The 57089-nt window shown below is 66.1% G+C and carries 53 protein-coding genes and 2 pseudogenes (1 of these 55 running past the window's edge); 36 read left to right on the forward strand and 19 right to left on the reverse strand.

What is annotated here, in order from left to right; all coding sequences use genetic code 11:
* The 4 genes from xdhA to guaD form a co-directional block, all read left to right on the forward strand.
* A protein-coding gene (gene xdhA / locus M6E97_RS15360; RefSeq protein WP_003087219.1) for a xanthine dehydrogenase small subunit crosses the window boundary here: on the forward strand, positions 1-159 show its 3' portion. It extends 1296 nt beyond the left edge of the window; 159 of the gene's 1455 nt are visible here — the last part of the coding sequence; the start codon falls outside the window, past its left edge; its stop codon occupies positions 157-159.
* Entirely contained in the window at positions 152-2551 is a 2400-nt protein-coding gene (gene xdhB, locus M6E97_RS15365) for a xanthine dehydrogenase molybdopterin binding subunit (RefSeq protein WP_033938539.1), read from the forward strand. The genes xdhA and xdhB overlap by 8 nt, the downstream gene beginning before the upstream one ends.
* A gap of 26 nt (positions 2552-2577) precedes the next feature.
* Positions 2578-3417 (forward strand): xanthine dehydrogenase accessory protein XdhC, encoded by an 840-nt coding sequence (gene xdhC, locus M6E97_RS15370; RefSeq protein WP_019485525.1) that lies wholly within the window; start codon positions 2578-2580, stop codon positions 3415-3417.
* 69 nt (positions 3418-3486) lie between these two features.
* Positions 3487-4791: a guanine deaminase gene (gene guaD, locus M6E97_RS15375; protein WP_003083342.1), complete on the forward strand. Its 1305-nt coding sequence runs from the start codon at positions 3487-3489 to the stop codon at positions 4789-4791.
* 53 nt (positions 4792-4844) lie between these two features.
* On the opposite strand, the gene M6E97_RS15380 is transcribed toward guaD, so the two are convergent.
* Positions 4845-5624, reverse strand: a complete 780-nt coding sequence (locus M6E97_RS15380; RefSeq protein WP_003083340.1) for a GntR family transcriptional regulator — start codon at positions 5622-5624, stop codon at positions 4845-4847.
* Between the two features lie 374 nt (positions 5625-5998).
* Here M6E97_RS15380 and M6E97_RS15385 point away from each other — a divergent pair, with 374 nt between their 5' ends.
* A complete protein-coding gene (locus M6E97_RS15385; protein ID WP_003087209.1) occupies positions 5999-7348 on the forward strand; it encodes an NCS2 family permease in 1350 nt (449 codons plus the stop codon).
* Positions 7349-7586: 238 nt separating this feature from the next.
* Here the strand turns inward: M6E97_RS15385 and uraH are convergent, their stop codons facing one another.
* A complete protein-coding gene (uraH, locus tag M6E97_RS15390) occupies positions 7587-7967 on the reverse strand; it encodes a hydroxyisourate hydrolase (protein ID WP_003083338.1) in 381 nt (126 codons plus the stop codon).
* 372 nt (positions 7968-8339) lie between these two features.
* On the opposite strand from uraH, the gene puuE reads away from it, so the two are divergent.
* From puuE to M6E97_RS15455, 14 genes and pseudogenes are all read left to right on the forward strand, one after another.
* Complete coding sequence (puuE, locus tag M6E97_RS15395; RefSeq protein ID WP_003083336.1) at positions 8340-9266, forward strand: allantoinase PuuE; 927 nt, start codon at positions 8340-8342, stop codon at positions 9264-9266.
* Positions 9263-9778: a 2-oxo-4-hydroxy-4-carboxy-5-ureidoimidazoline decarboxylase gene (uraD, locus tag M6E97_RS15400; RefSeq protein WP_033938542.1), complete on the forward strand. Its 516-nt coding sequence runs from the start codon at positions 9263-9265 to the stop codon at positions 9776-9778. The genes puuE and uraD overlap by 4 nt, the downstream gene beginning before the upstream one ends.
* A gap of 17 nt (positions 9779-9795) precedes the next feature.
* Positions 9796-10794, forward strand: a complete 999-nt coding sequence (alc, locus tag M6E97_RS15405) for an allantoicase (protein ID WP_003087203.1) — start codon at positions 9796-9798, stop codon at positions 10792-10794.
* A gap of 54 nt (positions 10795-10848) precedes the next feature.
* Positions 10849-11358, forward strand: coding sequence for an ureidoglycolate lyase (locus M6E97_RS15410; protein WP_003083329.1), 510 nt, complete (start codon positions 10849-10851; stop codon positions 11356-11358).
* A gap of 48 nt (positions 11359-11406) precedes the next feature.
* Positions 11407-12684, forward strand: coding sequence for a urate hydroxylase PuuD (locus tag M6E97_RS15415; RefSeq protein WP_003083321.1), 1278 nt, complete (start codon positions 11407-11409; stop codon positions 12682-12684).
* A 618-nt stretch (positions 12685-13302) separates the two neighbouring features.
* Complete coding sequence (locus M6E97_RS15420; protein ID WP_003083317.1) at positions 13303-13821, forward strand: Hcp family type VI secretion system effector; 519 nt, start codon at positions 13303-13305, stop codon at positions 13819-13821.
* A gap of 179 nt (positions 13822-14000) precedes the next feature.
* Complete coding sequence (locus M6E97_RS15425; RefSeq protein ID WP_031640703.1) at positions 14001-16529, forward strand: type VI secretion system Vgr family protein; 2529 nt, start codon at positions 14001-14003, stop codon at positions 16527-16529.
* Positions 16526-17842: pseudogene (locus M6E97_RS15430) on the forward strand (esterase/lipase family protein); the annotation flags it as partial. The gene M6E97_RS15425 and the pseudogene M6E97_RS15430, both read left to right, overlap by 4 nt.
* A gap of 66 nt (positions 17843-17908) precedes the next feature.
* Complete coding sequence (locus M6E97_RS31205) at positions 17909-18217, forward strand: IS3 family transposase (RefSeq protein WP_003128477.1); 309 nt, start codon at positions 17909-17911, stop codon at positions 18215-18217.
* Positions 18218-18225: 8 nt separating this feature from the next.
* Positions 18226-19071, forward strand: a complete 846-nt coding sequence (locus M6E97_RS15435; protein ID WP_413685828.1) for an IS3 family transposase — start codon at positions 18226-18228, stop codon at positions 19069-19071.
* Positions 19007-19471 (forward strand): annotated as a pseudogene (locus M6E97_RS15440) (hypothetical protein); the annotation flags it as partial. The gene M6E97_RS15435 and the pseudogene M6E97_RS15440, both read left to right, overlap by 65 nt.
* Positions 19468-20613: a T6SS immunity protein Tli4 family protein gene (locus M6E97_RS15445; protein WP_023875554.1), complete on the forward strand. Its 1146-nt coding sequence runs from the start codon at positions 19468-19470 to the stop codon at positions 20611-20613. The pseudogene M6E97_RS15440 and the gene M6E97_RS15445, both read left to right, overlap by 4 nt.
* Positions 20614-20625: 12 nt before the next feature.
* Positions 20626-20886 (forward strand): PAAR domain-containing protein, encoded by a 261-nt coding sequence (locus M6E97_RS15450; RefSeq protein WP_003105819.1) that lies wholly within the window; start codon positions 20626-20628, stop codon positions 20884-20886.
* A 682-nt stretch (positions 20887-21568) separates the two neighbouring features.
* Complete coding sequence (locus tag M6E97_RS15455) at positions 21569-22936, forward strand: nucleobase:cation symporter-2 family protein (protein ID WP_003083208.1); 1368 nt, start codon at positions 21569-21571, stop codon at positions 22934-22936.
* Positions 22937-23027: 91 nt separating this feature from the next.
* On the opposite strand, the gene M6E97_RS15460 is transcribed toward M6E97_RS15455, so the two are convergent.
* Both M6E97_RS15460 and moaA read right to left on the reverse strand, forming a co-directional pair.
* Positions 23028-23357 (reverse strand): low molecular weight protein tyrosine phosphatase family protein, encoded by a 330-nt coding sequence (locus tag M6E97_RS15460; protein WP_003087185.1) that lies wholly within the window; start codon positions 23355-23357, stop codon positions 23028-23030.
* 183 nt (positions 23358-23540) lie between these two features.
* Positions 23541-24536 (reverse strand): GTP 3',8-cyclase MoaA, encoded by a 996-nt coding sequence (moaA, locus tag M6E97_RS15465; protein ID WP_003083204.1) that lies wholly within the window; start codon positions 24534-24536, stop codon positions 23541-23543.
* Between the two features lie 235 nt (positions 24537-24771).
* Here moaA and M6E97_RS15470 point away from each other — a divergent pair, with 235 nt between their 5' ends.
* Together M6E97_RS15470 and M6E97_RS15475 are read left to right on the forward strand one after the other, a co-directional pair.
* Complete coding sequence (locus M6E97_RS15470; RefSeq protein WP_003087183.1) at positions 24772-25422, forward strand: TetR/AcrR family transcriptional regulator; 651 nt, start codon at positions 24772-24774, stop codon at positions 25420-25422.
* A gap of 23 nt (positions 25423-25445) precedes the next feature.
* Positions 25446-25718 carry an SDR family oxidoreductase gene (locus M6E97_RS15475; protein WP_124080878.1) on the forward strand — a complete coding sequence of 91 codons (273 nt, stop codon included), beginning with the start codon at positions 25446-25448 and terminating at the stop codon, positions 25716-25718.
* 108 nt (positions 25719-25826) lie between these two features.
* On the opposite strand, the gene M6E97_RS15480 is transcribed toward M6E97_RS15475, so the two are convergent.
* Positions 25827-26258 (reverse strand): GlcG/HbpS family heme-binding protein, encoded by a 432-nt coding sequence (locus M6E97_RS15480; protein ID WP_003083199.1) that lies wholly within the window; start codon positions 26256-26258, stop codon positions 25827-25829.
* Positions 26259-26586: 328 nt separating this feature from the next.
* Between M6E97_RS15480 and gcl the strand changes: the two genes are divergently transcribed.
* From gcl to M6E97_RS15530, 10 genes are all read left to right on the forward strand, one after another.
* Positions 26587-28362, forward strand: a complete 1776-nt coding sequence (gene gcl, locus M6E97_RS15485; RefSeq protein WP_003087182.1) for a glyoxylate carboligase — start codon at positions 26587-26589, stop codon at positions 28360-28362.
* A gap of 95 nt (positions 28363-28457) precedes the next feature.
* Positions 28458-29240 (forward strand): hydroxypyruvate isomerase, encoded by a 783-nt coding sequence (gene hyi, locus M6E97_RS15490; protein WP_003087181.1) that lies wholly within the window; start codon positions 28458-28460, stop codon positions 29238-29240.
* Positions 29241-29314: 74 nt separating this feature from the next.
* Positions 29315-30205: a 2-hydroxy-3-oxopropionate reductase gene (locus M6E97_RS15495; RefSeq protein ID WP_003087180.1), complete on the forward strand. Its 891-nt coding sequence runs from the start codon at positions 29315-29317 to the stop codon at positions 30203-30205.
* Between the two features lie 296 nt (positions 30206-30501).
* A complete protein-coding gene (locus M6E97_RS15500) occupies positions 30502-31767 on the forward strand; it encodes a glycerate kinase type-2 family protein (RefSeq protein ID WP_031685976.1) in 1266 nt (421 codons plus the stop codon).
* 1 nt (position 31768) lies between these two features.
* Positions 31769-33202, forward strand: coding sequence for a pyruvate kinase (gene pyk / locus M6E97_RS15505; protein WP_003117786.1), 1434 nt, complete (start codon positions 31769-31771; stop codon positions 33200-33202).
* A gap of 366 nt (positions 33203-33568) precedes the next feature.
* Positions 33569-34483 (forward strand): urea transporter, encoded by a 915-nt coding sequence (locus M6E97_RS15510; RefSeq protein ID WP_003117787.1) that lies wholly within the window; start codon positions 33569-33571, stop codon positions 34481-34483.
* Positions 34484-34547: 64 nt separating this feature from the next.
* A complete protein-coding gene (locus M6E97_RS15515; RefSeq protein ID WP_003083179.1) occupies positions 34548-35399 on the forward strand; it encodes an ion transporter in 852 nt (283 codons plus the stop codon).
* Positions 35386-36012 (forward strand): hypothetical protein, encoded by a 627-nt coding sequence (locus tag M6E97_RS15520; RefSeq protein WP_019485648.1) that lies wholly within the window; start codon positions 35386-35388, stop codon positions 36010-36012. The genes M6E97_RS15515 and M6E97_RS15520 overlap by 14 nt, the downstream gene beginning before the upstream one ends.
* Positions 36013-36135: 123 nt before the next feature.
* On the forward strand, positions 36136-37791 hold the full coding sequence (gene muiA / locus M6E97_RS15525; protein WP_009314771.1) for a mucoidy inhibitor MuiA: 1656 nt from the start codon (positions 36136-36138) through the stop codon (positions 37789-37791).
* A 128-nt stretch (positions 37792-37919) separates the two neighbouring features.
* Positions 37920-38918 carry a sulfate ABC transporter substrate-binding protein gene (locus tag M6E97_RS15530; RefSeq protein WP_003087175.1) on the forward strand — a complete coding sequence of 333 codons (999 nt, stop codon included), beginning with the start codon at positions 37920-37922 and terminating at the stop codon, positions 38916-38918.
* 81 nt (positions 38919-38999) lie between these two features.
* On the opposite strand, the gene M6E97_RS15535 is transcribed toward M6E97_RS15530, so the two are convergent.
* Both M6E97_RS15535 and eutH read right to left on the reverse strand, forming a co-directional pair.
* Positions 39000-39356, reverse strand: a complete 357-nt coding sequence (locus M6E97_RS15535; protein WP_003087170.1) for a DUF1937 family protein — start codon at positions 39354-39356, stop codon at positions 39000-39002.
* Between the two features lie 59 nt (positions 39357-39415).
* The gene (gene eutH / locus M6E97_RS15540; protein ID WP_003087169.1) at positions 39416-40651 is read right to left on the reverse strand and encodes an ethanolamine utilization protein EutH; all 1236 of its coding nucleotides are present in this window, start codon (positions 40649-40651) and stop codon (positions 39416-39418) included.
* A gap of 346 nt (positions 40652-40997) precedes the next feature.
* Between eutH and M6E97_RS15545 the strand changes: the two genes are divergently transcribed.
* The 4 genes from M6E97_RS15545 to M6E97_RS15560 all read left to right on the forward strand — a co-directional run bounded on the left by M6E97_RS15545 (position 40998) and on the right by M6E97_RS15560 (position 46029).
* Positions 40998-41774, forward strand: coding sequence for a DeoR/GlpR family DNA-binding transcription regulator (locus M6E97_RS15545; RefSeq protein WP_003083169.1), 777 nt, complete (start codon positions 40998-41000; stop codon positions 41772-41774).
* Positions 41775-41958: 184 nt separating this feature from the next.
* Positions 41959-43368: an NAD(P)/FAD-dependent oxidoreductase gene (locus M6E97_RS15550; RefSeq protein WP_009314775.1), complete on the forward strand. Its 1410-nt coding sequence runs from the start codon at positions 41959-41961 to the stop codon at positions 43366-43368.
* Complete coding sequence (locus M6E97_RS15555; protein ID WP_003133161.1) at positions 43355-44593, forward strand: NAD(P)/FAD-dependent oxidoreductase; 1239 nt, start codon at positions 43355-43357, stop codon at positions 44591-44593. Before M6E97_RS15550 ends, M6E97_RS15555 begins: the two co-directional genes overlap by 14 nt.
* Before the next feature lie 20 nt (positions 44594-44613).
* Positions 44614-46029, forward strand: coding sequence for a glycerol kinase (locus tag M6E97_RS15560; RefSeq protein ID WP_003087165.1), 1416 nt, complete (start codon positions 44614-44616; stop codon positions 46027-46029).
* Positions 46030-46036: 7 nt separating this feature from the next.
* Here M6E97_RS15560 and M6E97_RS15565 read toward each other — a convergent pair whose 3' ends face one another.
* Both M6E97_RS15565 and M6E97_RS15570 read right to left on the reverse strand, forming a co-directional pair.
* Positions 46037-47137: a P1 family peptidase gene (locus M6E97_RS15565; protein WP_058187930.1), complete on the reverse strand. Its 1101-nt coding sequence runs from the start codon at positions 47135-47137 to the stop codon at positions 46037-46039.
* Positions 47138-47150: 13 nt separating this feature from the next.
* The gene (locus M6E97_RS15570; protein ID WP_033939393.1) at positions 47151-48518 is read right to left on the reverse strand and encodes an APC family permease; all 1368 of its coding nucleotides are present in this window, start codon (positions 48516-48518) and stop codon (positions 47151-47153) included.
* Between the two features lie 200 nt (positions 48519-48718).
* On the opposite strand from M6E97_RS15570, the gene M6E97_RS15575 reads away from it, so the two are divergent.
* On the forward strand, positions 48719-49525 hold the full coding sequence (locus M6E97_RS15575) for a helix-turn-helix transcriptional regulator (protein WP_003087160.1): 807 nt from the start codon (positions 48719-48721) through the stop codon (positions 49523-49525).
* Between the two features lie 3 nt (positions 49526-49528).
* Here M6E97_RS15575 and M6E97_RS15580 read toward each other — a convergent pair whose 3' ends face one another.
* The 10 genes from M6E97_RS15580 to ccmA form a co-directional block, all read right to left on the reverse strand.
* A complete protein-coding gene (locus M6E97_RS15580) occupies positions 49529-49945 on the reverse strand; it encodes a hypothetical protein (RefSeq protein WP_003087156.1) in 417 nt (138 codons plus the stop codon).
* Between the two features lie 28 nt (positions 49946-49973).
* A complete protein-coding gene (ccmI, locus tag M6E97_RS15585; RefSeq protein ID WP_033939391.1) occupies positions 49974-51197 on the reverse strand; it encodes a c-type cytochrome biogenesis protein CcmI in 1224 nt (407 codons plus the stop codon).
* Positions 51194-51661, reverse strand: coding sequence for a cytochrome c maturation protein CcmH (gene ccmH / locus M6E97_RS15590; protein WP_003133169.1), 468 nt, complete (start codon positions 51659-51661; stop codon positions 51194-51196). The genes ccmI and ccmH overlap by 4 nt, the downstream gene beginning before the upstream one ends.
* Positions 51658-52200 carry a thiol:disulfide interchange protein DsbE gene (gene dsbE, locus M6E97_RS15595; RefSeq protein WP_003083138.1) on the reverse strand — a complete coding sequence of 181 codons (543 nt, stop codon included), beginning with the start codon at positions 52198-52200 and terminating at the stop codon, positions 51658-51660. Before dsbE ends, ccmH begins: the two co-directional genes overlap by 4 nt.
* A gap of 3 nt (positions 52201-52203) precedes the next feature.
* Entirely contained in the window at positions 52204-54177 is a 1974-nt protein-coding gene (locus tag M6E97_RS15600; RefSeq protein ID WP_003107324.1) for a heme lyase CcmF/NrfE family subunit, read from the reverse strand.
* Positions 54178-54666 carry a cytochrome c maturation protein CcmE gene (ccmE, locus tag M6E97_RS15605; protein ID WP_003083137.1) on the reverse strand — a complete coding sequence of 163 codons (489 nt, stop codon included), beginning with the start codon at positions 54664-54666 and terminating at the stop codon, positions 54178-54180.
* Positions 54663-54839, reverse strand: coding sequence for a heme exporter protein CcmD (gene ccmD, locus M6E97_RS15610; protein ID WP_003083136.1), 177 nt, complete (start codon positions 54837-54839; stop codon positions 54663-54665). Before ccmD ends, ccmE begins: the two co-directional genes overlap by 4 nt.
* Complete coding sequence (locus M6E97_RS15615; protein ID WP_003083135.1) at positions 54836-55594, reverse strand: heme ABC transporter permease; 759 nt, start codon at positions 55592-55594, stop codon at positions 54836-54838. Before M6E97_RS15615 ends, ccmD begins: the two co-directional genes overlap by 4 nt.
* A gap of 122 nt (positions 55595-55716) precedes the next feature.
* Positions 55717-56388, reverse strand: a complete 672-nt coding sequence (gene ccmB, locus M6E97_RS15620) for a heme exporter protein CcmB (RefSeq protein WP_003083130.1) — start codon at positions 56386-56388, stop codon at positions 55717-55719.
* Positions 56385-57086 (reverse strand): cytochrome c biogenesis heme-transporting ATPase CcmA, encoded by a 702-nt coding sequence (ccmA, locus tag M6E97_RS15625; protein WP_033939389.1) that lies wholly within the window; start codon positions 57084-57086, stop codon positions 56385-56387. Before ccmA ends, ccmB begins: the two co-directional genes overlap by 4 nt.
* Positions 57087-57089 lie beyond the last annotated feature (3 nt).

The following is a 57089-nucleotide window of genomic DNA, read 5'->3' on the forward strand; positions in this document are numbered from 1 at the left end:
GAACGCGCCGCCGCCGCCCTGGCGAACGACTTCACCCCGCTCAGCGACTTCCGCGCGAGCAAGGAATATCGCCTGCTGACCGCGCAGAACCTGCTGCGCAAATGCTTCCTGGAGCTGCACGCTCCCGCCGTCGAAACCCGGGTGACCGCCTATGTCTAACCATCGCAAGCCGCACAAGAGCCAGGAAGAGCTGGCCGACCTGTTCCGCGCCGAGCTGACCACCGGAGTCGGCCGCAGCGTCAAGCACGAAAGCGCCCCCAAGCACGTCAGCGGCGAGGCGATCTACATCGACGATCGCCTGGAGTTTCCCAACCAGTTGCACGTCTATGCGCGCCTGAGCGAGCGCGCCCACGCCCGCATCACCCGCCTCGACGTGACGCCCTGCTACCAGTTCCCCGGCGTCGCCATCGCCCTCACCGCCGCCGACGTTCCCGGCCAGCTGGACATCGGCCCGGTGGTGGCCGGCGACCCGCTGCTGGCCGATGGCAAGGTGGAGTATGTCGGACAGATGGTCCTGGCGGTCGCCGCCGACAGCCTGGAAACCGCGCGCAAGGCGGCCATGGCGGCGATCGTCGAGTACGAAGACCTGGAACCGGTGCTCGACGTGGTCGAGGCCCTGCGCAAGCGCCATTTCGTCCTCGACAGCCACCAGCACCGCATCGGCGATTCCGCCGCCGCGCTGGCCGGCGCGCCGCATCGCCTGCAAGGCACGCTGCACATCGGCGGCCAGGAGCATTTCTACCTGGAGACGCAGATTTCCTCGGTAATGCCCAGCGAAGACGGCGGCATGATCGTCTATTGCTCGACGCAGAACCCCACCGAAGTGCAGAAGCTGGTGGCCGAGGTCCTCGGGGTTTCCTTCAACCGCATCGTCATCGACATGCGCCGCATGGGCGGCGGCTTCGGCGGCAAGGAAACCCAGGCCGCGGCGCCGGCCTGCCTGTGCGCGGTGGTCGCCTACCACACCGGGCGTCCGGCGAAGATGCGCCTGCCGCGCATGGAGGACATGCAGATCACCGGCAAGCGTCACCCGTTCTACGTCGAATACGACGTCGGCTTCGACGACGATGGCCGCCTGCACGGCATCCAGATCGACCTGGCCGGCAATTGCGGCTATTCGCCGGACCTCTCCGGCTCGATCGTCGACCGCGCCATGTTCCACTCGGACAACGCCTACTTCCTCGGCAACGCCACCATCAACGGCCACCGTTGCAAGACCAACACCGCCTCGAACACCGCCTACCGCGGTTTCGGCGGGCCCCAGGGAATGGTCGCCATCGAGGAGATCATGGACGCCGTGGCCCGCAGCCTCGGCAAGGATCCGCTGGAGGTGCGCAAGCTCAACTACTACGGCAAGGACGAGCGCAACGTCACCCATTACCACCAGACCGTCGAGCACAACCTGCTGGCGGAGATGACCGCCGAGCTGGAAGCGAGCAGCGAGTACGCCCGCCGCCGCGAGGAAATCCGTGCGTTCAATGCCGCCAGCCCGGTCCTGAAGAAAGGCCTGGCGCTGACCCCGGTGAAGTTCGGCATTTCGTTCACCGCGACCTTCCTCAACCAGGCAGGTGCGCTGATCCACATCTATACCGACGGCAGCATCCACCTGAACCATGGCGGCACCGAGATGGGCCAGGGCCTCAACACCAAGGTCGCCCAGGTGGTCGCCGAGGTCTTCCAGGTCGACGTGGAGCGCATCCAGATCACCGCCACCAATACCGACAAGGTACCCAATACCTCGCCCACCGCCGCCTCCTCGGGCACCGACCTGAACGGCAAGGCCGCGCAGAATGCCGCCGAAACCATCAAGCGGCGCCTGGTGGAGTTCGCCGCGCGGCACTGGAAGGTCAGCGAGGAAGACGTCGAGTTCCGCAACAACCAGGTGCGTATCCGCGAGCTGATCCTGCCGTTCGAGGAACTGGTCCAGCAGGCCTACTTCGGCCAGGTCTCGTTGTCCAGCACCGGCTTCTACCGCACGCCGAAGATCTTCTACGACCGCGAACAGGCCCGTGGCCGGCCCTTCTATTATTTCGCCTACGGCGCCGCCTGCTCGGAGGTGATAGTCGACACCCTCACCGGCGAATACCGCATGCTGCGCACCGACATCCTGCATGACGTCGGCGACTCGCTGAACCCGGCCATCGACATCGGCCAGGTTGAAGGCGGCTTCGTCCAGGGCATGGGCTGGCTGACCATGGAGGAACTGGCCTGGAACGCCAAGGGCAAGCTGATGACCAGCGGCCCGGCCAGCTACAAGATTCCCGCCGTCGCCGACATGCCGCTGGACCTGCGGGTGAAACTGCTGGAGAACCGCAAGAATCCGGAGCAGACCGTGTTCCATTCCAAGGCCGTGGGCGAGCCGCCGTTCATGCTCGGCATCTCGGTCTGGTGCGCGATCAAGGACGCCGTGGCCAGCCTCGCCGACTACCGCGCGCAACCCGCCATCGACGCGCCGGCGACGCCCGAGCGGGTGCTCTGGGGCGTGGAACAGATGCGCCGGTTGAAGACCGCCCAGGCGCAAGCGGCGGACGCCGCGGTCGAGCCGGCCTGAACCGCCGCGATCGGGAGGATGACGAGATGAACTGGATCAGCGCCCTGGCCGAGTTGCAGCGTAGCGGCGAACCTTGCGTCCTGGTGACCATCATCGAGGAGCGCGGCTCGACCCCGCGCAACGCCGGCTCGAAGATGGTGGTCAGCGCCGAGCGGCTCTACGACACCATCGGCGGCGGCCACCTGGAATACAGGGCCCAGGCCATTGCCCGGGAAATGCTCGCCGCGCGGACCCAGGACACCCGTCTGGAGCGCTTCAGCCTGGGCGCCAGTCTCGGCCAGTGCTGCGGCGGCGCCACGGTGCTGCTGTTCGAGCCGATGGGCCAGCCGCAGGCACACATCGCCGTGTTCGGCGCGGGCCACGTCGGTCGCGCCCTGGTACCCTTGCTCGCCAGCCTGCCCTGCCGGGTGCGCTGGATCGATTCGCGGGAACACGAATTTCCCGCGACCCTGCCCGACGGCGTGGAGAAAGTGGTGAACGACGAAGTGCTCGACGAGGTCGAGCGGATGCCGCCCGGCAGCCACTTCATCGTCATGACCCACAATCACCCGCTGGACCTGGAGCTTACCGCGGCGATCCTGGCGCGCAACGACTTCGCCTACTTCGGCCTGATCGGCTCGAAGACCAAGCGCGTCAAGTTCGAGCACCGCCTGCGCGAACGTGGCGTCGACGCCGAACGCCTGCAACGGATGCGCTGCCCGATGGGCCTGGAGCAGGTGAAAGGCAAGCTGCCGGCGGAGATCGCCATCTCCATCGCCGGCGAGGTGATCGCCACCTACAACGCCGCCTTCGGCCTGGAACGCAAGCAGGGGCCGTCGAGCGTCACCCGGCTGACCCCGGAGTCGCGCCGCGCCCACGAATCCTGAGCGGCCCCCCGCTCCCCCGCGTCCGCCGCCAGGCGGCGGACCTCCCACGAACCTTTTTTCGAGACTGCCATGACCCGCAACGCCAAAGCCTACCGCGCCGCCATCCTGCACAGCATCGCCGACCCCGCGGAGGTCGGCGTCGAACGCTCCTACGAATACTTCGAGGACGGCCTGTTGCTGGTGGAGGACGGCAAGGTCGCTCGCCTCGGTGACGCCGAAACCCTGCTCGGCGAGATCGGCGAGGTCGAGGTCTTCGAGTACCGCGACGCGCTGATCACCCCCGGCTTCATCGATACCCACATCCATTTCCCGCAGACCGGGATGATCGCCTCCTACGGCGAACAACTGCTGGACTGGCTGAACACCTATACCTTCCCCACCGAGCGCCAATTCGGTGACCAGGCCCATGCCGACCAGGTCGCCGAGATCTTCCTGCAGGAACTGCTGCGCAACGGCACCACCACCGCGCTGGTCTTCGGCAGCGTGCACCGGCAATCGGTGGAATCGCTGTTCGAGGCCGCCCGGCGCCTGGACCTGCGCCTGATCGCCGGCAAGGTGATGATGGACCGCAACGCGCCGGACTACCTGACCGACACCGCCGAGAGCAGCTACCGCGACAGCAAGGCGCTGATCGAGCGCTGGCACGGCCAGGGCCGTCTGCTCTACGCGGTGACCCCGCGCTTCGCCCCGACCAGCACCGCGGAACAGCTGGACATGGCGGCGCGGCTGCTGCGCGAGCATCCCGGCGTATACCTGCACACCCACCTGTCGGAGAACCTCAAGGAAATCGAGTGGGTGAAGGAGCTGTTCCCCGAGCGCAGCGGCTACCTGGACGTCTACGACCACCACGGCCTGCTCGGGCCGCGCTCGGTGTTCGCCCATGGCGTGCACCTGTGCGACGGCGAATGCCAGCGCCTGGCGGAGACTGGCTCGGCAGTGGCGTTCTGCCCGACCTCCAACCTGTTCCTCGGCAGCGGTCTGTTCGACCTGCCGAAGCTGGAGCGCTACAAGGTCAAGGTCGGCCTCGGCACCGATGTCGGCGCCGGCACCAGCTTCTCCCAGTTGCAGTCCCTGAACGAGGCGTACAAGGTCATGCAGTTGCAGGGCGCCCGCCTCGATCCGTTCAAGTCGCTCTACCTCGCCACCCTCGGCGGCGCCCGTGCGCTGGAGCTGGACGACCGGATCGGCAGCTTCGCCACCGGCAACGAGGCGGACTTCGTGGTCCTCGACTACCACGCCACCCCGCTGCTCTCCTACCGCCTGAGCCAGGCCGGCAGCCTGGCCGAACGGCTGTTCGCGCTGACCATCCTCGGCGACGACCGCACGGTGAAGGAAACCTTCGCCGCCGGTCGCTCGGTGCATCGCCGCGACTGACTCCCGGCGGAAACGAAAAAGCCCCGCATCGCGGGGCTTTTTCATGCTTCGGATCAGGCCGCCGAGTCGCTGTCGGCCTTGGCCCGGCGAGGCTTCTTCTTGCCGCCGAGGAGGTGCGAGAACACCGCGTGCAGGTCGCCGGAAGCGTTGTCGCTCTCCAGGTTGAGCTTGCTGTCGATATGCTCCATGTGGTGCATCATCAGGGTCACCGCGCGCTCCTTGTCGCCTTTCTCGATGGCGTCGAGGATCTCGTTGTGCTCGTCGAACGAGCAGTGCGAGCGACCGCCGCTTTCGTACTGGGCGATGATCAGCGAGGTCTGCGACACCAGGCTGCGCTGGAAACTCACCAGTGGAGCGTTGCGCGCCATCTCGGCGAGCTTCAGGTGGAACTCGCCGGACAGGCGGATGCCGGCGCCCCGATCGCCGCGGGCGAAGCTGGATTGTTCCTGCACCACCATCTCGCGCAACTCGGCCAGGCGCTCGGCGGTGGCGTTGTCGGTGGCCAGTTCGGTGATGGCGCGCTCGACGGTGCGGCGGGCGAAAAGGATCTGCCGGGCCTCGTCGATGCTCGGGCTGGCGACCACCGCGCCGCGGTTCGGCCGTAACAGCACCACCTGCTCGTGGGCCAGGCGCGAGAGGGCGCGGCGAATGATGGTGCGGCTGACGCCGAATATCTCGCCGAGCGCTTCCTCGCTCAGCTTGGTGCCGGGGGCCAGGCGTTGTTCGAGGATGGCGTCGAAGATGTGGGCGTAGACGATCTCGTCCTGGGTACCGCTGCGGGCAGCCTTGCCGGTGCGCGGCGGCTTCCTGATGTGTTGCAACTGATCGGTCATCGGTCTCGAACCTTGTGCGTCCGGCTTGTGGCCTGGGCTGATCCTCGCTCACGGGCGTGGGTGAGGCACGCCGGCGGCTGATAGCGAAATAGTGTACACAAGCAGCGGCATCCGGCGCACCACCCCTTTCCGCCCCTCGTTCCGAGCGCGCGGCACCGCCCGGAAGGACGCGTGACGGAAAGCTGATAAAAATGTGGCGAAACACCCTCAAACATTCTTTGACCTTTTTGTATACAAAGGCATAATCGCTCGCACGAGTTCTTGACCCAAAGGTCAGAAAATCGTGCCCTCACATCACCTTCGAGCCGCGTCAGGGACCTGGTAACCAACCGGCCCGCAGGACCTAACAACAAGAGCGATGAGGAGTACCTGCTGTGGAAAGCACCAAACAAGAAGAACAAGGGATCTACGCTGCGACACCGCCCGCCACCGGCCTGCTCGAACGCCTGTTCAAGCTCCGCCAGCATGGTACGACGGTCAGGACCGAGCTGGCGGCCGGGCTGACCACCTTCATCACCATGGCCTACATCATCTTCGTCAATCCCAACATCATGGCCGACGCCGGCATCGACCACGGCGCGGCGTTCGTCGCCACGTGCCTGGCGGCCGCCCTCGGCTGCTTCCTGATGGGCCTGTACGCCAACTGGCCGGTGGGCCTGGCGCCGGGAATGGGGCTGAACGCCTTCTTCACCTACACCGTGGTCGGCACCATGGGCTACAGCTGGCAGATCGCCCTGGGCGCGGTGTTCATCTCCGGAGTGATGTTCATGCTGCTGACCTTCTCCCGGGTCCGCGAATGGTTGCTCAACAGCATCCCCCGCAGCCTCAGGTTCGCCATGGGTGCGGGAGTCGGCCTGTTCCTCGGCCTGATCGGCCTGAAGACCGCCGGCATCGTGGTGGCCAGCCCGGCGACCCTGATCAAGCTCGGCCACCTCACCTCGCCCGGCCCGCTGCTGGCGGCACTGTGCTTCCTGATGATCGCCGTGCTCGAGTACCGCCGGGTGTTCGGCGGCATCCTCATCAGCATCCTCAGCGTCACCCTGGTCGGCTGGGCCCTCGGCCTGGTGCAGTACGGCGGGGTGTTCTCGGCGCCGCCGAGCCTGGCGCCGACCTTCCTGGCGATGGACATCGCCGGTGCGTTCAACGTCACCATGATCAGCGTGATCCTGGCCTTCCTCTTCGTGCACATGTTCGATACCGCCGGCACTCTCATGGGCGTCGCCCAGCGCGCGCACCTGGTGAAGGAGGACGGACGCATCGAGAACCTGTCGAAGGCGATGAAGGCCGACAGCGCCTCCAGCGTGTTCGGCGGCATGCTCGGTGTCCCGCCGGTGACCAGTTACGTGGAGAGCGCCGCGGGCGTGGCCGCCGGCGGACGTACCGGGCTCACCGCGGTGGTGGTCGGCGTGCTGTTCGTCGCCGCGATGTTCTTCGCCCCGCTGGCCGGGATGATCCCCGCCTTCGCCACCGCCGGCGCGCTGATCTACGTGGCCATGCTGATGATGGGCGGGATGGCGCACATCGACTGGGACGAGCACACCGAAACCATCCCGGCGATCGTCACGGTGATCATGATGCCGCTGACCTTCTCGGTGGCCGACGGCATCGCCCTGGGCTTCATCACCTACGTCGCGATGAAGGTCCTCACCGGCAAGCACCGCGAAGTCTCGGCCAGCCTCTATGCCTTGTTCGTGATCTTCGTCGCCAAGTTCATCTTCCTCTGACCCGCCCGGATGGCGGATGGCCGCAAGCGGCTATCCGCCTCGAACCTGTCGTTGCCCCGCAGGGCTCGCGACGCACAGCCTCATCCGTCGCCCATTCGCACCTTGCGCCGCATCGTCCTGCCCCCGCAGATGGCGGATAACCGGCAACCCTCGGCACCTTCCCCGCGAACGAAAAAAGGCCCGCTCGACGGCGGGCCAGGGAAAAGGACTCAGGGAGTCAATGTTTCGTGGCACGCACCTAGCTGCCGCGATAGGTCGAATAGCTGTAGGGCGAGATCAGCAGCGGCACATGGTAGTGATCATCGGCGGAGGCGATGCCGAAACGCAGCACCACCTGGTCGAGGAATGCCGGCTCCGGCAATTGCACGCCGCGGGCGCGATAGTAGTCGCCGGCGCTGAACACCAGTTGATAGACCCCGGGACGGAAGTCCTCGCCTTGCAGCACCGGCTGGTCGCAGCGGCCGTCGTGGTTGGTCAGGGTGGTGGCGATCAGTTCCAGTTGCTGGCCTTCTACCCGGTACAGCTCGATCTTGATGCCATGGCCGGGGCAGCCGTGTGCGGAATCCAGTACATGCGTGGTCAAACGTCCCATGGGTTGCGGGCGCCCGCTGGCGGACACCACTCCTCCTCTTGCCTTCGTTCGATGGGGATCGCTCCGGGACCTGCCCGGCGCCGCTCGCTTGCAGCCCGCCAGGGAGCCGCTTGCGAAGCAATATAAGTTATCTTTCGATGAATTGTATACAAAAAACACCGCCACAACCGAAAATGCGGCAGCCGCCCCGAAATCGGGCATTCCTTCCACAAGCCCCACCCCGCAGGGCCTCATTCTTCGCTAACTGACCAGTCGGGCAGGTTTTTTGCTGGATGAATGGCAGGGATCGGCAAGCAGGATTGTATTTACAGACCGCAGGCAAACTTGTATACAATAAATCCATCACGGCATCCCCGGCCCGTCCGGCCCGCCGCCCCATCCACAATAAGGAACACTGCTGTGAGCGCTGACTACCCACGCGACCTGATCGGATACGGCAACAACCCTCCCCACCCTCACTGGCCCGGCGATGCGCGCATCGCCCTGTCCTTCGTGCTCAATTACGAAGAAGGTGGCGAGCGCTGCGTCCTGCATGGCGACAAGGAGTCCGAGGCGTTCCTTTCCGAAATGGTGGCTGCCCAGCCCTTGCAGGGCGTGCGCCACATGAGCATGGAATCGCTCTACGAATACGGCAGCCGCGCCGGGGTCTGGCGCCTGCTCAAGCTGTTCAAGCGACGCAACGTGCCGCTCACCGTGTTCGCCGTGGCCATGGCGGCGCAGCGCAACCCTGAGGTGATCAGGGCGATGGTCGCCGACGGCCACGAAATCTGCAGCCACGGCTACCGCTGGATCGACTACCAGTACATGGACGAGGCCCAGGAGCGCGAGCACATGCTCGAAGCCATCCGCATCCTCACCGAACTCACCGGCCAGCGCCCGGTGGGCTGGTACACCGGACGCACCGGCCCGAACACCCGGCGCCTGGTGATGGAGGAAGGCGGCTTCCTCTACGACTCCGACACCTACGACGACGACCTGCCCTACTGGGACCCGGCCAGCACCGCGGAGAAACCGCATCTGGTGATTCCCTATACCCTGGACACCAACGACATGCGCTTCACCCAGGTGCAGGGCTTCAACAATGGCGAGCAGTTCTTCCAGTACCTGAAGGACGCCTTCGACGTGCTCTACGAAGAAGGCGCGACGGCGCCGAAGATGCTCTCCATCGGCCTGCATTGCCGGTTGATCGGTCGCCCGGCGCGGATGGCCGCCCTGGAGCGCTTCATCCAGTACGCGCAGAGCCACGACAAGGTCTGGTTCGCCCGCCGCGAAGACATCGCCCGCCATTGGCACCGTGAGCATCCTTTCCAGGAGACCGAGGCATGAGCCGTTTCAAGACCCTGACCCCCGCCTCGCTGTCCCGCGAGGCCTTCGTCGAAGCCTTCGCCGACATCTACGAACACTCCCCCTGGGTCGCCGAGAAGGCCTATGACCTGGGTATCGACGACAGCCTCAACGATATCGAGGGCCTGCACCAGCGCATGGCCGACATTCTCCTGTCGGCAAGCCGCAAAGCCCAGCTGTCGCTGATCAACGCCCACCCGGACCTCGCCGGCAAGGCGGCGATCCGTGGCGAACTGACCGCCTCCAGCACCTCCGAGCAGGCCGGCGCCGGGATTCACGAATGCAGCGCCGAGGAGTTCGCCCGCTTCACCGAACTCAACGACGCCTACAAGGCCAGGTTCGGCTTCCCCTTCATCAAGGCGGTGAAGGGCAGCAACCGCCATCAGATCCTGGCGGCCTTCGAGGAACGCATCCAGCACTCCGCCGACGAGGAGTTCGCTACCGCGCTGGCCGAGATCAACAAGATCGCCCTGTTCCGCCTGCAGCAGCTCTGAGGCCTGCGGAGACGAGCATGAACGCCGAACACGCGCCCTTCCGCCACTACCTCGACCTCGCCGACGCGCGCCTGGGCAGCCAGGTGGTCGCCGTCAGCGACGAATGGTTCGCCCCGGCCAGCCGCATGCTGCAGGCCGGCGAACCGGTGTGGAAGGAAGGCGTGTTCGACGACAGCGGCAAGTGGATGGACGGCTGGGAAACCCGCCGCAAGCGCTTCGAGGGCCATGACCAGGCGGTGATCCGCCTGGGTGTGCCGGGCGTGCTGAAGGGCGTCGACATCGACACCCGCTTCTTCACCGGCAACCATCCGCCGGCGGCTTCCCTGGATGGCTGCTTCTGCACCGAAGGCGACCCGGACGACAGCACGTCCTGGAGCGAAGTGCTGCCGGCGGTGGGGCTGCAGGGCGATAGCCATCACTACCACCCGATAGACGACGAACGTCCCTGGACCCACCTGCGTCTGAACATCTACCCGGACGGCGGTATCGCCCGCCTGCGCCTCTATGGCGTGCCCTACCGCGACTGGAGCAGCCTGCCGCCGGGAACGGCGCTCGACCTGGCCGCAGCGGTCAACGGCGGCCGGGCGCTGGCCTGTTCCGACCAGCATTTCGGACGCATGGGCAACCTGCTCAACCCCGGACGTGCCATCAACATGGGCGACGGCTGGGAAACCGGCCGCCGCCGCACGCCGGGCCACGACTGGGTGATCGTCGCCCTCGGCCATCCCGGCAGCATCGAGGCGGCGGTCGTCGATACCTTGCACTTCAAGGGCAACTATCCGGAAAGCTGCAGCATTCAGGCCGCCTTCGTGGAAGGCGGAAACGAGGCCCGGATCGAGGCACAGAGCCTCTTCTGGCGCGAGCTGCTGCCAGCGCAGAAGCTGGAAATGCACCAGGAACATCGGTTCGAGCGGCACCTCAACGCCCTCGGCCCGATCACCCATGTACGCCTGAACATCTTTCCCGACGGCGGCGTCAGCCGCCTGCGCCTGTTCGGCAGGCCACAATTACCGTGAGACCCGGGCCCCGCGTGCGTCCGGAATACAACAAACAGAATCGACAGGATCAGTATGCGCACTCTCAAGATCGAGCCGTTGACCAAGGAAGCCTTCGCCCCGTTCGGTGACGTGATCGAAACCGCCGGCAGCGACTATTTCATGATCAACAACGGCTCCACCCGCCGTTATCACAAGCTGGCCACGGTCGAGACCGCGCAGCCGGAAGATAACGCGATCATCAGCATCTTCAGCGCCGAGAAGCTGGAAATGCCGTTGCGCATCCGCATGCTGGAACGCCATCCGCTGGGCAGCCAGGCCTTCATCCCGCTGCTCGGCAACCCCTTTCTGGTCGTGGTCGCGCCACTTGGCGATGTACCTGTACCGGGCCTCGTCCGCGCCTTCCTGACCAACGGAAGGCAGGGCGTCAATTACCACCGCGGCGTCTGGCACCATCCGGTGCTGACGATCGAAAAGCGGGATGACTTCCTGGTGGTCGATCGCAGCGGTTCCGGGAACAACTGCGACGAGCATTTCTTCACCGAGGACGAACAGCTCCTCCTCGACCCCCAATCAAACCAATAAGAGAGGTCCTGCCGCCGGTCCGCCGGCCAGGGCAAGAGGTACAAGACTGTGGAAGCACATCTCATCGAATGGCTGAACCTGCTGGTGCGCTGGATTCACATGATCGTCGGGATCGCGTGGATCGGCGCTTCGTTCTATTTCGTCTGGCTGGAGAACAACCTCAACCGCAGCAACCCGCGTGAAGGCCTGTCCGGAGACCTCTGGGCAATCCACGGTGGCGGCATCTACCACCTGGAGAAGTACAAGCTGGCTCCGCCGAAAATGCCGGAGAACCTGCACTGGTTCAAATGGGAGGCCTACTCCACCTGGATGTCCGGGGTGGTGTTGCTGACCATCGTGTTCTACCTGAACCCGACCCTCTACCTGATCGCCCCCGGCAGCGACCTGGCGCCGGCGGCGGCCATCGCCATCGGCATCGGTTCGCTGGTCTGCGGCTGGTTCGTCTACACCATCCTCTGCGATTCGGCGCTGGGCAAGACCCCTGCCCTGCTCGGCCTGGTCCTGTTCGTCCTGCTGGTCGCCGCCGCCTACGGCCTGACCCAGGTGTTCAGCGGCCGCGGCGCCTACCTGCACGTCGGCGCGATCATCGGCACCATCATGGTCGGCAACGTGTTCAGGGTGATCATGCCGGCCCAGCGCGCGCTGGTGAAAGCCATCGAAGAAAACCGCGAGCCCGATCCGGTGCTGCCGGCCAAGGGCCTGCTGCGCTCCCGGCACAACAACTACTTCACCCTGCCGGTGCTGTTCATCATGATCAGCAACCACTTCCCGAGCACCTACGGCAGCCAGTACAACTGGCTGATCCTGGCCGCCATCGCGGTGCTCGCGGTACTGGTACGCCACTACTTCAACACCCGCCACGAAAGCAACCGCTTCGCCTGGGCACTGCCCGCCGGCGCGCTGGGCATGATCGCCCTGGCCTTCGTCACCACGCCGAACTACCAGCAGGCTTCCGCACCGCTGGCCAGCACCCCGGCGGCGGCACCGGCACAACCGGCGACCGGCGGCGACGCACCAGCCGCGCCTGCCGCGACCCAGGCGTCCAATGCCGGGGCCGCGAGCGGAGCCGACTTCGACAAGGTCCATCACGTGATCCAGGAGCGCTGCACCGTCTGCCACTCGGCGAAACCGACCAGCCAGCTGTTCAGCACCGCGCCAGGCGGGATCATGCTCGACACCCCGCAGCAGATCCAGCAACTGGCACCGAAGATCCAGGCCCAGGCCGTGGCCTCGCAGATCATGCCGCTGGGCAACATCACGCAGATGACCCAGGAAGAACGCAACCTGATCGGCAGCTGGATCGCCAAGGGCGCACAGATCAACTGAGCCTTGGCCGAAAGGCGAAGAACCGCACCTCCGGTTCCCCGCAGCAGAACAACCCTGCTGGCCCTACCCCAAAAGCCCTCTCCATAGAGGGCTTTTGGCCATAACTGGCCATATCTTTCAGCCCCCAACCTCTCCGATAACTCACTTTCCTTCACCCAGGGCCGCTGGAACGAAACCGTGCGGCGCTCCACCATTGAAAGCGACCAACCAACCGTCGCTGTCCGCAGGTACGTATCGTCTCGTATTTGCCCAGCAAACTTCGCTCGGGTGATCTGTGTGGCCGGCGGACCGGTGCTGCGTCGTGTGATAGTGCGCGCCCCATCTTCGGCTGCCTTGCCAATGAAGAACTGTGCAACTTTTTGGTTGATAACGTTGTGGATAGAACGCTAGGGAACAAATACCCAAAGGGCTCCGAGAGAGTGCGCAACTTTTTGCAAGCGGTGCGCAAAAAGTTGCGCAATTTTCAGTGTTCTTCCCATGAGAATCGCCAGCGAGTTTTTGGCTTCCCCCAATAACGCCTTGATGGAAAAGAGTTTCAAGACTAGTGGCACGGTTCTTGTCTAGCACCGATGTCCCCGGCATATCGCCTGGGCACTTTCAACGACAAGGAACGTATCCATGGCAACCCCCGCCTATATGTCCATCACCGGCACCAAGCAGGGCCTGATCACCGCCGGCGCCTTCACCGAGGACTCGGTCGGCAACACCTATCAGGAAGGCCACGAGGACCAGGTGATGGTCCAGGGCTTCAACCACGAAGTGATCATCCCGCGCGACCCGCAGTCCGGCCAGCCGACCGGCCAGCGCGTGCACAAGCCGGTGGTCATCACCAAGGTCTTCGACAAGGCCTCGCCGCTGCTGCTGGCCGCCCTGACCTCCGGCGAGCGCCTGACCAAGGTCGAGATCCAGTGGTACCGCACCTCCGCCGCCGGCACCCAGGAGCACTACTACACCACCGTCCTGGAAGACGCGATCATCGTCGACATCAAGGACTACATGCACAACTGCCAGGACCCGGGCAACGCCCACTTCACCCACCTGGAAGACGTGCACTTCACCTACCGCAAGATCACCTGGACCCACGAAGTCTCCGGCACCTCCGGCTCCGACGACTGGCGCTCGCCGGTCGCAGGGTGAGTTGACAGGCACACCGGTCGTACACCTGTACGGCCGGTTCTCCGTCGAGCCGAAAATGTCCGCTACTTCGCGAAATAGACACCGAGCCAAGACTTTCGGCAGCGGCTGAGCAAGAGTAACGTGGCTTGCTCCTCCAATGGATTGGAAAGGAACTGCCCACCCGGAACAGGGAACGATCCATGCGTCAAAGAGACCTGAAATTCACCTTCGTCGTTGGCGAAGGGAAACTCGCGTTCGATGTCGTCGAGTTCGAACTGGAAGAAGCGCTCTGCGAGCCTTTCCGCCTGAACCTGAAGCTGGCCAGCGACAAGAACGCCATCGATTTCAAGCAGGTACTCGACCAGCCGGGCACCTTCACCCTCTGGCAGGACGGCCGTCCGGCCCGCTATGTCCATGGCATCGTCAGCCACTTCACCCAGGGCAGCTCGGGTTTTCGCCGGACCCGCTACGAACTGCTGCTGGAACCGCAGTTGGCGCGCCTGGAGCTGTGCTGCAACTGGCGGATATTCCAGGAGAAGAGTGTTCCGGAGATTCTCCAGGCGCTGCTCAAGGAGCACCGGGTGCTCGACTACGAACAGCGTATCTACCACGAGCACCTGCCACGCGAATACTGCGTGCAGGCCGGCGACAGCGATCACTACCTGCACGACCGGCTGGCCTTCGAGGAAGGCCTGGTCTACTACTTCCGCTTCGACGAACACCGCCACACCCTGGTCTGCAGCGACCGGCTCTACGTCCAGGAGCGTATCGCCGGCGGCCCGGTGCTGTTCAGCGCCCAGCCGGAGGGCGACAACCCGCAGCCGGTGCTTCATTCTTTCCGCTACAGCGAAAATGTTCGTACGGCTCGACAGACCCAGAGGGACTACAGCTTCAAGCGCCCGACCTACGACCAGGAGCATCATCTCGCTGGCGAGGCGCTCGAGCATCAGGACTCGTCCTACGAGCGCTACGACTACCCCGGTCGCTACAAGCAGAGCGGCGCGGGCCGGCCTTTCAGCGAAAGCCGCCTCAGAGGACATCGGCGCGATGCACGGGTGGCATCGGTCAGCGGCGACGACCCGCGGCTGATCCCGGGCCACGCCTTTGCCCTGGAAGGTCATCCGCGTGCCGACTTCAACGCCTGGTGGCGGCCGGTGCGGGTGGTCCATCGCGGCACCCAGTATGCCGGCCAGGAGGAAGAGTCCGCCGACGCCCCTCTGGGGGTGAGCTACGACCTGCGCGCCGAACTGGTACCCGAGGACGTCGAATGGCGTCCCGCACCGCTGCCTCGGCCGCGTATCGATGGTCCGCAGATCGCGACGGTAGTCGGCCCGGCAGGGGAAGAGATCCATTGCGACGAGTGGGGACGGGTGAAGGTCCAGTTCCCCTGGGATCGCGAGGGACGTCACGATGAGTTCAGTACCTGCTGGATACGGGTCGCGCAGAACTGGGCAGGTGCCGACTGGGGGCACATGGCGATCCCGCGGATTGGCCAGGAGGTGATCGTCGATTACCTGGACGGCGACTGCGACCAGCCGATCGTCACCGGGCGTACCTACCGGGCGACCAACCGGCCGCCCTACGCGCTGCCCGACCACAAGATCCTCAGCACCATCAAGAGCAAGGAATACAAGGGCAGTCGGGCCAACGAGCTGCGCATCGACGACACCACGGCGCAGATCAGTGCGGCGCTGATGAGCGACCACGGTGCCAGCGCGCTGCACCTGGGCTACCTGACCCATCCTCGGCCCGAAGGCGGCAAGCCGCGCGGCGAGGGCTTCGAACTGCGCACCGACGAACATGGCGCGGTGCGTGCGGCCAAGGGGCTGCTGCTGAGCACCGAGGAGCAGCTCAGGGCCGGCGCCGGCCATCTCGACCGAGGCGTCGTGGTGCAGGTGCTGGAGGCGGCGCTGGAGCTGGCCCGCGAGCTGGGCGACTACGCCGGGGAGCACCAGGGCGTGGGGCACGACGCGGCGCCGCAGCAAACCCTCCAGGAAGCCGTGCGCGACCTCGGCCACGGTGCCAACGACGAGTCCGGCAAGAGCAACGGAGGCAAGCCGGCGATCGCCTTGAGCGGTCCGGCAGGGATCGCCGCGGCGACGCCGGCGAGCCTGACCCTGGCCGCCGGCGAGCACGTCGACAGCGTGGCCCGGCAGAACCAGCAGGTGACCGCCGGGCAGAAGGTGGTGATCAACGCCGGCAGCGACATCGGCCTGTTCGCCCAGGGCGGCGAGCTGCGCCAGATCACCCACCAGGGGCCGATGCTGCTGCAGGCGCAGAAGAACGACATCCGCCTGGAAGCCGAGCAGAGCGTGGAGGTCAGCGCCAGCCAGCAGCACGTGCTGGTCACCGCGAAGGAGCACATCACCCTGATGTGCGGCGGCGCCTACCTGACCCTCAAGGGCGGCAACATCGAGCTGGGCATGCCCGGCAACTTCGTGGTCAAGGCGGCGAAGCACAGTCATGTCGGTCCCGCTCATGCATCGACCAGCTTCAACGCCTGGGATTCGACACCGTTCGATGACCGGTATGTCCTGCGCGACGAAGCCACGCTGGAGCCGTTACCCAATATCGCCGTTGAAGTGATACGAGGCGATGGTGGTGTGGTGAAACTGATGACCGACAGCCAGGGCCGTTTACCCAAGCAACAACACCTGGCCATGGACCCGGTGCAGATACGCATCCTGGGCAAGGGCAGTCACAACAGCGACACGGAGTCCAACACATGAGCAGCGAACCGCTCGAGCCGAATCAGGATGTGATCATCCCTCGCTCTCGCGACAGGCTGGGACGGCCTGTCTACAAGGCGCAGTTGACCCGTACCGACAACCAGAGCGAAAAGGTGGCGCTGGTTCGGCAGACCGCTCCCCTGCCGGTGATCTTCATTCCGGGGATCATGGGAACCAACCTGCGCAACAAGGCAGATAAAAGCGAGGTCTGGAGGCCGCCGAATGGTCTGTGGCCTCTGGGAGACTTCGCTGCCTCGTTTGGTGCGTTGTGGACTTGGGCCTGGAGGGGCCCAAAGGTCCGTCAAAAACTTCTGAGATCCGAGAGAGTGGAAGTCGATGACCAAGGCACGATCGATGTCGGCCAGTCTGGCCTGGATGAAGAGGCTGCCCGCCTGCGCGGCTGGGGCAAGGTCATGCGCAGTGCGTACAACCCCGTCATGGGATTAATGGAGAGGCGACTGGATAACATCGTCAGCCGTAGGGAACTCCAGGCATGGTGGAATGACGAAGCCCTCTCTTCTCCTGGAGATCAGGGTGAGGAGCAGGGAAAGGTGGGGCCGATCGATGAAGAGGAATTGCTCAAGGCCAGCCGATACCAGTTCGACGTCTGGTGCGCCGGTTATAACTGGCTACAGTCCAACCGGCAGTCGGCGCTGGATGTACGCGACTACATCGAGAACACGGTGTGGCCCTTCTACCAGAAGGAGTATGGTCTCGATCCCGAGCAAATGAGTCGTATGAAAGTCATTCTGGTCACCCACTCGATGGGAGGGCTGGTGGCGCGTGCCTTGACGCAGTTGCACGGCTATGAGCGCGTATTGGGGGTGGTGCATGGCGTGCAACCTGCGACGGGTTCCTCGACCATCTACCATCATATGCGTTGTGGCTATGAAGGTATCGCACAGGTCGTGCTGGGACGAAATGCCGGTGAAGTGACAGCCGTTGTCGCCAACTCGGCCGGCGCGCTGGAGTTGGCCCCTAGCGCCGAATACCGGGAAGGACGTCCCTGGCTGTTTCTGTGCGACGCGCAAGGCCAGGTACTCAAGGATATTGATGGAAAGCCTCGGGCTTATCCGCAGAACCAGGATCCTTATGAAGAGATATACAAGAGCTCTACGTGGTATGGATTGGTGCCTGAACAAAATGCACAATATCTAGACCTATCAAACACTGAAAATAAAAAGAAAAATCCCAGGGTAATTTTTGAGAAGAAAATTGATGCTATTGCTGACTTTCATAATGAATTGGCTACGGCGGGCTACCACGTCGAAACCTATGTTCATTACGGTGCTGACGATAGCCGCCATAGTTGGCTGTAGTGGTCTACTGATCCCGGACACCGATTTAGGCGAGAATCCTCGCCGTGAGAGAGGTGTCTGATGAGCAAGCAACGACGTACGTTTTCCGCCGAGTTCAAACGAGAGGCCGCGGCCCTGGTGTTGGACCAAGGCTACAGCCATATCGACGCCTGCCGTTCGCTGGGGGTGGTGGATTCGGCCTTGCGCCGTTGGGTGAAGCAGCTCGAGGCGGAGCGCCAGGGTGTGACCCCGAAGAGCAAGGCGTTGACGCCTGAGCAGCAAAAGATCCAGGAGCTGGAAGCCCGGATCAACCGATTGGAGCGGGAGAAAGCGATATTAAAAAAGGCTACCGCTCTCTTGATGTCGGACGAACTCGATCGTACGCGCTGATAGACCAGTTGAGTGAGCAGGAGTCGGTGGAAGTGGTCTGTTCAGCTTTCGATGTGGCGCGGTCTTGCTACTACGTCCACCGTCTTCGACGGCGGCGTGTCGATGCTCGCCGCGTGGCGCTACGCAGCCAAGTCAACCAGTTGTTCAGCCAGAGTCGGGGCTCGGCCGGCAGCCGCAGCATTCTGGGCATGCTGCGCGAAGAGGGCGTGACCATCGGCCGTTTCCGAGTGCGTCGGTTGATGCGTGAGCTGGGCCTGGTCAGCAAGCAACCGGGCTCGCACGCCTACAAACAGGCCACGGTTGAGCGGCCGGATATCCCGAATCGGCTGAACCGCAAATTCGCGACCGAGCATCCCAATCAGGTGTGGTGTGGCGACATCACCTACGTCTGGGCGCAAGGCCGTTGGCACTACCTGGCCGCGGTGCTGGATCTGCATACCCGGCGGGTGATCGGCTGGGCGTTCTCGGCCAAGCCGGATGCCGAACTGGTGATCAAGGCCCTGGACATGGCCTACGAACAGCGCGGCAGGCCACAGCAGGTGCTGTTCCATTCAGACCAGGGCAGCCAGTACGCCAGCCGCCTGTTTCGGCAACGGCTCTGGCGCTATCGGATGCAGCAGAGCATGAGCCGTCGGGGGAATTGCTGGGATAACTCGCCGATGGAGCGCCTGTTCCGCAGTCTGAAGTCGGAGTGGGTCCCGTCAACGGGTTACCTGACGGCGCAGGAGGCCCAACGGGACATCAGTCATTACTTGATGCACCGCTACAACTGGATCAGGCCGCATCAATTCAACGACGGGTTACCACCTGCGGTGGCCGAAGAAAAACTCAACCCACTGTCCGGGATGGGTTGACCACTACAGACGTGATTTGATCTGGAAAGGTGACCCGACCCCTCTGGAAACCCCTGGCGCCACACTCAACGACGATGAGAACGGCACTTACAACAGTTGGTTCCGCCGGGGCTTGCCCACCATAGTGCAGGGTCCGCTGGAGGCGGGAAATCCACTGGACGCTTCCGGCAGCGGAGGTGACGAAACGGTACCGACCGACTCCGGCCAGGCGCCTGCCCTGGCAGGTGTCAAGGCCAGCTTTCGGCATGGCAGCAAGGGCAAGGGACAGGCCAATACCAAACGGGGCTATGAGCACCAGGAGAGTTACAACGATGCTCGTGCCCAATGGGCAGCGCTATATGGTGTGATCAAAATCACCCAGTTGGCGGATTGGCATCCTAATGACAAAGGAGGGACATGATGCATCCCCGTCGGTTGTTTGCTGTACTTGGGTTGGTGGTCTTGACCAGCATGACCAGTTGTACTTCGTTTTCTTCTTCTCGGAGCCCTTCCATGGACAAGACCGGATGGATCACTCATTGCTTTGGTCGCTTTCTGATTGATCTGCCGCCTGACGCGGTAATTAACGCCGGATACTATCTATGGGGCGACAACATCCAACGGCTAGATGGCACACCTGCTGAGCTAGCAGCCAGGATTGCCCATCGCGAGCAAGAGTTACGGAATGGCATTCATAAAAAAACAAAGGAGAGCATGTTTGTTCGGAGGGCGGAAGACAAGGCTGGAGCCATTAGCCTGTGGTCTTGGGATTCGAATGCTAGTTTGCTTTCTTATAGGGTTGACTCATATTTTGTGGCTCATCCCAAGGGAGAGGTTTTTCTATACTCAGGAGAAGTTACTCACGATAAAAAGAAGGAAGGGGAGGAAGCTATCAATGATATATCCCGAAGCCTTCGCTCTCGCGAGCCCAAAGAAGCTCCAACTGAGCCGGGCTTTTGCATTGATCATGCCTATATTGCAGGGGAGAGTTTTCAAGATGAAGAGTTTGGCGTAGGTGTTACCTTTCCCAATCACCCTGGTGCGCGCTTTGAATTCCGCTCCTCCACGGGATCTGAGCTAAACAGCCTTCTTGAGCGAGTCGACGGCTTCGTGCAGAACATGCTCGCTACGGTTGCTGGAGTCGAGAGATTGAGAAAGGGGAAGCACCCTGTGGGGAGCCTTCCGGGAGAGGAGTACTTGGTTGCGGGAAGCAACAAGGGACAGCGCGCCTACACATTCATGTGGGAGGTTCAAGGCAAGGAGGAATCGCTAACCGAGCCCAATCTTACTGCGGGACTGGCGGTACTGGAACGCAGCAATGAAAACGGTAAACCACCGCCCCCTGCCTTCAAATCGGACAAAGAGGCTTTGGAACTGTGGGACGCCATTGTCGATTCGATCCGCGTGCGCCCGACGTCTTCATCGCCGCGTGGCGGAAATGCCGGTCCTTCCCCTGCTCCGAAACCCGCTACGCCTGGCGGCCAAACGCTCGGTGATCACTATGTCTACGAGGAATTCCTCTCCAGCCTGAAGCCAAAAGACAGCTGGCTGGACGACCTATAGGAGCAACCCGCGATGGACATCATTCGCCTTGGCGACACCACCAGCCATGGAGGCACGGTGATTGAGGCGTTCGGCCAGACCGACCTCAACGGCAAGCCGATGGCCGGTGTAGGCCACCAAGTGGTTTGCCCCTTGTGCAAGGGAACCTTCCCCATTACCGAAGGTAGCGCCCTGCTGGATGTGAATGGGGTCCCGGTCGCGCTACATGGGATGAAAACAGCTTGTGGTGCCAGCCTGATTGCCAGTGGCCCGTTGGGCGCTGCCGAAAGCTGAAAAAGGGGGACGTTCGATATGCCGAACGACTTCGGCGACCTCCTTCGTGCCTCTCCTGTAGAACGCTCAGGAAAACTCCGCCGGCTTCTTGTCCAGCCTGACCTGCCCCGAGCCTTGGCACCTTGGCCAGTCTGCCGTTGTGCACTCCAGCAAGCGCTGGCGGCATTCTCTTTACTCGTTGAGCGTCTCCATTGCCGCCAGGATCTACTGGCGCTCAGATAGCCGGTTGCTCTCGCGCACGTCGCTGCTTGTAGTCGCCAATGCAAGCAGGCGTTCCGCAAAGCCCCATGGCTGATCCCGGGCGACAGGGTTCAAGGCCTTGCTGCACTGGGCTTGCGCTCACTGAGGTAGGGGTCGCTGAAAACTCCCAGCGGCTAGAGCACGTCGGCTATCCGACCAATGTCGTACACCGCCGGGCGTCCCGGGGGTAGCCGGCGCCAGCACTATGGATACAGTGGAAGCAGCTCTGGAAAGCCTGTAGTAGACCGATTGGTCAACTACAAAAAATTACTTTGTATACAAAAAATCGATTGAATCGAGCACACAACGGGGATATAAAACACCCCACCGCATCGCCCTGAAGCCTGGGGTGGATGTTCGGCCAGAAATACCCGGCCGCCGGAACCTGCCTTTTCCGGTGTCCGCCTGCGACTGACAACAATAAAAACGCCTGAGGTGTTGCATGTCCGTGGTAACTGATCGCCGCATCCCCGACTCGCCCGTAGACCAGCGCCTGCCGCTGACGCAGCTGCTGCTGGTGGGCTTCCAGCATGTGCTGCTGATGTACGGTGGCGCCGTCGCCGTGCCTCTGATCGTCGGCCAGGCGGCCGGCCTCTCGCGCGAGGAAATCGCCTTCCTGATCAACGCCGACCTGCTGGTCGCCGGCATCGCCACCCTGGTCCAGTCGCTGGGCATCGGCCCGATGGGCATCCGCATGCCGGTTATGATGGGCGCCAGCTTCGCCGCCGTCGGCAGCATGGTGGCGATGGCCGGGATGCCCGGCGTGGGCATCACCGGGATCTTCGGCGCGACCATCGCCGCCGGTTTCTTCGGCATGCTCATCGCCCCCTTCATGTCGCGCATCGTGCGTTTCTTCCCACCGCTGGTGACCGGCACGGTGATCACCTCGATCGGCATGTGCCTGTTCCCGGTGGCGATCAACTGGGCCGGCGGCGGCAAAGGCGCGGAAGACTTCGGCTCCCTGCACTTCCTGTTCCTCTCCAGCCTGGTGCTCTGCACCATCCTCCTGATCAACCGCTTCATGCGCGGTTTCTGGGTCAACATCTCGGTGCTGATGGGCATGGGCCTGGGCTACGCGATCGCCGGCGGCATGGGCATGGTCGACCTCGGCGGTCTGGCCGAGCGCCCCTGGTTCGACATCGTCACCCCGCTGCACTTCGGCGCGCCGACCTTCGACCTGGCGCCGATCCTGTCGATGTGCCTGGTGGTAGTGATCATCTTCGTCGAGTCCACCGGCATGTTCCTCGCCCTGGGCAAGATCACCGGCCGCGAGATCACCCCGACCGAACTGCGCCGCGGCCTGCTCTGCGACGCCGGCGCCTCGTTCTTCGCCGGTTTCCTGAACACCTTCACCCATTCCTCGTTCGCCCAGAACATCGGCCTGGTGCAGATGACCGGGGTGCGCAGCCGCTACGTCACGGTGGCCGCCGCCGGTTTCCTGATCCTCCTCAGCATGCTGCCCAAGGCCGCCTTCCTGGTCGCCTCGATCCCGCCGGCGGTACTCGGCGGCGCCGGCATCGCCATGTTCGGCATGGTCGCCGCCAGTGGCATCCAGATCCTCCACGAGGCCAACATCACCGACCGCCGCAACCAGTTGCTGGTGGCGGTAAGCATCGGCATGGGCATGGTGCCGGTGGTGCGCCCGGACTTCTTCGCCCGCCTGCCGGTCTGGATGGAGCCGATCACCCATAGCGGCATCGCCATGACCGCGATCTGGGCGGTGGTGCTGAACCTGCTGTTCAACATCCTCAGCCGCAACGACCGCAGCCACTTGTGCGGCAGCCACGCGCCGGCGCCCAAGCACTCCTGACTCCCTGGCGGACCGGCGACACTTCCGGTCCGCCCTTCCCTCGGGCCGGACTTCGTCCGGCTTCTTTTTTTCCGCTCGCGGTCCGCACCACTCAGTCCCGCCGAAGGAAAGGCCCCGCCTTGCGCTCCAGCAGATGCAGCAATTCCGCCTGCATGTAGGCGTAGTCGTCCGGGATATCCAGGCAGACCAGGCGCTTGCCTTTCATCGCCGCGGCGTGCCGGCGCAGCAGAGCCTGCCGGTGGCGGCGCTCCATGACGACGACCAGCGTCGCCCACTCCAGTTGCTCCCGCTCCAGAGGCGTTTCGGCGTCCGCCGCCAGCCCGGCGGAATCGGTCTCGACGCCCGGCCAGTCGGCGAACAGCCGTTCGGCGCTGGGACTACGCAGGCGGTTGCGGCTGCAGATGAACAGGACCCGGTGCATGGGAGGCTTTCCTTTGCTGGCGCGGCAGGCAGCATGACTTCTTCGCCGCGTTTCGGTGTTGCGCCGCGTCGCTTTTCCCGGGACGGGGCAGCGAGCGGTGCGCGTCGGAACACGGTCGCCCGGGAGGCATGGGGGAGGAAGCGGCGGATGGCGCCGTTACTGCCATCGCCCAGGAGGATACCGTCAGCCGCCGGTCATGCTCATGAAACGCAGCACCTGGACCTGCTCCTGGGCGTCGAAGTGATGCCGCTCCGGCTTCAGGTTCAGCGCCGCCACCAGTGCCGCGCTCAGGCGCTCGCGGTCGCCGGGATGGCTGCGCAGCAGTTCGCGCAGGTCGAGCGCCCCCTCGTGGCCGAGGCAGAGCACCAGCTTGCCCTCGGCGGTGACGCGCACGCGGTTGCAGTCGCCGCAGAAATTATTGCTGTGAGGTGAGATGAAGCCGATCCGGCTGGGCTCGTCGCCGATCTGGTAATACCGCGACGGCCCGCCGCTGCGCGCCAGGCTCGGGGTCAGCGGCCAGCGGCGCTCGATGATCGCGCGGACTTCGTCGCTGGTGCAGAGGGTCAGTTCGCGACGGTGGCTGGTGATGCTGCCCAGCGGCATTTCCTCGATGAAACTGATGTCCAACTGGTTGGCCAGGGCGTACTCGACCAGGTCGAGGATCTCGTCGTCGTTGCGGCCCTTCTGTACCACGCAGTTCAGCTTGATCCGCTCGAAACCGGCTTCGCGCGCCGCCTGGATGCCGTCCAGCACCTGCTCCAGGCGATCGCTACGGGTGAAGGCGGCGAAGCGTTCGCGCTGCAGCGAGTCGAGGCTGACGTTGAGGCGGCGGACGCCGGCGGCCTTCAGCTCGGCGGCGCGCTCGCGCAGTTGCGAACCGTTGGTGGTGATCGCCAGGTCTTCCAGTTCCGCACGCTGCCCCAGGCGTGCCAGCAGGCCGGTGATGCCCTTGCGCACCAGCGGCTCGCCGCCGGTGATACGAATGCGCCGCACGCCGAGGCCGATGAAGGCGTCGGCCACCGCGTACAGTTCTTCCAGGCTGAGGACCTGGTCGCGGGGAAGGAACTGCATGTCTTCGCTCATGCAGTAGGTGCAGCGGAAGTCGCAGCGATCCGTCACCGACAGGCGCAGGTAGGTGATGCGACGGCCGAAGGGATCGACCAGGCGGGAATCGGACATAGTGACTCGTTCTGTTCCGGGGGGCTCGCCCGGCGCTCGGTGGGTGAGCGCGAGCGGGCGACTCGATACCCCTAACGAATACTCCAAATACCGGGAAATGTATAGGGCAAATGAACCGGCGGGTCAGGATTTCCCGGGCCTCCGCCTCGCTCGCACCTTGCTTGAGGGGCGCTCCGGGCGGGTGCTACCATCCTCGGCTTCCTGCCGCCGTTGCAGCAATGAAGAACAAGGACTGATGACCAGCATCCGCGAGCGCAACAAGCGCCTGATCCTCCGCGCCGCCAGCGAGGAATTCGCCGACAAGGGCTTCGCGGCGACCAAGACCAGCGACATCGCCGCCCGCGCCGGCCTGCCCAAGCCCAACGTCTACTACTACTTCCAGTCCAAGGAAAACCTCTATCGCTGCGTGCTGGAAAGCATCGTCGAGCCGCTGCTGCAAGCGTCGGCGCCGTTCCGCGTGGAAGACGACCCGCTGCTCGCCCTGCCCGCCTACATCCGCTCGAAGATCCGCATCTCCCGCGAGCTGCCGCATGCCTCCAAGGTCTTCGCCAGCGAGATCATGCACGGCGCGCCGCACCTGCCGAAGGAATACCTCGACGAACTGAACGCCCAGGCCCAGCGCAACGTCACCTGCCTGCAGACCTGGATCGACCGTGGCCAGCTCGCCCCGGTGGACCCGCATCACCTGCTCTTTGCCATCTGGGCGGCGACCCAGACCTATGCCGACTTCGATTGGCAGATTTCCATCGTCACCGGCAAGGAACAGCTCAGCGACGCCGACTACGACGCTGCGGTGGAAACCATCACCCGCCTGGTCCTGAAAGGCTGCACGCCCGACGGGCAATCCGGCAAGAGCGCCGGCCGGCTTCGGCCGCTGCCGCTCTGACCCGCCGCGGCACGCTCAATCGCGTGCCGCCCCCGCCCCTGCGCCGGCCTCGCACCGAGCGGCGTGACGCGGTATTCGACCCGCGGCGGCAGCTCCGCATACACCTCGCCTGGACGCTATCGGCGGAGTTGCTCGAGCACGGTATCCGGGTCAACGCCCTGAGCCCGGGGCCGACCCGGACGCCAGCGCTGGACAAGGCCGCTACCGATCTCGAGGCCGCCCAGGCGCTGAGGGAGAAGATTGGCCGGGACGCCTGGGGGAGCCGCTGGAGATCGCCAGTGCCGCGCTATTCCTGACCTCGAACGAGCCCCGCTGCAGGTATGGCACGGAAATCCTGGTGGATGGCGGCGTACGCCATCTGAAGAAGGGAGCGAAGGCCCGGTCCTGGTGAACGGGCCGCAAGCTCAACCGGCGTCGGGTACCAGCCCGACCGCCAGCACGCCCTGGATCGCGCATTGCTCGTCGATATCCGAGGTATCGCCGCTGATACCGACCGCGCCGACCACCTCTGCCTTGTCGTTGCGAATCAACACCCCGCCCGGCGCCGGAACCAGATTGCCATGGGCCAGGGTGTTCACCGCGGAAATGAACGAAGGCCGCTGCTGTGCATCCGCCGCCAGCAGCCGCGACGACTTGCCCAGGGCCACGGCGCCCCAGGCCTTGCCGATGGCGATCTGCGGTCGCAGCATGCTGGCGCCGTCCTCGCGCTGCAGCGCCACCAGGTGGCCGCCAGCATCGAGCACCGCGATGGTCAGGGGCGCGGTGGACAGCTCGCGCCCCACCGCCAGCGCCTGGCGGGTAATGCCCAGCGCGGTTTCCAGACTGATGGTGGTCATGGTCGTTCCTCTCGAGTTGTTAAGGCTAGAAATCGGGAAACCACCCGCGATGCGGGCGCGTTCGAAAATTTGTACCCAATCTAGTAGCCGACCGGCCCTACGAAAGCAACATTCCAGAACAATGTGAACATAATTTTGTATACATTTTTTCAAACGCTGGTTTTATAAGCCTGCTAACAAAAATGTTAATTCATTGTTTTTATTAAGGAAAAATTGATTTCAGTGGCTTTTTCCAGCGTATACAACCCATCTTGACCTTGCGCTCCCCCTCTGCCTAGAATCGTTCCAACTTTTGTACACAATTAGTATAAGAACGAGGAACAAAACGATGGCCAGAATGAGAGCAATCGAAGCCGCCGTACTGGTGATGCGCCGCGAAGGCGTGGATACCGCGTTCGGCGTCCCCGGTGCCGCGATCAACCCCATGTACGCCGCGCTGAAGAAGATCGGCGGCATCGACCATGTCCTGGCCCGTCACGTCGAAGGCGCCTCGCACATGGCCGAGGGCTACACCCGTACCAAGGCCGGCAACATCGGCGTCTGCATCGGCACCTCCGGCCCTGCCGGCACCGACATGATCACCGGCCTCTACTCCGCCTCCGCCGACTCCATCCCGATTCTCTGCATTACCGGCCAGGCACCGCGCGCGCGCCTGCACAAGGAAGACTTCCAGGCGGTCGACATCTCCAGCATCGCCGCGCCGGTGGCCAAGTGGGCGACCACCGTGCTGGAACCGGCCCAGGTCCCCTACGTATTCCAGAAGGCCTTCCAGCTGATGCGCAGCGACCGGCCCGGCCCGGTACTGATCGACCTGCCGTTCGACGTACAGATGGCCGAGATCGAGTTCGACATCGACGCCTACGAGCCCCTCCCGGTGAGCAAGCCGAAGGCCACCCGGGTCCAGGCCGAGAAGGTCCTGGCCATGCTCGACGAAGCCGAGCGCCCGCTGCTGGTGGCCGGCGGCGGCATCTTCAACGCCGACGCCGCCGAGCGCTTCCGCGAATTCGCCGAGCTGACCGGCATCCCGGTGATCCCGACCCTGATGGGCTGGGGCGTAATCCCCGACGACCACCCGCAGATGGCCGGCATGGTCGGCCTGCAGACCTCGCACCGCTACGGCAACGCCACCCTGCTGGAATCCGACCTGGTGCTCGGCATCGGCAACCGCTGGGCCAACCGCCACACCGGCAGCGTCGAGGTCTATACCGAAGGTCGCCGCTTCATCCATGTCGACATCGAACCGACCCAGATCGGCCGGGTGTTCATGCCCGACCTGGGCATCGTCTCCGACGCCGGCGCCGCCCTCGACGCATTCCTCGAAGTGGCCCGCGAGTGGAAGGCCGCCGGCAAGCTGAAGTCGCGCGCCGCCTGGCTGGAAAGCTGCCAGCAGCGCAAACGCACGCTGCAGCGCAAGACCCACTTCGACAACGTGCCGGTGAAACCGCAGCGCGTCTACGAAGAGATGAACGAGTTCTTCGGCAAGGATGCCTGCTACGTCAGCACCATCGGCCTGTCGCAGATCGCCGGCGCACAGTTCCTCCACGTCTACCAACCGCGCCACTGGATCAACTGCGGCCAGGCCGGCCCGCTGGGCTGGACCATTCCCGCCGCGCTGGGGGTGGTCAAGGCCGACCCGAGCCGCCAGGTGGTGGCGCTCTCCGGCGACTACGACTTCCAGTTCATGATCGAGGAACTGGCGGTCGGCGCGCAGTTCAAGCTGCCCTATATCCACGTACTGGTGAACAACTCCTACCTGGGCCTGATCCGCCAGGCGCAGCGCGGCTTCGACATGGACTATTGCGTGCAGCTGGCCTTCGACAACATCAACGCCCCCGAGCTGGAAGGCTACGGCGTCGACCACGTCGCGGTGGTCGAGGGCCTGGGCTGCAAGGCGATCCGGGTGTTCGACCCGAACGAGATCGGCGCCGCCCTGGCCAAGGCCCGCGAACTGATGCAGCAGCACCAGGTGCCGGTGGTGGTCGAGGTGATCCTGGAGCGCGTCACCAACATCTCCATGGGTACCGAGATCAACGCCATCAACGAGTTCGAGGAACTGGCCGAGAAAGGCGCCGACGCGCCGACCGCCATCTCGCTGCTCGACTGATCGCCGGCCTTTCCCGGAGGCGCGGACGGTGCGTGCGGCACCCCGCCCCCGGCGAAAGGCCTCCCGAACGTTTGAACGAACGATAGGAGCAAGACATGCCCCGTTTCTGCGCCAACCTGTCCATGCTGTTCACCGAGGTGGATTTCCTCGAACGCTTCGACGCCGCCGCCAAGGCCGGCTTCGCCGGCGTCGAGTACCTCTTCCCCTATGACGTCGAGGCCGAGGCGATCAAGGCCCGCCTGGAAGCCAACGGCCTGGAACAGGTGCTGTTCAACCTGCCGGCCGGCGACTGGGCCAAGGGCGAGCGCGGCATCGCCTGCCACCCGGATCGGGTCCAGGAGTTCCGCGAGGGGGTCGACAAGGCCATTGCCTACGCCAGGGTGCTGGGCAACCGCCAGGTGAACTGCCTCGCCGGGATCCGGCCGCAGGGGCACGACTGCGCCAGCGTCGAGAAGACCTTCGTCGACAACCTGCGCTACGCCGCCGACAAGCTGGAAGCCGCAGGCATCCGCCTGGTCATGGAGATGATCAACACCCTCGACATCCCCGGCTTCTACCTGCAGAACACCCGCCAGGCCCTGGAGATCCGCGACAAGGTCGGCAGCGCCAACCTGTTCCTGCAATACGACATCTATCACATGCAGATCATGGAAGGCGACCTGGCCCGCACCCTGGAAAACCAGTTGGCGGCGATCAACCACGTGCAACTCGCCGACAACCCCGGCCGCCACGAACCGGGCACCGGCGAGATCAACTACCGCTTCCTCTTCGAGCACCTGGACCGCATCGGCTACCAGGGCTGGATCGGCTGCGAGTACAAGCCGGCCACCACCACCGAAGCCGGCCTCGGCTGGATGAAGACGCACAACGTCGTCTGATCCGCACCCACGAACAAGACGCTCCCGCTTCCCTGCGCGGAGCCACTCGACAGACAGAACCAGGAGACACTCTCATGGCCAAGATCGGATTCATCGGCACCGGAATCATGGGCAAGCCCATGGCGCAGAACCTGCAGAAGGCCGGCCACAGCCTGTTCCTTTCCACCCACCACGACGCCGCTCCGGCCGACCTGCTGGAGGCCGGCGCCATTGCCCTGGCCAACCCGAAGGAAGTGGCCCAGGAAGCCGAGTTCATCATCGTCATGGTGCCGGACACCCCGCAGGTCGAGGATGTGCTGTTCCGCAAGGACGGTATCGCCGAGGGCGTCGGCCCGAACAAGGTGGTGATCGACATGAGTTCGATCTCCCCCACCGCCACCAAGGGCTTCGCCGAGAAGATCAAGGCTACCGGCGCGCAGTACCTGGACGCCCCGGTCTCCGGCGGCGAGGTCGGCGCCAAGGCGGCGACCCTGAGCATCATGGTCGGCGGCTGCCCGAACACCTTCGAACGCGCCTTGCCGCTGTTCCAGGCGATGGGCAAGAACATCACCCGCGTCGGCGGCAACGGCGACGGCCAGACCGCCAAGGTGGCCAACCAGATCATCGTCGCGCTGAACATCCAGGCGGTCGCCGAGGCCCTGCTGTTCGCCGCCCGCAACGGCGCCGATCCGGCCAAGGTGCGCGAGGCGCTGATGGGTGGCTTCGCCTCCTCGCGGATCCTCGAGGTGCACGGCGAACGCATGGTCAAGGGCACCTTCGACCCGGGCTTCCGCATCAGCCTGCACCAGAAGGACCTCAACCTGGCCCTGGCCGGCGCCCGCGAGCTGAACCTGAACCTGCCCAACACCGCCAACGCCCAGCAGGTGTTCAGCACCTGCGCGGCCATCGGCGGCAGTAACTGGGACCACTCGGCGCTGATCAAGGGCCTGGAGCACATGGCCAACTTCTCGATCCGCGACGAGTGATCCGCAGTCCGCGCGGGCCGTCACCCCGCGCGGAGCGACGAACCCCTTTTCGAAGGGCTCGGGGAGAGGAACGGTCGGCGAACTCCGGTGTTCGCCGCCGCCCTCTTCCTTCCCCGCCCACAAGGCGGGGTAAAGGAAGCGAACGCCCGGCCGGGAGATTCACGGCCTCTGCGTCCGGGCGCCTCGCTTCCATTCCCCAGTTCCCGCCGGCGCGGGTGCTGCGGAATGGAAGCGTCGACGACGCTGCGACCGCCGGCCCGACCGGCGGCACGACAACAAGAAATTCGGAGCCTGTCATGAGTACCGATCCACGCGCCTTTCTCACCGAGCTGTTCAATACCGCGGTGGCAGCCGGCCATCCCTACCAGGTGCTGGCCGACCACCTGCCGGAAGATCGCAGCGGGCGCGCCATCGTCATCGGTGCCGGCAAGGCCGCCGGAGCCATGGCCGAAGTGGTGGAGAAGCACTGGCAGGGCGAGATCCAGGGCCTGGTAGTGGCGCCTTACCGCTACGGCGCGCAATGCAGTCGCATCGAGGTGGTGGAAGCCTCCCATCCGGTGCCCGACGACGCCGGCGAGCGCGTCGCCCGTCGTGTGCTGGAACTGATCAGCGGCCTGAACGAGAGCGACCGGGTGATCTTCCTTCTCTCCGGCGGCGGTTCCGCACTGCTTTCGCTGCCTGCCGAAGGCATCGACCTGGCGGACAAGCAGGCGGTGAACAAGGCGCTGCTCAAGTCCGGCGCCGCCATCGGCGAGATGAACTGCGTGCGCAAGCACCTCTCGGCGATCAAGGGCGGTCGCCTGGCCAAGGCCTGCTGGCCGGCCAGCGTCTACACCTACGCGATTTCCGACGTTCCCGGCGACGAGGCCACGGTGATCGCCTCCGGCCCCAGCGTCGGCGACCCGACCACCTCCGCCGACGCCCTGGCGATCCTCAGGCGCTACGCCATCGACGTGCCGCAGAACGTCCTCGACTGGCTCGCCGACCCGCGTTCGGAAACCGTCAAGCCCGACGACCCGTGCCTGGCGCGCAGCCACTTCCAGTTGATCGCCACGCCACAGAACGCCCTAGACGCAGCAGCGGTGAAGTGCCGCGCGGCCGGCTTCTCGACGCTGATCCTCGGCGACCTGGAGGGCGAAGCGCGGGAAGTCGCCAAGGTCCACGCCGGCATCGCCCGGCAGATCCGCAAGCACGGCCAGCCGCTGGCGGCGCCCTGCGTGATCCTCTCCGGCGGCGAGACCACCGTCACCGTGCGCGGCAACGGTCGCGGCGGACGCAACGCCGAGTTCCTCCTCAGCCTCACCGCCGAGCTAAAGGGCGAACCGAACATCTGGGCCCTGGCCGGCGACACCGACGGCATCGACGGCTCGGAAGACAACGCCGGCGCGCTGATGACGCCCTGCTCCCATGCGCGCGGCGAAAAGGCCGGGCTGAAGATCCGCGACGAGCTCGACGACAACAACGGCTACGGCTATTTCCAGGCCCTCGGCGACCTGCTGGTGACCGGACCGACCCGCACCAACGTGAACGACTTCCGCGCCATTCTCATCCTCGAGTCCTGACATGACAGCCGACAAGAAAGCCAAGATCCTCGCCACCCTCGGCCCGGCCACCCGCAGCCGCGACGATATCCGTGCCCTGGTGGAGGCCGGCGCCAACCTGTTCCGCCTGAACTTCAGCCACGGCGACTACGCCGATCACGCGCAGCGCTTCGCCTGGGTGCGCGAGGTGGAAGCGGAACTGAACTACCCGATCGGCGTGCTCATGGACCTGCAGGGTCCGAAGCTGCGGGTCGGCCGCTTCGCCGCCGGTGCCGTGCAATTGCAGCGCGGGCAGACCTTCACCCTCGACCTCAGCGACGTCCCCGGTGACGAGCGGCGGGTCAACCTGCCGCATCCGGAGATCATCCATGCCCTGGAGCCGGGCATGAGCCTGCTGCTGGACGACGGCAAGATCCGCCTGGAAGTGGTCAACTGCCACAGCGACGCCATCGAGACCCGCGTGGCGGTGGGTGGCGAGCTGTCCGATCGCAAGGGCGTCAACGTGCCGGAAGCGGTGCTGCAACTCAGCCCGCTGACCGACAAGGACCGCCGCGACCTGGCCTTCGGCCTGGAACTGGGGGTCGACTGGGTGGCGCTGTCCTTCGTGCAACGCCCGGAGGACATCGACGAGGCCCGTGGGCTGATCGGCGACAAGGCCTTCCTCATGGCCAAGATCGAGAAGCCCAGCGCGGTGAGCGCCATCGAGGCGATCGCCGAGCGCGCCGACGCGATCATGGTGGCGCGCGGCGACCTCGGCGTAGAGGTGCCGGCGGAGAGCGTGCCGGGCATCCAGAAACGCATCGTCCAGGTCTGCCGCCAGCTCGGCAAGCCGGTGGTGGTGGCTACCCAGATGCTCGAGTCGATGCGCTTCTCCCCCGCCCCGACCCGCGCCGAGGTGACCGACGTAGCCACCGCGGTGGGCGCCGGCGCCGACGCGGTGATGCTCTCGGCGGAAACCGCTTCCGGACAATACCCTCGCGAGGCGGTAGAGATGATGGCGAAGATCGTCCGCCAGGTGGAGGCCGAGCCGGACTACCACGTCCAGCTCGAGGTCAACCGTCCGCAGCCCGACGCTACCGTCTCCGATGCGATCAGCTGCGCGATCCGCCGGGTCAGCCGGATCCTCCCGGTGGCGGTGCTGGTGAACTACACCGAGTCGGGCAACTCGACCCTGCGCGCCGCCCGCGAGCGGCCCAAGGCGCCGATCCTCAGCCTGACCCCGAACCTGCGCACCGCGCGGCGACTGACCGTGGCCTGGGGCGTGTATTCGGTGGTCAACGAGCAACTGGCGCACGTCGACGAGATCTGCTCGACCGCCCTCGACATCGCCCTGGCCCAGCGCATGGCGCGCCGCGGCGACACCGTGGTGGTCACCGCCGGCGTACCGTTCGGTCGCCCCGGCTCGACCAACATGCTGCGCATCGAGACCGTGGCGCCGCCGCTGGGAGGCCTCTGAAGCAACGAGTTCGGTCCGGCCCGCGCCGTCCCCCCGGGCATGCGGGTCGGGCCACCCTTGTCTCTCTCGGATGGATGGGGCCGGAAATACGGGGCCGCGTCTCCATCCATCCGGGAAAGACCTTCTTGTCGGACCATGGCCTCCCTCGCGCACTCCCATGCAGGCCATGGACATTCAAGGCCTCCGGTTCAACTCCTGCCGGAGGTCTTTTTTTCTTCTTGGAACGCCCTGCATGCATGACCCTCGCCTGGCCTTCTCGTCCGGGGTGCGTCGCCTCCGCTACCGGCCCTACAATGACCACCCCCGCCCCTCGCGCAGACCTGGCATCTCCGTGCCTGCCGAGCGGCCCTTGCCGCGCTGACCGCCATGCCCCTGCAACCTCTCCTCAATGCATCCCGAATCCTCCTGCGCGGCATCAGCCAGGTGTTCCTCCAGGGCGACCCACGCCTGGGCCTGGCCTGCCTGCTGGCGATCGCCGTCGGCGCGCCGCCGCTGCTCGCCGGCGCCCTCCTTGGCGGCGCCCTCGGCCCGTTGCTGGCGCGCCTGTTGCGTTGCGCCGACAGCGACATCGAGGCCGGGCTGTACGGTTACAACGCCGTGCTGATCGGCATGCTGCTGGCATTCCGCTTCGCCTGGTCGCCGGGACTGGTGTCGCTGGTAGCGCTCGGCTGCCTGGCCAGCGTGGCGTTGCAGCGCCTGTTCCTGCATGGGCTGCGCCGACGCCGCTGGCTACCGCCCTATACCCTGGGCTTCGTCCTCAACGGCTGGTGGCTGGTGCCCCTCGGCGCCTGGCTAGGCCTGGCCCCGGCGGCCCATGGCGGCTGCTTCAGCTGCGCCTGGAGCGGCACGGCGGAGCTGGCGGCGCTAACGCTGGGGATCGGCGAGATCATCTTCCTCGGTGAACCGCTGGCAGGGCTGCTGGTCTGGCTCGGCCTGCTGCTGGTCTCGCGTCCCTCGGCCGCCTGGGCCCTCGCCGGCGCCGCGGCCAGCCTGCCGCTGGCCTGGCTGCTGGGCTACGACTGGGCGAGCGCGCTCGCCGGGCTCTACGGCCTGAACGCCGCTCTTGCCGGGCTGGCCCTGGCCTTGCGCTACCGCAGCGTCTGGCCGCCACTGCTCGGCATGGGCCTGGCGGTGGCGCTGCAACCGCTGTTCGGCCTGCTCGGCCTGCCGGCGCTGACCGCACCGTTCATCCTCGCCTGCCTGCTCTGCATTGGCGGCGAGCGCCTTTACCTGCGCCTGGCCGGCAGCCTCGGCGCGCGCCTCGGCCGGCGGCGCTCCTGAGCGGGGAACGCTGGCGCCGGCGGGCTAGTCTGGTAAGGTGCCGCATCCATCATCAGGAGCCACGATGAGCGCACCCGACAGCTGGCGCGAACGCCTCTACATCGTCATCTTCCAGACCGACACCCGCGACGGCCGGCGCTTCGACAGCGCGCTGCTGCTGGTGATCCTGGCCAGCCTGCTGGTAGTGATGATCGACAGCATCGACGAGATCCACCAGGACTACGGCGACCTGCTGGCCTACATCGAATGGGGCTTCACCGGCATCTTCCTGGTGGAATACCTGCTGCGCCTGTACTGCTCGCCCAAGCCGCTGCGCTATGCCTTCAGCTTCTACGGCCTGGTCGACCTGCTGGCGATCCTCCCCGGCTTCCTCGCCCTGCTCTACCCCGACGCCCAGTACCTGCTGATCGTCCGGGTGATACGCATGCTGCGGATCTTCCGCGTGCTCAAGCTGCGCCAGTACCTGAGCCAGGCCAATTTCCTGCTCACCGCCCTGCGCGGCAGCAAGCAGAAGATCATCGTGTTCTTCCTCACCGTGATGACCCTGGTCACCGTGTTCGGCGCGCTGATGTACGTGGTCGAAGGCCCGGAGCACGGTTTCACCAGCATCCCCCGCGGCATCTACTGGGCGATCGTCACCCTGACCACGGTCGGCTTCGGCGACATCACCCCGAAGACCCCGCTCGGCCAGGCCATCGCCAGCCTGGTGATGCTCACCGGCTACTCGATCATCGCGGTGCCCACCGGGATCTTCACCGCCGAACTCGCCACCGCGATGCGCCAGGACCCGGCCAACCTGTTGCAGCGGGATTGCCCGGTGTGCCGCAAGGCGACCCACGAAGTGCAGGCGGCATTCTGCTGCCGCTGCGGCAACCCGTTGTTCCCTCGCGAGGAAGGCAGCCATGGGAAGTCTTGACCGGCAGCGCTGGGACGCCCTCTGGCAGCGACTCGGCGGCAACCCGCCGGCGGATGCCTTCGACGCGCTGCTGGCGGCCTATGGCGGGGCCGACCGGCACTACCACAGCGATCGCCACATCCTCGCCTGCCTGGAGCACTTCGACCGCTGGCGCCAACTGGCGCGGCGGCCGGACCTGGTGGAGCTGGCGTTGTGGACCCACGACCTGGTCTACGACACCCAGCGCCAGGACAACGAGGCCGCCAGCGCCGCCAGCACCGAGCGCTGGCTCGACCAGGCCGGGCTGGCGGCGCTGCGGCCGGCCCTGCGCGAACTGATCATGGCCACCTGTCACCAGGCGCCGCCGGGAGACGCCGACGCAGCCCTGGTGGTGGATCTCGACCTCGCCATCCTGGCCGCGCCGGCGCCGGTCTACGCACGCTACGAGGCGGACGTCCGCGCCGAATACGCCTGGGTGCCGGAACCGCTGTTCCGCGCCGGGCGCGGCAAGGTGCTGCGCCAGTTGCTGGAGCAACCGGCGCTGTACCACTGCGAACCGCTGCGGCAGCGCTGGGAGGCCGCCGCCCGCGCCAACCTGCGCGGTGCCCTGGAGCGCCTGGAACAGCCGGCCTGAGCCGCACGGGAAAATTTCTTCGCGCCGCTTAACCCGTCTTTCGCCGTGCTTGCGTCTCAGGCAGCAGGAAGGAACCGCACGCACGGGTTCCTCGCCCCTCCATCCGCCCAAGGAAGAGATATCGTGAATCGACTCGCCGCCTCTCCGCTCCTGTTCGCCGGCCTGTTCGCCAGCGCTCCGTTGCTGGCCGCGCCACAAGCGGTCGACAGCCGCATCAGCGCGGTCACCGTCTACGCCGACCGTGCCGTGGTCACCCGCACCGCCCGCCTGCAATTGCCCAAGGGCCAGCATGAGATCGCCCTGGAGCAACTGCCCTTCCAGCTCGACGACGCCAGCCTGCGCGCGTCCCTCGGCGCCAGCGCCGCCGCCACCCTGCTCGACGTCAGCAGCGCCGCGCAACGGGTCGAGCGCCCGGACGACAACCGTGTGCAGCAACTCGACCAGCAACTGCGCGAGATAGACCGGCAACTGCGGGAAATCCATGACCGCGGCAGCGTGCTCGAAGCGCAGAAGAAGTTCCTCGCCGACATCCAGAGCGGCAGCACCCAGCCCGGCAAGGATCGCCCCATGCCCGGCATCGACGAGCTGAAGAGCCTGCTGCAACTGACCGAAGGCAACCTCGAACGCCTGCTCGCCGAGCAGCGCCAGCTGGACGACCGCGCCGCCGAACTGGAACAGCGCAAGCAGCAGTTGCAGGAGCAGCGCGGCACCCTCAACGGCGACGGCAAGCGCTTCAAGCGCGCGGTCCTGCGGGTCGCCCTGGAGCAACCGGCACAGGTCGAGGTGAAGCTCGACTACACCCTGCGCGACGCCTCCTGGCAGCCGACCTACGACGCGCGCCTGCGCGACGGCGCGAAGACCATCGAACTGACCTACCAGGGCCTGGTCCGGCAGAGCAGCGGCGAAGACTGGACCGACATCGACCTGACCCTCTCCACCGCCCGTCCGGCCCTGGGCGGCAACGTACCGCGGCTGAATCCCTGGATCGTCGACATCGACGCGCCCAACGCCTACTACGGTGCCGAGATGGCCATGCAGGACGCTCCGGCGCCCATGCCGCAAGCCGCGCCCATCGCCAGGACCTCGGCGAAGATGGCCATGCCGGCCTCGGCGCCGAAGCTGGCCGAGGCGCGGCTCGCCACCGCGGAGGTCAGCAGCGGAGCCGCCAGCGCCTCTTTCCACATCCCCGTGCCGGCGACCCTGAACAGCGACGGCAGCGCGCAGAAGGTCACCATCGCCCGCCTGGAAATGCCGGCCAAGCTGCGCTACCTGGCGGCCCCGGCCCTGCGCGAAACCGCCTACCTGGAGGCGGAAACCCGCAACGACAGCGACTACCCGCTGCTCCCCGGCACCCTGAATACCTTTCTCGGCAACAGCTTCGTCGCCAGCGGCCATCTGCGCGGGGTGATGCCCGGGGAAAGCTTCGAACTGGCACTGGGCGCCGACGAGGGCATCGGCATCGAACGCAAGCTGGTCAAGCGCTACACCGACAGCAGCGGCCTGATCGGCAACCGCACGCGGGTCAACTACGAATTCCGCATCGACGTGCGCAACAACCACAAGAACGCCGAACGCGTGCAGTTCGAGGACCAGTTGCCGGTCTCGCGCAACGAGCAGATCCAGGTCACCTTGCTGGAACCCAAGGCGCAGGAAATCAAGCGCGAGGACGACGGCAAGCTGAAGTGGGACTGGACCCTGCAACCCGGCGAGAAACGCAGCGCCACCCTGAAGTTCAGCGTGGAGTATCCCAAGGACCTGGCGGTCAGCGGCCTCGACTAGCGCTGGCCAAAGCGCCGGCCGCGGCATAGGCTCGAGCGGGTAATAAGCAAAGCAGTTTTTGATATTTACCCTGCATATAACCCGACGTTATAGTCGAGCCACTACAACATGCCCAAAGGAACTGCCCTGTGAAACGACTGTTCAGCGCCTCCCTGCTGGCCGCCGGCCTGGCGCTCGGCGGCGCCGCTCACGCCGCCCAGCCCCTGCTCAACGTCTCCTACGACGTGATGCGCGACTTCTACAAGGAATACAACCCGGCCTTCCAGAAATACTGGAAAGCGGAGAAAGGCGAGAACATCACCATCCAGATGTCCCATGGCGGTTCCAGCAAGCAGGCGCGCTCGGTGATCGACGGTCTGCCCGCCGACGTCATCACCATGAACCAGGCCACCGACATCGACGCCCTCGCCGACAACGGCGGCCTGGTGCCGAAGGACTGGGCGACCCGCCTGCCGAACAACAGCGCGCCGTTCACCTCGGCCACCGTGTTCATCGTTCGCAAGGGCAACCCCAAGGCCCTGAAGGACTGGCCGGACCTGCTCAAGGACGGCGTCCAGGTAGTGGTGCCGAACCCCAAGACCTCCGGCAACGGCCGCTATACCTATCTCTCCGCCTGGGGCTACGTGCTGAAGAACGGCGGTGACGAGAACAAGGCCAAGGAGTTCGTCGGCAAACTGTTCAAGCAGGTACCGGTGCTCGACACCGGCGGCCGCGCCGCCACCACTACCTTCATGCAGAACCAGATCGGCGACGTACTGGTGACCTTCGAGAACGAAGCCGAGATGATCGCCCGCGAATTCGGCCGAGGCGGCTTCGAGGTGGTCTACCCGAGCGTGTCCGCCGAGGCCGAGCCTCCGGTGGCGGTGGTCGACAAGGTGGTCGAGAAGAAAGGCAGCCGCGCCCAGGCCGAGGCCTACCTGAAGTACCTGTGGTCGGACGAAGGCCAGACCATCGCCGCCAACAACTACCTGCGCCCGCGCAACCCGGAGATCCTCGCCAAGTTCGCCGACCGCTTCCCGAAAGTCGACTTCTTCTCGGTGGAGAAGACCTTTGGCGACTGGCGCAGCGTGCAGAAGACCCACTTCATCGACGGCGGCGTATTCGACCAGATCTACAGCCCCAACTGATCCCTCGCCGCTCGACGAAAAAGCCGGAAGCGCTCGCGCTTCCGGCTTTTTCATTCGGCTTGCAGTTCAGCCACTGCCGCCTCAGCGAAACTCGTGCTCCACCTCGGACCAGAGGCTCACCCGCTGTCCGCCGGCCTCGAAGAACTCCATCTCGCGGCGGATGCCGGCGCTGTCTCGCCAGCCCGGCAGGTCGAGGACGATCAGCTCTTCCAGGTGATCCATGTAGAAGGCGTCCACCGGCGCCCACAACCTGCCGATCGCCGCGCGGTCGAGATCGGCCAGGCACAGGTTGATCGGGTGGGACATGGAGACCTGGCTGAATACCACGTGGCCGGCGCGGACGATGGTCGCCGCGACCTCGTTGCAGGCACGGAAGCGCTGCTCGACCACCTCGGCGTCGGCATGGCTGTAGGGACAGGCTAGGAATATCTTGCGCATGGTTACCTCGTTGCGGAAAGCGACGCCGCGATGGCCCGCGGCGCTCGTCGGGGGATGTTTCAGGCTGCGTGCAGGGCGCTTTTTTCCGCCTCGTCATGCTCCTGCTCCTGCCGGGCATAGCGCTCGGCGGCAGGCACCGAGATGCGGATGGCGATGAATACCGCCAGCAGGCCGCCGAACAATTTGCCGAGCAGGATCGGCAGGATCAGCGTCGGCTGGAAGTTGGCGGTGAATGCCAGGTGATCGCCGATGGTGGCCTGGGCGCAGACGCCCAGGGCCACGCAAAGCACCTTGTCGCGAGCATTCATGTATTTGAACAGGTGGTAGGTGGCGATGATGTTCGCCAGCACCATGACAAAGGCGGTGGCGCCCGGCTGGGACAGCCCCAGGTAACGGCCGAGGACCGCCATCGGGCGCTTGCAGTAGCGCTGGAACAGGTAGCAGATGGGGAAGGTCCCGGCCAGCATGATGCCGATGTAGCCAGCGATCTCGATGGCGCGGAACAACTCTTTCTCGTCGGCGAACATCGGGTCGAAGCCCCAGCCGCCGAAGACCTTGGTGAAGACTCCGGTGAAGTGCTGGACGATGGAAAGCGCCAGGGCCATCTTGATGAACGCGTCCATCACCTTGCCAAATACCAGGAACCCGGTGACCATCGCCGTCGCCCGGTACTTCAGGCCGGCGGCCAGCAGGAAGCAGAAGACGAACAGCGGCGCCAGCAGCCGAAGCATGCCGAGGAAGTCCAGCGACAGGTAGTGCAGGGCCGGCGAACCGGTCGATACCAGTTCGCGCACCGGGATGTGGTTGAGGGTAATCAGCAGCAACGCCGCCAGCACCGCGAACGGAATGCTGATCAACCCGGCCATCGCCCCCAGCGCCAGGTACTTGTGGTCCTTGCGCTCGAGCATGGTCAGGCCGACCGGGATCAGGTAGACGATGGTCGCGCCGGAGGTGTAGCCCACCAGCATGGCGGTAATCCACATGTCGCGGTTGGCGGTCAGGGCATCGGCCAACTGGTAGCCGCCCATGTCCACCGCGATGATCGACAGCGCGGCGATGGATACGTCGGAACCGAGGGTCTGGAAGAACGGGCCGAGGGCATGGGAAATCGCCTTCGACAGATAGGGAATGGCTACCATGATGCCGGCCTGGGCGAGGAACACCGGACCGATGGCGTGGATGCCGTTGACGAACTCGCGGCCCAGACCGCTTTCCGGGCGCAGGATGGAAGCCAGCGCGCCAAGTACCGCACCCAGCATGATCAGGTAAATCACATAGTTTCCGAACTCGGCCATCTGCGTCGTTCTCCCCTCGGCAGGCTCCCGTAGCGGGATGCGTTCTTCTGGTTGTCTGGTCGGGAGGCCGGCCACGCCGGTCGCTCCGCCGAAGCGAACACTCGCATTTCGCGTGCCACAATTTGGTTTTCGTGTTGATTTGAAGGTTCGTTTTACCTAAATTGGTCACCCATACGGTCAAGTAGGCGGCCAATCCAAGAGCGTACCTGCCTTACGGACCTGTGGGATTTTCCGCCGGGCCTGCGCAAAGCCTCGCCCCGCCCCCTTCCGCCCAGCGCCGCCAGGCGCTACCGGGCGATTCACGGTAACAATCGCCGCACCAGGATGCGGCCCATGGGAGAACACGATGCGCCCCGAGGAACGCCGCCGCCACATTCTCGAATTGCTGCGCCAGCGCGAGCGGATCTCGGTGGACGAACTGGCGCGGACCCTTTCCACCTCCCAGGAAACCATTCGCCGCGACCTCGCCGCGCTGGCCGAACAAGGCCTGGTCAGCAAATTCCACGGAGGGGCCGCCCTGCCGCCCAGCGGCGAGCACGAGAACGCCTTCCAGACCCGAATGAACGAGCACGCCCAGGAAAAACGCGCAGTCGCCCGCTACGCCGCCGGCCTGTTCGGGCCCGGTGACAGCATCTTCATCGACACCGGCACCACCACCCTGCTGTTCGCCCGCGAACTGGCGCGCCAGAGCCATCTGACGGTGATCACCAACTCGCTGTTGATCGCCGGCAGCGTCGGCGCCTCCGGCAACCGTGCATTCATGATCGGCGGCGAGTACCGCCCGGAATCCGAACAGAACGTCGGCGCCCTGGCCATTGAGCAGATCGCCCGGTTCAACGCCGAGCATGCGGTGATCACCGTCGGCGCGCTGAACGGCGATGGCGCCATGGATTTTTCCATCGAGGAAGCCGAGATCGCCCGTGCCATGATCGCCCAGGCCCGCCAACTGACGGTTATCGCCGACTCCTCGAAGCTCGGCCGGCGCGCCCTGTTCCAGGTCTTCCCGCTGAGCCGGATCAACCGCCTGGTGGTCGACCGCAAGCCTACCGGGGAACTCTGGGAAGCCCTGCAACAGGCACGGGTGGAAGTCCACGAAGCCCCCCTGCGCACCCCGCAGGCCTGACTCCCCTCGCGGGCAGCCCCGGAGACAGGCCGGGGCTGTGCCGGTGGCTGCCCGTCGATTAATCGATTGACTGTTTCTCTTTCAGTTGCCACATTAAAACAACAAATTTCACATAAAATTCTGTGTGAAAATTCAGTGTTACGGTCAAAAAGCAAACTGATACCAAAAGAAACAGGCAGAAACGATGACTGAGCCGCTTGCGACAAAGACCGCGATCTTCGACGTTGCAGTGATCGGCGCTGGCGTGGTGGGTTGCGCCATGGCCCGCCGCTTCGCCCTGGAAGGTGCGCGGGTGGTCCTGCTGGAAAAAAGCACCGACATCCTCTCCGGTGCCAGCAAGGGCAACAGCGCGATCCTCCATACCGGTTTCGACGCGCCGCCCGGCAGCATCGAACTGGCCTGCATGCAGGAGGGCTATCGCGAATACCGCGACATCCATGCGCGCCTCAACCTGCCGCTGCTGGAAACCGGCGCCCTGGTGGCGGCATGGAGCGACGAGGATCTGGCGCGCCTGCCGGCCATCGTCGAGCAGGCCCACGGCAACGGTGTCGATGACGTCCGCCAGATCGGTCGCGACGAGGTCCTGGCGCTGGAGCCGCAGTTGGCCGGCAATGTGCTCGGTGCGGTGCGGGTCCCCGGTGAGCATCTGATCGACCCCTGGTCCGCGCCGCTCGCCTATCTGCAACAGGCGCAGGCCCATGGCGCCGAGGCCTGTTTCAACGTCGAGGTGCTGGACGGCGCCTTCGACGGCGGCGAATGGCTGTTGCATACCCGCCGCGGCGATCTGCGCGCGCGCCAGGTAATCAACTGCGCCGGACTCTTCGGTGACCAACTGGAACAGCGCCTGCTCGGCGCGGCGAGCTTCGCCATCCATCCGCGCAAGGGCCAGTTCGTGGTCTTCGACAAGGCCGCCGCGGCGCTGCTGCGGCACATCCTGCTGCCGGTACCCAACGAGCGGACCAAAGGCGTGGTATTCACCCGTACTGTCTTCGGCAACCTGCTCGCCGGCCCCACCGCCGAGGAACAGGACGACCGCGAACAGGCACGGGTCGACAGCGACACCCTGCAGCGACTGATCGACGCCGCCGTCGAGCGGCTCCCTGGCCTGCGCGGCATGCCGGTCACCGCCACCTACGCAGGATTGCGGCCGGCCAGCGAAAAGAAGGAATACCGCATCCGCCAGGTCGACGGACGCAACTGGATCAGTGTCGGCGGCATCCGTTCCACCGGTCTCACCGCGGCGCTGGGCATCGCACGCCACGTCTATCGTCTCTACCAGGGTGGGCGCTTCCACGAAGCGGTTCGCGAGCCGCTCTGGCCGCAGGTACCGAACCTCGCCGAACACCTGCCGCGCGACTGGCAGCGTCCCGGCTACGACGAGATCGTCTGCCACTGCGAGATGGTCACCCGCCGGGAAATCCTCGCCGCCCTGGAAGGCCCGCTGCCAGCCGGCGACTTCGGCGGCCTGAAGCGTCGCACCCGCGCCTGCATGGGACGCTGCCAGGGTTTCTACTGCAACGCGCGGGTCGCCGAGCTGAGCGCCGGCCGCCTCGCCCAGCCCCTCGCCACCGGGAGTTGCCATGAGCATCACTGAACAGGTCGACGTCGCCATCGTCGGCAGCGGTCCCGCCGGATTGGCGGCCGCCATCGAACTACGCCGCCAGGGCGTCGCCCGGGTCTGCGTGCTGGAGCGCGACGGCGAGGCCGGCGGTATACCCCGGCATTGCGCGCATCCGCCGTTCGGCCTGCGCGAGCACGGCCGCCTGTTGACTGGCCCGGCCTACGCGCTGCGTAACGTCGAACAGGCTGAACGGGCCGGGGTGGATATCCGCCTGCGCCATAGCGTGGTCGCTCTCGCCGCCGCCGGTCTGCTGCAACTGGCCACCCCCGAAGGCCCGCGCAGTCTGCGCGCGACACGCGTGCTGCTGGCCACCGGCGCACGCGAGACGCCGCGCTCGGCGCGCCTGCTGGGCGGCGACCGGCCACTGGGCGTGATCAATACCGGCGCGCTGCAAGCCTATCTCTATCTGCAAGGCCTGAAGCCGTTCGAACGGCCGCTGATCGTCGGCACCGAGCTGGTCAGCCTGTCCGCCGTGATGAGCTGCCGGCGTGCCGGCATCCGCCCGGTGGCCATGCTCGAACGCAACGCACGGGCCACCGCGCGTTGGCCGCTATCGTTGTTTCCCAGGCTGTGCGGAGTGCCGATGCACTTCTCCAGCGAGCTGCTGGAGATCGAAGGCCGCGGCCGGGTCGAGGCGGCGCGGGTACGCCTGGGCGACGGGCGGGTCGAACGGATCGCCTGCGACGGCATCCTCCTCAGCGGACGCTTCGTTCCCGAATCGAGCCTGGTCCGCCTCAGCCACCTGGAACTGGACCCGGCCAGCGGCGGCCCGCGCATCGATCAGTTCGGCCGCTGCTCCGACCCCGCCTATTTCGCCGCCGGCAACCTGCTCCGGCCGATCGAGACCGCCGGCTGGTCGTTCCGCGAGGGACGAAGGATAGCCGGCCTGCTGGCCGCCGACCTGCGGGCCGAACTGCCGGTCGCCGCGCCCGGTATCGCCATCGATTGCAGCGGTCCGCTCAAGCTGTGCGTGCCGCAGCGGCTGCTGGCCGACCCGACACCCGGCCTGGCGCATCTGCAGCTACGCGTAAGCGAGGCCGCCAGCGGCCGCCTGCGGATACTGGCCGATGGTCGCCCGGTGTGGGAGCGCGCCCTGTCCTGCCTGCCGGAGCGCCGCCTGCTGGTGCCGCTGGCCGCCCTGCGCCTACCGCCGGACACCCGACGCCTGGAAGTCGCCTTCCTCACCTCCGGCCACTGAACCCGCGAAGAGAACCGACCATGCGAATCGCCGCCCTCGACCAGGGAACCACCAGTACCCGCGTGCTGGTTGCCAGCCAGGACGGCAGCGCCGATATTCAGTTGGCGCTGCGTCACCAGCAACATCATCCGCAGTCCGGCTGGGTCGAGCACGATCCGCTGGAACTGCTGGCCAACCTGCAACGCTGCCTGGAGGCCAGCGGCCGGGTCGACGCCATCGGCCTCGCCAACCAGGGCGAAAGCTGCATGGCCTGGGACGCCCGCAGCGGCGAGCCGTTGTCGCCGCTGATCGTCTGGCAGGACAACCGCACCACCCCGCACATCGAGCGTCTACGCGCCAGCGGCGCCGAGGCGCTGGTCCTGGAACGCAGCGGCCTGCCGCTCGATGCCTATTTCTCGGCCAGCAAGCTGGGCTGGATCGTCGAGCACCTTCCTGCCGCTCGCCGGGCTCTCGAGGCCGGCCGCCTGCGCCTGGGAACCAGCGACGCCTGGTTTCTCGACCGCTTGTGCGGAACCTTCGCCACCGACGTCACCACCGCCTCGCGCACCGCATTGATGAACCTCGCCGAGGGCCGCTGGGACCCCGAACTGTGCGCCCTGTTCGGCGTGCCGATCGAGTGCCTGCCGGAAATCCGCGATACCGTCGGCCATTTCGGGGTGATCGGCAACACTCCGCTGACGGCCTCGGTGGTTGACCAGCAGGCCTCGCTCTACGGTCACGGCTGCCGCCAGCCCGGTGATGCGAAGATCACCTTCGGCACCGGCGCCTTCGCCCTGACCCTTAGCGGCGAGCGGATCATCCGCTCGCCGGAGACAGGCCTGCTCGCCACCATCGCCTGGCAGATCGATGGCAAGCCGGTGTACGCCATGGACGGCGGGGTCTACGATGCCAGCGCCGCAGTCGAGTGGGCCGGGCGTCTTGGCCTGTTCAGCGACTTCTCGGAACTGGCCGGCTTCGACCGGCCGCCGGCCATCGACCGCGGGCTGGCCTTCGTCCCGGCCTTGTCGGGACTCGCATGCCCGCACTGGGACCGCAGCGCCGGCGCGATGTGGCTGGGAATGGACGCCGGCACCCGCCGCGAGGACCTCTGCCAGGCCCTGCTCGAAGGCGTGGTGCTGCGCAGCGCCGAGGTGATCCAGGCGATGGACGGCTACCTGAAGGTCACCGACCGCCTGTCCATCGACGGCGGCCTGGCGCGCAGCCCCTACTTCGCCCAGTTCCTCGCCGACAGCCTGCAACGGCGCATCGTCACCCAGCGCTTCGACGAACTCACCGCCTTCGGTTGCGCCGCCCTTGCCGCGCGTGGCCTCGGCTACGAGCTGGCGGAGCCGCGCAACACCCGCACGGAGTTCCAGCCGCGGGTCGACGCCGGCACCGCCCGGCGCTGGCAGGTGCGTTTCAGCGAAGCGGTGGCGCGCACCCGCGGCTGGCGCTGAGCCGCTTTCAGCGTCCCGGCCAGCCGGTCTCGCGCAGCGCCGCCAGGAGCCTCTCCCCCTTCAGCGCGGGCACCAGCCGGCCATCCTCGGTGCGCATGTCCTCGCCGGCCAGCAGCACGTTGACGATGGCTTCTTCCACCGCCTCCGCCGCCGCGGCGAACAACGGCGAGATGTGGTCGTTGTTGAGCATCCGCAGCAGCGTGCTCTGCGGCAGGTCCTTGCGCGCATAGTCGGCTGGCGGCAGGTCCTGGTTGCCGGTGGCGAAGGCGAGGAACACGTCGCCGCTGGAGTCCTCGGTGCCACCACCGGTGCGAGCGATGCCGATCGAGGCGCGCTGCGCCAGGCGCTGGCACTGGTGCGGCAGCAGCGGCGCGTCGGTGGCCAGGATCACCACGATGGAGCCCATGCCCGGGGTGCCTTCCTCGCTGAACGGCGAGGGGATGTCGCCCAGCCGGCGGCCGACCGGATAGCCATCGACCCGCAGCTCGCGACGCTGGCCGTGGTTGGCCTGGACCAGCGCGCCCACCGTCCAGCCGCCCTGCTCCGCCGGCAGCCGCCGCGATGCGCTACCGATGCCACCCTTGAACTCGTGACAGATCATCCCGGTACCGCCGCCCACCGAACCTTCGCGGACCGGTCCGGACTCGGCGCAGGCCAGCGCCTCGCCGACCTGGCGGGCGCCGACGTGCTGGCCCCAGATATCGTTGAGCAGGCCGTCGAAGGTCTCCATCACCACCGGCATGCACCAGTACAGCCCGCTGTCGCCGAGTTCGGCGCGCTCCTCGGCGATCAGCGCGTCGCGCACCGCGCCGACGCTGTGGGTATTGGTGATGGCGATCGGGGTGGTCAGCAGGCCGGCTTCGCGGACCCACTCCAGGCCCGTGGCGTCGCCGTTGCCGTTGAGCACATGGCAGCCGGCGAAGCAGGGTTGCAGGCGCGCCGCACCGGCGCGCGGCTGGACCAGGGTGACGCCGGTGCGAACCTGCCTGCCGTCGATCCGATGGTTCAGGGTGCTGTGGCCGACGCGCACGCCGGGAACGTCGGTGATCGCGTTGAACGGGCCGGGAGTGCCCAGGCCGAGGGTGATGCCAAGTTGTCGAGCGCGCATGCGGACTCCTGTTTCAAAGCTTCTGGAACGCCGGACTGAGCTTGCCGTAGGTGCAGTAGAGAATCACCGACACCGCCAGCAGTCCGACAATGATCATCACATCCCTGGCCGAGGCCGCCAGGAACAGGTTGAGCAGCAGGTATCCCGCGCCACTCGCTGCCAACAGCGCTGGCAGCGGCCACAGCGGCATCCGGTAGGGATGCTCGCGGTCGCGCCGCAGCACCCGGCTGAACAGCGCGCAGAGGGCGACGATCAGGTAGACCATGACGATCAGCAGCACGGTGAACGAGGTCAGTTCGGCCAGGTTGGAACTGAAGCTCAGCGCCGCCGAGGGAATGGCGAGGAACAGCGTGGCCAGCCAGGGCGACTCCCAGCGCGGATGGATACGGGTGAAGGCACGGTTCAACGCCGGCATCCAGAGCGCGTCGCGACCGCTGCTGAAGATCACCCGGGCGCTCTGGATGACGATGGCGACGATGGCGTTGAACACCGAGAGGAAGATCCCGGCGCTGACCAGGCGCGACAGCGTCTCGTTGCCATGGCTGTTCAACAGGTAGCCGATCGGATCGGGGCTGGCGAGCATCGCCGGGAGCGACGGCGCGCCGATCAGCAGCGCGGCGAGCGGGACGATCTCGATCAGCACCACCAGCGCCAGCGACCAGAGCACCGCGCGATGCACGCTGTGGCCGCCGTCCTTCATGTCCTCGGCGAGCAGCACCGCGCCGCCGAAACCGTTGTAGGAGAACAGCGCGGTACCGACCGCTCCGATCACCAATGCCCAGGGTGCGATCGCCAGCAGCCCGCCGTCGCCGACTACCTGCGGCTGCAGCAGGACGCTCACCGGCTGCTGCGCATGGCCGAAACCGAGGCCGACGATCACCAGCAGCGCCGCCACTTCCAGCAGCAGGCAGGTGCCCGTGACCCAGGCGTTGACGCGGATGTTGAGGATGCCCAGCAGGTAGCTGAAGGCAACGATCGCCAGGGCCACGGTCTGCGCATCGAAGTGGGTGCCGAGGGCGGCGTTCAGGTAGGTCGCCGCGCCGGTGGCGAGCACCGGCGGGATGAACAGCAGCATCGCCAGCACCGTGAGGAAGGTGGCGTAGCCGGCCAAGCCGCCGAACACGCGCTTGGCGTAGACGTACTCGCCGCCGGCGGTGCTGTGCGCCCTGCCCAGCTCGGCATAGCACCAGGCGAACATCAGCGCCAGCACCCCGGCCAGGGCGAAGGCCCAGAAGGCGCCGGTGCCGGCCTGCTGGATGGCGAAGGGGGCGATGACGAAGACGGAACTGGCGGGAGTGACCGCGGAAACGGTGATGGCGACCACGTCGAACACGCCCAGGGTGGGTTTCAGCGCACTTTCGGGCGCGGGGGAAGAGCTCATGTCGTTGTCCTCTGATTGTTATTGAAGTTGAGGCAGTAACGGAGACTCGCGGCGGCCCCCTGCCGGGGCGCTGGTTATGCGCCGACTCTAGGAGCGCGGAACCGGCGGGCCAATCACCCTTTGGGGTTACGCCCCTTGACGCGGCGGGTGGAAAAGCCGCAAACCGGAGCCTGCGAAAACCCACCGTGGAGCGAATACGGATGCACACCCTGTTCCGGGACATCGGCATGCACGCCAGCCTGGGCCGCGCCATCGAACAGATCGGCGGCAACCGCTTCTGGAAGCAATTGATCCTGCTGCTGCGCCAGCACCTGCCGTTCGACAATGCCCTGGCGATCTTCTACCCCGCCAACGGCGTGCCGGTGGCCCTGGAGGAATACGACGCCGAACCGCACGCCGGGCCGGCCTCGATGCTCGCCTACCTGAACGGGCTGTACCTGCTCGACCCCTTCTACCAGGCTTGCCGGGAAGGCCTGGCCAGCGGCCTGTACCGCCTCGAGGAGATCGCCCCGGACCATTTCCGGCAGAGCGAGTACTACCTCAGCTACTTCCACGACAACGTGCTGGAGGACGAGGTGCAGTTCATCCTCCAGGTACCCGACCGGGGCGCGCTGTCGCTATCGCTGGGGATGCAGCGGATATTCGCCGACGAGGAATGCGGGATGCTCGGGCTGCTCTCGAGCTGGGTCCTGGCGCTGATGCAGCAGCACTGGCAGCAGCGCAGCCAGCGCCTGTTGCCGGCCGCACCGCAGGAAGAGATGGCCACGCAGATACGCGACGCCCTCAGCCACTTCGGCGCCAGCGTGCTATCGGAACGCGAGCTGGAGATCGCTCGCCTGATCCTTCGCGGCTACTCGTCGAAGGCCATGGCCGAGCGCCTGGCGATCTCGCCGGAGACGATCAAGGTCCATCGGCGCCACCTGTACGCCAAGCTGGACATTTCCTCGCAACCGGAACTGTTCTCGCTGTTCATCCAGTCGCTCGGGCACGACCCGGAGAACCCCTAGGGGTCATGGATTGGCGTAGCGCCGGCTGAGACCGGGCGGGATGCCGCGGGCGTCGGTCTCGGTCCAGGGACCCTGCGGGCTGGTGGACCAGAACCAGCCGCCGTCCCAGCGGTAGTAGGTACGCTGGCGGTAGTAGAGATCGCGCTCGCCGCGGATCACATAGACCCCCAGGCTGCCGTCCCAGACGCCCTTGCCGCCTGGCGGCGGGGCGAACTGCGGACGCGAGCGGCTGGGCTGCGCCGGAGTCTGCGGTTGCGGGGTGATGCGCGGCGGGGTGGCGCCGGGCGCGCTGGACGGACCGGGCTGCGGCTGGCTTTGCGGCGGCAGCGAGGCCGGCGGTTCGCTGGTCTGCGGCGGATGCACCACGCACCCGCCGAGACCGCCCAGGAGAATCGCCAGACCCAGATACTTCGCCTTCACCGCCGCACCTCCCGCCAACCCGTTGTCGTTATGGCCGGGCCGCCTGGTGCTGGTCCGGGCCGTCGATGGTCAGCGCTTGCGCCGACGACTGGGCGGTAGACAACGGTTTGCCGCGTCCGATCCATTCGCCGGAGATGGCGTTGCCGGCGCGGGATACCCGCGCGACCAGCTCGACCTGCGGGAATCCGCTGAGCTTGAGCTGCGGCATCATGGCGTCGGCATCGCTCAGGCTGACCTCGGCCGGCAGGTCGGCGACGGTCAGGCGCTTCACTGCCAACGGCATCGGCGGGCCGCCGACGGCGCGGGCGAAGACGAACACGCTGTCGTCGGCCTTGACCTGGCCCTTCACCGCGTCGCTGATATCCACCTTCACCGTCAGGGTCACCCCGGCGGCAGCGGGCGCGGCCGGCGCCGGCGGGGTCTGCCCGGCCTCGGTCATGCGCTCGCGGGCACGCTGGATGCCGCCCTGGATCGCCGAGCGCGCCGGGTCCTCGTTCGGCAACACCGACACCAGGCGCTCCCAGAAGCCGATGGCGTCGGCGTAGCGCTGCTCTTCGAAGGCGGCGATGCCGAGCAGGCCAAGGGTGGTCACTTCGGCCGGGTCGCCCTTCAGCGCCTCGTCGGCCAGGGCCTTGATCTGCGCGGTCATTTTCTTGCCACCGGAGAAATACAGTGCCTGCGCCCACTGGCCGAGCACTTCCGGCTGCCGCCCGCTGAGTTCGGCGGCGCGTTCGAAGGCCCGCGCCGCATCGGCGCCGCGTTCCTGGGTCATGTAGGTGCGACCGAGGAAGTACCAGCCCTGGGCGGAATCCGGCTGGGCCTGTACCGCGCGCTCCAGGCGCGCGGTCATCTCTTCCATGGAGTGCGGTGCCTGGGCGAATTCGCGGGCCAGCTCGACCTTGTCGCTGGCGCCCCAATGCAGGTACAGGCCGAGCGCGACCAACGGCACCAGCAGCGCCGCGACCAGCGGGATCGCCCGGCCCAGGCGCGAGCTACGCTCCTCGCCGCTGCCCTCGGTGTCGGCGAGCAGTTCGCGGGCAGCCTCGGCGCGGCCATTCTCCAGTTGCTCGGCGGTCAGCGTGCCGGCGGCCTGCTGGCCGGCCAGCTCGGCGATCCGCTCCTGATAAAGCGCGACGTTCAGGGCGGTACGGTCTTCCTCGGCCTGGGCGCGACGGCCACGCAGCAGCGGAAGCAGCAGGAATGCCAGGGCCGCCAGCAGCAGCAGGCCGGCAGCGAGCCAGAAATCGATCATTTGTCGTTCTTCAACAGGTTGGCGAGGCGCGCTTGCTCCTCGGCGGACAGGGTGGTTTGCGCCTTGGCGGCGGTGCGCCGGCGGCGCAGGACGATCACGCCGATCACCAGCACGCCGAACAGCAGCAAGGCGCCCGGACCGAACCAGAGCAGCCAGGTACGCTCGTTGACCGGCGGCTTGTAGCGAACGAAGTCACCGTAGCGGGCAACCATGTAGTCGACGATCTCGCCGTCGCTCTTGCCCTGCTGCAACTGGCCGTAGATCTGCTTGCGCAGGTCGGCGGCGATCGGTGCGTTGGAGTCGGCGATGTCCTGGTTCTGGCACTTCGGGCAGCGCAGTTCCTGGGTCAGGTTGCGGAAGCGCTCGCGCTCGGCGTCGCTGGCGAACTCGTAGGTGTCGATGGCGGCCCGGGCCACGCCGCAGAGGGCGAGACCGAGCAGCGCGGTGGCGAGGAAACGCTTCATCGGGCCTCCGGCTCGTCCAGCAGTTGCTGGTACAGCGGCGCCAGTTGCTCGCGCCAGACTTTCTGGTCGACCACCCCGACGATCTTGTGGCGGATGATGCCCTGCTTGTCGATCAGGTAGGTTTCCGGCGCACCGTACACGCCCAGGTCCAGGCCCAGGGTGCCGTCGGCGTCGCTGATGCTCAGCAGGTAGGGATTGTGCAGCTCGTTCAGCCACTTGATGGCGGCGGCGTTGTCGTCCTTGTAGTTGATCCCGTAGATCACCACGCCCTGCTCGGCCAGTCGGGTCAGTTCCGGGTGCTCGACCCGGCACGACGGGCACCAGGTGCCCCAGACGTTGACCAGCGCCGGCTTGCCCTTGAGGTCGGCCTCGGTCAGGCGCCGGGCCGGGTCCTGCACGCTGGGCAGGTCGAAGGCCGGGAACGGCTTGCCGATCAGCGCCGAGGGCAGCTCGCTGGGGTCCAGCCAGAGGCCGCGGAAGAGGAACACCGCGACGATCAGGAAGATCCCCAGCGGCAGCAGCAGAATCGCTCGTTTCAAGACTCAGGCTCCCTGACCGGCGAGGCCCAGGGCCTCGCGCACACGTGTTTTCACCTTCACCCGGTAGCGCCGGTCGAGCGCCGCCAGGGCGCCGCCGAGGCCCATCAGCAGGCCACCGAACCAGATCCAGCGGACGAACGGCTTGACGTGCACGCGCACCGCCCAGGCACCGTTCTCCAGCGGCTCGCCGAGCGCCACGTAGAGGTCGCGAGTAAAGCCGGCATCGATCCCGGCCTCGGTCATCATCGAACTCTGCACGGTGTACAGGCGCTTCTCCGGATGCAGGGTGGCGATCTCCTTGCCGTCGCGGCTGACGTGGATGCTGCCCTTGTCCGAGGTGTAGTTCGGCCCTTCGTGGTGCTTCGCGCCGTCGAAGAGGAAGTGGTAGCCGCCCAGTTCGACGGTGTCGCCGGGCGACATGCGCAGGTCACGCTGGGCGCTGTACTGGCTGCTGAGGACGATGCCGATGGCGCACACGGCGATGCCCAGGTGCGCCAGTTGCATGCCCCAGTAGCTGCGGGTCAGGCTGCGGGCGCCGGCCAGCACGCCCTTGTGCCGGGTCTTGTCGAGGAAGTCGCGGAAACCGGCCAGGACCACCCAGGCGGACAGCAGGAACACCGCCAGCACCGCCCAGTTGAAATCGCCGAAGTACATCGAACCGGCCGCCGCCAGGACCGCGCTGGCCACCAGCACCGGGGTCAGCATGCCGAGCAGCCAGCGGCTCGGGGTGTCCTTCCAGCGCACCAGCACGCCGACCGCCAGGGCCGCCATCAGCGCCGCCATCAGCGGCAGGAACATGGCGTTGAAGTACGGCGGGCCGACCGACAGCTTGGCGCCGCTGAGGGCATCGAGCAGCAGCGGGTAGAGAGTCCCGAGGAGGATCATCGAGGCCGCCACCACCAGCACCAGGTTGTTCAGCAGCAGCAGGGTCTCGCGCGACCACAGGGCGAAGCCGACCTGGCTCTTGACCACCGGCGCGCGCAGGGCGAACAGGGTCAGCGAGCCGCCGACCACCAGCAGCAGGAAGGCGAGGATGAACACCCCGCGCTCCGGGTCGGAGGCGAAGGCGTGCACCGAGGTGAGCACGCCGGAGCGGACCAGGAAGGTGCCCAGCAGGCTCAGGGAGAAAGCGGCGATCGCCAGCAGCACGGTCCAGCTCTTGAACACGCCGCGCTTCTCGGTCACCGCCAGCGAGTGGATCAGTGCAGTGCCGACCAGCCAGGGCATGAAGGAGGCGTTTTCCACCGGATCCCAGAACCACCAGCCCCCCCAGCCCAGCTCGTAGTAGGCCCACCAGGAGCCGAGCACGATGCCGATACCGAGGAAGGCCCAGGCCACCAGGGTCCAGGGCCGCGACCAGCGCGCCCAGGCGGCGTCCAGGCGGCCGCCGAGCAGTGCGGCGATGGCGAAGGCGAAGGCCACCGAGAATCCGACGTAACCCATGTAGAGCATCGGCGGGTGGACGATCAGGCCGACGTCCTGCAACAGCGGGTTGAGGTCGTTGCCGTCCATCGGGGTCTGCGGCAGCAGGCGGCTGAACGGGTTGGAGGTGATGATCAGGAACAGCAGGAAGCCGGTGCTGATCATGCCCATCACCGCCAGCACGCGGGCCAGCATGACCTCCGGCAGTTGCCGGGAGAAGATCGACACGGCGAAGGTCCAGCCACCGAGGATCAGCGCCCAGAGCAGCAGCGAACCTTCGTGGGCGCCCCAGACGGCGCTGAACTTGTAGTACCAGGGCAGCGCGCTGTTGGAGTTGCCGGCCACGTAGGCCACCGAGAAGTCGTCGCGCAGGAAGGCCCAGGTCAGGCAGCCGAAGGCGAAGGCGAGGAAGGCGAACTGCCCCCAGGCCGCCGGGCGCGCCAGGCTCATCCACTGGCGGTCGCCGCGCCAGGCGCCGACCAGCGGCAGGCTCGACTGCACCAGGGCCAGGCAAAGGGCGAGGATCAGGGCCAGGTGGCCGAGTTCGGGGATCATCTACTTGCCCTCCTGGTTGTACGAGGTCTCGCCGGCGGCCTTGCCGTTCTCGTAGTGCTTCAGTTGGCCGCTGTCCTTGAGCGCCTTGGTGACTTCCGGCGGCATGTAGTTCTCGTCGTGCTTGGCCAGCACTTCATCGGCCACCAGCACGCCGTCGCCGCCCAGCTTGCCGAGGGCGACGATGCCCTGCCCCTCGCGGAACAGGTCGGGAAGGATGCCATGGTAGGCGATGGTCACTTCCTTGGCGCCGTCGGTGACCACGAAGCGCACGTTCAGCGAATCCTCGCTGCGTTGCAGAGAACCCTTTTCCACCAGGCCGCCGGCGCGGATGCGGGTGTCGGTCGGCGCTTCGCCGTTGGCGATCTGGGTCGGGGTGTAGAACAGGTTGATGTTCTGTTGCAGGGCCGACAGCGCCAGGCCCACCGCGGCGCCGACGCCCACCACGATGGCGAGGACGATGATCAGACGTTTCTTGCGGACCGGATTCACTGCTGGGCCTCCCGGCGCAGACGACGCGCCTCTTCTTGCAGGTAGCGGCGCCGGGCCAGCAGCGGCTCGGCGACATTGATCGCCAGCACCAGCAGGCTGATGCCGTAGGCCGACCAGACGTAGGGACCGTGATGGCCCATGGCGAGGAAGTCGCCGAACGATTCGAAGCTCATCGTGCCTTCTCCACCAGGGCCTTCACCTCGGCTTTCGCCCAGGCGGTGCGGGACTCGCGCTTGAGCACTTCCAGGCGCATGCGCACCAGCAGCATGGCCGCGAAGAAGCAATAGAAGCCTAGGACCATGATCAGCAACGGCAACCACATCTCCACCGGCATCGCCGGCTTCTCGGTGATGGTGAAGGTGGCCGGCTGGTGCAGGGTGTTCCACCACTCCACCGAGTACTTGATGATCGGGATGTTCACCACGCCGACGATGGCCAGTACGGCACAGGCCTTGGCCGCGCTGTCGCGGTTACTGATCGCCTGGCCGAGGGCGATGATGCCGAAATAGAGGAAAAGCAGGATCAGCATCGCCGTCAGGCGCGCGTCCCAGACCCACCAGGCGCCCCAGGTCGGCTTGCCCCAGACGGCCCCGGTAAGCAGCGCGACGAAGGTCATCCAGGCGCCGATGGGAGCGGCGCACTGCACCGCCACGTCGGCGATCTTCATCTTCCAGATCAGCCCGACGGCACCGGCCACGGCCAGCATGACGTAGCAGGACTGGGCGAGGAAGGCCGCCGGCACATGGATATAGATGATGCGGAAGCTATTGCCCTGCTGGTAGTCCGGCGGCGCGAAGGCCAGCCCCCAGACGCAGCCGGTGACGATCAGCAGCGCCGCCGCCACGGCGAACCAGGGCAGCCAGCGGCCGCTGATCTCGTAGAACCACTTGGGCGACCCAAGCTTGTGAAACCATGTCCAATTCATCATCAGGCTCTGTTTACAGGGCTCTTTGGAAATACCGGGCAGGCCTTCCGCTGCCAGCCCGGGTCAAGCGTGGGCGGCGCAGCCGCCCGGTACCGCACGCCCGCCGATGCCTTCGGCGGGCGGACTCACTCGCCTACGCTGATCTTCAGGCCGGCAGCGATGGCGAATGGCGTGAGTGTCAATGCTAGCGCCGTCAGGCTCGCCAGCCACAATAAATGTCCGCTGCTGGGCAGTCCCTGCAACGAAGCCTGCAGCGCCCCGCTACCGAGAATCAGCACCGGGATGTACAGCGGCAGGATCAGCAGCGCCAGCAACAGGCCGCCGCGCTTGAGGCCCACGGTCAAGGCCGCGCCGACGGCGCCGAGCAGGCTCAGCACCGGCGTACCGAGCAACAGGGAAAGCAGCAGCACCGGTATGCAACGGGCCGGCAGGCCCAGCATCAGCGCGAACAGCGGCGACATCAGGACCAGGGCCAGCCCGGAAAACAGCCAGTGTGCCAGCACCTTGGCCAGCACCAGAAGAGCCAGGGGGTGCGGCGAAAGGACCCACTGCTCCAGAGAACCGTCCTCGAAATCGCTGCGGAACAGCCCTTCCAGCGAGAGCAGCACGGCCAATAGCGCCGCCACCCAGACCAGGCCGGGCGACAAGGTTTGTAGCAATTGGCTTTCCGGCCCGACCGCCAGGGGGAACAGGGCGATGACGATGGCGAAGAACACCAGCGGGTTGGCCAGCTCCGCCGGTCGGCGGAACAGCAGGCGCGCCTCGCGCGCCAGAAGCAGGCTGAAGACGTTGCTCATGCCGGATCGCCCAGCGCCGGCTCGACCGTCGCGCCGCTGGCCGCCTTGAGCGCACCGAGGTCCAGCTCGCGGTAGCCGGCGGGCACCTGCTGCAGGCTGTGGTGGGTGGTCAGCACTACCATCCCGCCGCGCTGGCAATGCCCGGCCAGGTGCGCTTCCAGTTGCGCCACCCCCTGTTTGTCGAGGGCGGTGAAGGGTTCATCGAGGATCCACAAGGGCGGTGCGTCCAGGTACAGGCGGGCCAGCGCCACGCGGCGTTGCTGGCCGGCGGAAAGGGTGTGGCAGGGAACGTCCTCGAAGCCACGCAGGCCGACGTCGGCCAGGGCCTGCCAGATCGTCTCGCGGCTGGCCGGCTGGTGCAGCGCGCAGAGCCAGGTGAGGTTCTCCTCGGCGCTGAGCAGGCCCTTGATTCCCGCGGCGTGGCCGATCCACAGCAGGCTGCGGGCCAGTTCGCCGCGCTGTTCGGCGAGCGGCCGGCCGTTCAGGCGGACTTCCCCGGCGGTCGGCTGCATCAGTCCGGACAGCAGACGCAGCAGGCTGGTCTTGCCGCTGCCGTTGGGACCCACCACCTGCAACATCTCGCCGGCGGCCAGGCGCAGGTCGAGGCGCTCGAACAGCATGCGCCAGTCGCGCTCGCAGGCGAGCCCGACGGTTTCCAGCAAGGGGCTGGCTGTGGGGACTTCAGCAGGATCGGACATCGA

The sequence above is a fragment of the Pseudomonas sp. B111 genome, assembly GCF_026428275.1.
Taxonomy (GTDB): Bacteria; Pseudomonadota; Gammaproteobacteria; order Pseudomonadales; family Pseudomonadaceae; genus Pseudomonas; species Pseudomonas aeruginosa.

Coding starts and splice junctions, on each gene's coding strand:
- M6E97_RS15565 (WP_058187930.1), bottom strand. CDS start 47,137: ATGCGCGCTCGACAACTTGGCATCACCCTCGGCCTGGGCACTCCCGGC.
- M6E97_RS15520 (WP_019485648.1), top strand. CDS start 35,386: ATGGGAAGTCTTGACCGGCAGCGCTGGGACGCCCTCTGGCAGCGACTC.
- guaD (WP_003083342.1), top strand. CDS start 3,487: ATGACCCGCAACGCCAAAGCCTACCGCGCCGCCATCCTGCACAGCATC.
- M6E97_RS15600 (WP_003107324.1), bottom strand. CDS start 54,177: ATGATCCCCGAACTCGGCCACCTGGCCCTGATCCTCGCCCTTTGCCTG.
- M6E97_RS15420 (WP_003083317.1), top strand. CDS start 13,303: ATGGCAACCCCCGCCTATATGTCCATCACCGGCACCAAGCAGGGCCTG.
- M6E97_RS15615 (WP_003083135.1), bottom strand. CDS start 55,594: ATGATGAATTGGACATGGTTTCACAAGCTTGGGTCGCCCAAGTGGTTC.
- M6E97_RS15515 (WP_003083179.1), top strand. CDS start 34,548: ATGAGCGCACCCGACAGCTGGCGCGAACGCCTCTACATCGTCATCTTC.
- ccmI (WP_033939391.1), bottom strand. CDS start 51,197: ATGATCGATTTCTGGCTCGCTGCCGGCCTGCTGCTGCTGGCGGCCCTG.
- xdhB (WP_033938539.1), top strand. CDS start 152: ATGTCTAACCATCGCAAGCCGCACAAGAGCCAGGAAGAGCTGGCCGAC.
- gcl (WP_003087182.1), top strand. CDS start 26,587: ATGGCCAGAATGAGAGCAATCGAAGCCGCCGTACTGGTGATGCGCCGC.
- M6E97_RS15450 (WP_003105819.1), top strand. CDS start 20,626: ATGGACATCATTCGCCTTGGCGACACCACCAGCCATGGAGGCACGGTG.
- ccmA (WP_033939389.1), bottom strand. CDS start 57,086: ATGTCCGATCCTGCTGAAGTCCCCACAGCCAGCCCCTTGCTGGAAACC.
- ccmD (WP_003083136.1), bottom strand. CDS start 54,839: ATGAGCTTCGAATCGTTCGGCGACTTCCTCGCCATGGGCCATCACGGT.
- xdhC (WP_019485525.1), top strand. CDS start 2,578: ATGAACTGGATCAGCGCCCTGGCCGAGTTGCAGCGTAGCGGCGAACCT.
- M6E97_RS15460 (WP_003087185.1), bottom strand. CDS start 23,357: ATGCACCGGGTCCTGTTCATCTGCAGCCGCAACCGCCTGCGTAGTCCC.
- moaA (WP_003083204.1), bottom strand. CDS start 24,536: ATGTCCGATTCCCGCCTGGTCGATCCCTTCGGCCGTCGCATCACCTAC.
- M6E97_RS15470 (WP_003087183.1), top strand. CDS start 24,772: ATGACCAGCATCCGCGAGCGCAACAAGCGCCTGATCCTCCGCGCCGCC.
- eutH (WP_003087169.1), bottom strand. CDS start 40,651: ATGGCCGAGTTCGGAAACTATGTGATTTACCTGATCATGCTGGGTGCG.
- M6E97_RS15560 (WP_003087165.1), top strand. CDS start 44,614: ATGCGAATCGCCGCCCTCGACCAGGGAACCACCAGTACCCGCGTGCTG.
- M6E97_RS15380 (WP_003083340.1), bottom strand. CDS start 5,624: ATGACCGATCAGTTGCAACACATCAGGAAGCCGCCGCGCACCGGCAAG.
- M6E97_RS15510 (WP_003117787.1), top strand. CDS start 33,569: ATGCCCCTGCAACCTCTCCTCAATGCATCCCGAATCCTCCTGCGCGGC.
- M6E97_RS15535 (WP_003087170.1), bottom strand. CDS start 39,356: ATGCGCAAGATATTCCTAGCCTGTCCCTACAGCCATGCCGACGCCGAG.
- M6E97_RS15550 (WP_009314775.1), top strand. CDS start 41,959: ATGACTGAGCCGCTTGCGACAAAGACCGCGATCTTCGACGTTGCAGTG.
- hyi (WP_003087181.1), top strand. CDS start 28,458: ATGCCCCGTTTCTGCGCCAACCTGTCCATGCTGTTCACCGAGGTGGAT.
- M6E97_RS15545 (WP_003083169.1), top strand. CDS start 40,998: ATGCGCCCCGAGGAACGCCGCCGCCACATTCTCGAATTGCTGCGCCAG.
- M6E97_RS15570 (WP_033939393.1), bottom strand. CDS start 48,518: ATGAGCTCTTCCCCCGCGCCCGAAAGTGCGCTGAAACCCACCCTGGGC.
- uraD (WP_033938542.1), top strand. CDS start 9,263: ATGAGCCGTTTCAAGACCCTGACCCCCGCCTCGCTGTCCCGCGAGGCC.
- M6E97_RS15500 (WP_031685976.1), top strand. CDS start 30,502: ATGAGTACCGATCCACGCGCCTTTCTCACCGAGCTGTTCAATACCGCG.
- alc (WP_003087203.1), top strand. CDS start 9,796: ATGAACGCCGAACACGCGCCCTTCCGCCACTACCTCGACCTCGCCGAC.
- M6E97_RS15455 (WP_003083208.1), top strand. CDS start 21,569: ATGTCCGTGGTAACTGATCGCCGCATCCCCGACTCGCCCGTAGACCAG.
- M6E97_RS15410 (WP_003083329.1), top strand. CDS start 10,849: ATGCGCACTCTCAAGATCGAGCCGTTGACCAAGGAAGCCTTCGCCCCG.
- M6E97_RS15425 (WP_031640703.1), top strand. CDS start 14,001: ATGCGTCAAAGAGACCTGAAATTCACCTTCGTCGTTGGCGAAGGGAAA.
- M6E97_RS15480 (WP_003083199.1), bottom strand. CDS start 26,258: ATGACCACCATCAGTCTGGAAACCGCGCTGGGCATTACCCGCCAGGCG.
- M6E97_RS15445 (WP_023875554.1), top strand. CDS start 19,468: ATGATGCATCCCCGTCGGTTGTTTGCTGTACTTGGGTTGGTGGTCTTG.
- pyk (WP_003117786.1), top strand. CDS start 31,769: ATGACAGCCGACAAGAAAGCCAAGATCCTCGCCACCCTCGGCCCGGCC.
- M6E97_RS15575 (WP_003087160.1), top strand. CDS start 48,719: ATGCACACCCTGTTCCGGGACATCGGCATGCACGCCAGCCTGGGCCGC.
- M6E97_RS15495 (WP_003087180.1), top strand. CDS start 29,315: ATGGCCAAGATCGGATTCATCGGCACCGGAATCATGGGCAAGCCCATG.
- ccmH (WP_003133169.1), bottom strand. CDS start 51,661: ATGAAGCGTTTCCTCGCCACCGCGCTGCTCGGTCTCGCCCTCTGCGGC.
- M6E97_RS15555 (WP_003133161.1), top strand. CDS start 43,355: ATGAGCATCACTGAACAGGTCGACGTCGCCATCGTCGGCAGCGGTCCC.
- M6E97_RS31205 (WP_003128477.1), top strand. CDS start 17,909: ATGAGCAAGCAACGACGTACGTTTTCCGCCGAGTTCAAACGAGAGGCC.
- ccmB (WP_003083130.1), bottom strand. CDS start 56,388: ATGAGCAACGTCTTCAGCCTGCTTCTGGCGCGCGAGGCGCGCCTGCTG.